Genomic DNA, 56666 nt, shown 5'->3' with positions numbered 1-56666 from the left:
TCGGCAGCGGGGGCAGACATCATCTTCGTCGTGGCGCAGACCGAGAAGGGTCCGGGGTGCTTTCTGGTGCCGCGCTGGCTTTCCGACGGGACACGCAACCCGATCTCGCTGGAGCGGCTCAAGGACAAGCTCGGCAACAGGTCGAACCCCTCGACCGAACTTGAGTTCGAGGAAACGCACGGATGGCTGGTCGGCGAGGAAGGGCGCGGAATCCCGACCGTGATGGAATTCATGCTGCATACCAGGTTCGGATGCGCGCTGATTCCGACCGGCATGATGAGACTGGCGCTGACGCAAGCCATCCACCACACTCGTCACCGCACCGCCTTTCAGCGCAGGCTGGCCGACCAGCCGCTGATGCGCAACGTGATCGCCGATCTGGCGCTCGAGTCGGAAGCCGCGACCACTCTGATGATGCGCATCGCGCGCGCTTTCGACTCCTCGACGCAGAGCGAGGAAGAGCGCGCCTTCGGGCGCATAACCGTTGCCGTGGCGAAATACTGGGTCAACAAGCGCGTCGTTCCCTTTGTCCACGAATGCCTCGAAACGCATGGCGGGCCGGGCTATATCGAGGAATCGGTGATGCCGCGGGTCTATCGCGAGGCGCCGATCCACGGCATATGGGAAGGACCAGGCAACGTCATCAGCCTCGACATCATCCGAGCGTTTCGCAAGGAGCCGCTCTCGGGCGACGTCTTCTTCGCCGAGCTGGACGCGGTTCGCGGCGAGGATTCGCGCCTTGACGCGACGGTCGAGGAGTGCCGCCGCATGGTTTATGACGAGCACATGCCGGAAATCCGCGCCCGCTACCTCGCGGAGAAAATGGCGCTGGCCATACAGGCCGCAATGCTGATCCGCCATGCTCCACACGCAGTTTCCGACGCGTTCTGCATGACGCGCCTCGGCGATGCAGGCGGCAGGACCTACGGCACGCTCCCGGCGTCGGTCGACATGGATGCGATCATCGCCCGCGCCTTTCAGGGCTGAACGGAAGGCATACGCGACATCTCAAACAGGCTTCGCATCATTCGGGTTCCACCAACTCCGAAAGGGGCCTGCTTCGCGGTCTGAGGCTCACCCACACGGTCCACAGCACGAGGAAAAGCGTCACCGCGAGAAGCGACGCCGCGATCGGATTTTTAAACAGCGACACGAAGTCGCCTCGCCCGATGCGCTTGATTCCTGTTCAAACGCCGCGTGGAAAACTCGCGCTCTGACATTCCCAGGCAGGCCTTCCAAGTCACGAGAGAGCTTCCACTCATGTGTGCATGTTCTCCGTATAGCGAGGGGGTTGATGACGGTCTGAACAGAACCATCGGGTGCAAGCCATTTGTCCGGCCTCAGTGAAGTAGCGCTCATCCATATGGCGGCGATGAACGTGGATCGCATCGACGGGCTTGACGTCGGCATCTTCGTCCACGGCTACAATTACAACTTCCAACAGTCGCTTTTCCGCCTCGCGCAGATGCAGGCCGATTCCGGCATCGACGCCGTTCCGATCCTGTTCGCCTGGCAGTCGGAAGCCACAATCACCGGCTATGTCAGCGATCGTGACTCCGTCACCTATTCCCGCGATTATCTGGTCGAGCTACTTGCGGGGCTTTTCGGCTCGCGTCGGCACGTTTCGGGGAGGGCCAGGATGCTCATTCAGAATCCAGCCGACCCGTTCGCCATGTCGGACTTGCAGGCGGGAATCGCTTGCCGCTGATAGTCGGGGATCGAAGCAAGTGATCGACGGACTTTACTCAAATCTGGAGGAAGTTCAGGGTCGCGGGTCAAACATCTCTCTTGCCGCCTCGATTTCGGGCTGCCGGTCGCGCGCCCATTTCGCGAGCGTTTCGAGCGGAGCTTTCAGGGAACGACCCAGTTCGGTCAGTTCATAGTCGACCCGTGGCGGTATCGTCGCGAAAGCCGTTCGCCTGACCAGCCCGTCGCGTTCGAGGCCGCGCAGCGTCAGCGTCAGCATTCGATGGGAGACGCCGGGGATGGTGCGCTGGATGGCGTTGAAGCGCATCGGTCCCTTCGACAGCACGCCGACCACCATCACCGTCCATTTGTCGCCGATGCGATCGAGGATCTCGCCAAGCGCCCTGCAGTTGGCGGCCTCGTGGTCGGCCTCGTCCGGTTCCGTGAGCTTGATGGCAATTCCGTTCATCGTATTCCTGCATTTGCATTCGGCACGATCATCGATGTGCGTGAGGCACATTGCAGTGCGTTCTTGCGCCGTTCTCAAGTTACCATCATATCGTGACGCACAAAATGTACGTATTCACGGATGTGAGGCGACTGCAATGAAAATCGGTGTCAGCGGAGCGAGCGGAAGCTGGGGGCGGAGACGGTGCGGCAGTTGAAGGCGCGCGGCGGCCATGACATCGTCGCGATCTCGCGCACCCCCGAAGCGGCGGCCGACGCCGACGAGGCGCGGCCGGGCGATTATGACCGGCCGGAGACATTGGCGGCAGCCTATGAAGGGCTCGACCGGCTGCTCGTCATCCCGACCTCCGATCTCCGACCGGGTCGGCGCGCCATCCAGAACGTCGCGGCGATCGATGCGGCGGTGGAAGCCGGGGTGGGTCATGTCGTCTTCCTCACCGAGATCATGGAACTGATGGTGTGGGCCAAGGCGTCCAATGCGAAGAGCAGCATCGAACCGACGTCACCAGAGAGGCGGATGCATCGACGCTGCGCATCGTGGATGAGGATTCTGTGCGCTGTCGATGGCAATACGATAATCTCTTGTTCAAAGTCTCCCTGAAATCAGACAAACATCATTGTATGGCATTTCGATTTGTTCACACGGCCGACCTTCACCTGGATTCCCCACTGCGCTCGCTGGCGATGCGCAATAGTGATCTCGCCGAGCTGATTGGCGACGCAACGCGCCAGGCCCTGATCGCCATCGTGGATCTCTGCATCGATGAACAGGTCGATGCACTGATTATCGCTGGCGATCTATACGACGGCGATCAGACGTCGATGAAAACCGCCCGCTTTCTGGCAAGCCAGATGCAGCGGCTTCATGAAGCCAGCATCGCGACGTTCATCATTCGCGGCAATCACGATGCCATGTCGAGGATCACTCAGGAGCTGATCCTGCCACCTTTGGTCACGAGATTTGGTGGGCGCGCCGAGGCAATTAATCTCACTAGAGGCAACATCGGCATTTCTGTTCACGGCTTGAGCTTTTCAAAACCGCAAGCACCGGAAAGCCTCCTCGAGAAATATCACCGCCCTACCCCGGACGCGATCAATATCGGCATTATGCATACGAGTCTCGCCGGAGCGCCGGGCCACGATCTCTATGCGCCGTGCAAGGCGTCAGACCTCCATAGCTGGGGCTTCGATTACTGGGCCTTGGGACATGTTCATGTTCGTGCCCAACATGCCGGCGATCGCATGGTGATCATGCCGGGCATGCCGCAGGGTCGCGACATCAACGAAGCAGGTGAGAAATCCGTCACGCTCGTCACGGTCAATGACGATCGCAGCCTCACCGTCGAAGAACGCGCAACAAGCGTTGCCCAGTTCGAACGGGTCTCGGTCGACCTTTCATCCGCCGCAACCTGGCGAGAGGCGGCCGAGCTCATTGAGCAAGGCATGGGTGTCGTCCGCGATCGGATACGCTCGGCCCATCTCGTCGGCCGCCTTCGGTTGACGGGCCCAACGCCTTTGTCGTGGCAGCTGCGACGTGATCGCGATCTGCTGCTGGCAGAAACCGAGCAGCGCGCCGAACGGCTCGGCAAGACCTGGATCGAGAAGATCGAGATTGCCACCACGGCGCCGATCAGCACGCCGGTTGGAGGAATTACCGCCGACCCGGTCCTGGAACTCGGTGAGCTGATGCGCAGCGACATCATTCACCAGCATGGTGTTCGCGAGGCAGTGCGTGATCTGGTCAGGGAACTGCGCGATGATATGCCACCGGAGGCGCGCGGTTTCAGCGGGGATGACGAAGCCGCGTTCGAAGCCCTGATCGACCAGTTGCTGACGGAAGGCAGCGAGGACATGCTGGCCCGGTTGAAGCCGGAAGTATCGGAGATCAGCTGATGCGTCTGCGCCAGCTCGATCTCACCCGCTACGGCAAGTTCACAGACTATTCGATCGACTTCGGAGAACACGTTGCTGGCACGCCGGACCTGCACATCATCTACGGCTTGAACGAAGCAGGCAAATCGACGGCCCTTTCTGGCTATCTCGATCTCCTCTTCGGCATAGAAGAACGCACGCGCTACGGCTTCCTACATCAAGGCAAGGCGATGGAGATCGGCGCCTGCCTCGAGTTCGACGGGCAGGCGCATGAATTCAAGCGCGTCAAGCAGCGCAGCAACTCGCTACTAGACGCGCACGGGCAGCCGGTCAACGAGGCGATCCTGAGCGTCCCGCTCGCCGGGCTGACGCGCGACGCCTATCGCATGATGTTCTCGCTCGACGATCAGACGCTGGAAGATGGCGGCAACGCCATTCTGGAAAGCAAGGGCGATCTGGGGGAGTTGCTGTTCTCGGCGAGCGCTGGCCTCGCCGGCATCAGTTCCATTCTCGAGACTGCGATCACTGAGGCCGATGGCATTTTCCGGAAGCGCGCCAGCTCGACGAAGATCGCCGGCCTGAAACGCCAGATCGCGGAACTCAAATCGCAGCGCGATGATATCGACGTCCAGGCCTCGGCTTACAGAACGCTGATGACAGCGCTCGAGCAGGCTGAAGCGGCCTATGACGCCGCCATGAAGGAGATCGGTACGGCAAAGGCCCGCCACGACGAGATCGCGCGCGTCCTGCGTGCCCACCCCCTGGTGGCCGAATACCGTCAGGGAGACGAGCAGCTTTCCGAATACGCGGACCTGCCACATCCGCCAGCTGAGTGGGCGTCCGCACTTCCAGACCTGATTGTCGAAGAGACGCGGCTTCAAACCCAGCTCGCCGGCATTGGACAGCGCGAGCAGAAGGCCCGGGAGGAACTCGAAGGGCTCGTGGTCGAGAACCGTCTGCTTGAGATGGCGGATCGCCTCGATCAGCTGACAGACGCCGCCGCACGATATGCGACCGCGCAAGAAGATCTGCCGAAAAGGACGCAGGCGCTGTCTGGATCGAGCCGGAAGGTCGATCTCATCCTCGCTACGCTGGGTCAGGCAGACATCGACGATCCGAAGTCACTGCTCATACCGGCTGCCACGATCGGGACGCTGCGTGATCTGATCAGCGAAAAGTCCGGCGTTGATGTCGCACGACAATCGGCCGAAAAGGAGCATGAGGCAGCCCGGTTGGCCCTTGAGAAAGAGCAGCGTGCCCGCCAAGCACTAGATGGCCAGGGCACCCAGATCGATGCTGGCAAGGTGGCACAGCTTCAATCGGTGCTGCGCCGCTTGCGCGATGGCAATCTTGTTGCCGAACTCCGCCTTGCCGAACGAGGTGTTCCCGCCAAACGCCAGGATTTTGAAGATGCCGTCGGCGGGCTGCATCCATGGTCCGGTGACGGTGACGAACTTCGGCGCATGTCGCCACCCGCTGCCGATCGCGTTGAATTCTGGAAGAGGGCTTCCAGCGACATAGAGAAGCGTCGCTCGCAGATCATCGAGCGTCAACGAGAGCTCTCGACGAAGCAGGAGGAAGATGCAGCACGGCTGGCTGCCCTCCGCGAAGCGATCGACATCATGGATGATGATGAGGCGAAGGCCGCCCTTCTCGAACGGGAAGAAGCCTGGGCGCAGCATCTGTCGGTCCTCGATCGGGAAACGGCCGATCGCTTCGAGACCCGAATGCGAGCGACCGATGCAGCAGCGGCCGCACGTTTGAACAGGGCCAGGGAACTCGAGGAGCTGCGTTCCCTGGCCGCAGGGCTGGCGGCAACCACGGCGAGCGTCGACCGCCAACGCCAATTGTTGCGGGAGACCGATGAAGAACTGCAGACACTGCGCCGCGAGATCAGGACGGAAACGCCAGCGGAAATCGATCTGGGTGACGATGCATCCGTCGGGTCATGGCTGACAAGGATCGGCCGATGGGCTGAGACCCGCACTTCGGCGCTGACTGCGTGGGATGATTTGCGCCGTGCCTCGAGTGACGCCGAAGAAGCCAGGACTGCGCTCGCGACGGAGCAGGATTCGCTCGCGATGACCCTGATCAATGTCGGGATCGTTATCGATGGTCTGGATGTGGCCGCTCTGATGCTGGCGGCCGACACCATCCTCTCGGACCATGCTGCGATGCACACCAAGCGGCAGGACGCCCACAATCGCATCGGTGACTTGGAAGCGGCCGCGGTTCGACGGAAAGCGGAGCTCGACGATGCTGTCACCGCAGCTGAAAATTGGCAGACAGATTGGTCGACCGCCCTCGTAAGCACCTGGTTCAACGGGGAAGGAAGTGTCGGCGCCGTCCGTGAGCTTCTCGATGCGATCGCCAGCCTTCCCGAAGTTCTACGCGAGCAGGATGATCTCCGACACCGCATTGACTCCATGGAGGCAGATCGAAAGTCCTTCGTCGAAGCGGTCGCCCAACTGCATGACGCTCTCGGCGACACATTCGACGACAGCAATCCCGTTGACGCCGCCAAGATCCTGCTCCGACGACACGAGGAAGCCAGACAGGTTGAGGCGAAGCGACAGGAACGGGACCAGAGCCTTATCGATCTCGCGATCGAACGCGAACGGCTGGACGGCGAAATAGCGGTCCATGCCGCGCGCACGAAGGAACCGACAGACTTCTTCCAGACCGAGACCCTTGCGGATGTTCGGCAAGCTCTCGAACGCTGCCGGAAAAGGGATGAACTGGTCGAGCAGCAGGGCAAGCTCGAACGGCAGATCGTTGGTGATATGCAGCTGCCATCGCTGGAAACTGCCATGGCCAACCTTGCCGATGCCGACGTGGCCGAACTGCAGCGGGAGCAGGCCGAGCTTGTGACACGTCTTGAAGATCTCGACGGCCGGGCGAAGAACCTGTTCGCCGACAAGGCGCGTGCAACCGATCGCCTGACCGCCATTGGCGGCGATGATGCCGCTGCCCGCCTTGAGGCGAACCGGCGCACATTGCTCCTGGAAATCGAGGATCTGGCGCTGCGCTATCTTCGCCTCAGAAGCGGAAGCCTGGTCGCCGAGCACGGCATTCGCGCCTATCGCGACAAACATCGCAGCGCGATGATGAACCGGGCATCCGAAGCGTTCCGGCTGATCACGCGCGACGAATATACCGGCCTTGCCACGCGGCCCGACAAGGATCGCGAAGCGCTCATCGGTCTGTCACGGCATGGCGGTTCCAAGCTTGCGGTGGAGATGTCCAAGGGCACGCAGTTCCAGCTGTATCTGGCGTTGCGTCTTGCCGGATACGAGGAGTTCGCGGCAGCCCGGCCTTCCGTCCCCTTTATCGCCGACGACATCATGGAAACCTTCGACGAACCGCGGTCGGAGGAGGTATTCCGGCTGTTTGCGCAGATGGCTCAGGTAGGTCAGGTGATCTATTTTACCCACCATCGGCATCTATGCGAAATCGCATCTCAGGTGCTACCGCAAACGGGCATGCATGAGATTGCGTAGTTGTGGGCGGCAAGACTCGGGTCAGGTAAACACGTCAAGATCGCCAGGGGCACCTGGCCTCTGCAACAGCAACCGCGCCCTTCAGTCCTCAAAGCATGGCTGAAATTTGTAAGCTGGAGTTCCAGCACGCACGGCTTTAAAACTTGCATTTTCAAGGCTCGAGAAAAATCTCGGCGAAGATCTCGCATAGTTCGGGCTCCCGATCAGGGGCCAGCGACGCCGACAGACCCCGAGCGATTTGTGCGCCTGCTACGAGACTACAAGCTGATAGGGCACGGTCCGGTTTCGAGGTTCCCGGTGTGTCTGCCGGATAGTAGTCCTCAATCGCCCCTTTCGAGAGGACCGAGATTCCACTGGCGCGCATCGCATCGAGGACCGGCACGAGGCAGTTTCGAGCATCAATGTCCTCACGGCAGGCTTTCACGCGCGCGATATCCTTCTCCCAGACGAACAGGTCGTCCAGCGCTTTCACAATATCCTCGTTGAGAGCCTCTCCGTGGCTGAGCTTTCCTACAGCGTCCTTCGCCGCGCTGTATCGCTGACGCCAGCTTTCCTTTCCAAGTTGATCCTTAATCTGGCGGGTGGCAGGCTCTGCCCTAATCCCCAAGGCCTCGATGCGAGCATCGATCCCAGCGATGGTCTCTGCTCGGATAGGACTGACTTCGGCTGGGACCCCGAGATGTTGATAGCCTTCGAACAGAGCGTCGAGGTCGGCGACGATTTTGACCTCGATACCAAAGCTTTCGAAGAAACGCCTGTATTTTGCGAAGTTGCCTTTTCCTGACACGCGAACCATGGCGATATTCTTCGCGTCGAAATCCCAGTTCGCGTTCAGCGTCTTTGCAATATGTCTGCAATATGCGTCGTCAGATTCACCTTCAAACAGCACAACCCGCCTGCTAAAAAAGGCAGCGTCCGCGTTCTCGAAACGGGCCAATCGAAAAGCTTCCGCGCTGGCTTGATCAAGGGTCAAGTCGACGGGATAGAGAACGCCCACTGGCTTAGGATCTGCCGCCCGCTTGGCAACGCGGACGAATGATGCCGTGACACCGGGGGCGAAGAATAGGGGCGAATGCGTTGTAACAATGACTTGATGGGTCTCCGCGATACGCGCGAGCGTACCGAACAAGACTCGTTGCGATTTGGGATGCAGATAGAGTTCCGGTTCCTCGAACAGAAACAGGAGGGGCCGGGGTGCCACTTCCTGCTCCTGCTCGGCCGCCACTTGATTTCGCGCCGCCAAGTGCAGCACGAAGGTTTGCAGCAGGGCAAACGTCAACGATCGTTTGATCCCATCTCCCTTGTTGTCGATAAGGTCCTTTGAGCCATCGTTCACATAAATCTGAGCAGCATTGAGAATCGTGCGTAGCTCGGGCCGCGGTATGCTGAGTTCCACTTTTACCAGCGGGAAATTCTCGCTCAGAAACTCTTCGACCGTGTTTTCGAGCTCCTTCACCTTTTCGTGGCGCCCATCTACGACATCGCCCTCGACCACTATCCGGTTGAGCATGCCATCGAGTTCCTGCAGCGATTGATTTATGGCTGCGAGATCAGGTGTCATATCATCGAGAAGCAACCCCAAGAGGCGACCGAACGAGGTCGACTGCGTGGTTTTCAAGTCATCGCTAAGGTTCTTGACGGCCGGAATATAGATCACTTCGGGGAGGAACGCGGTGATCGACGAGCTAATCCCTGTTGGCAGAGGCGCGTCCGCCAGCGCAAACGCTTCCGGTGGCAACTCGCCAAGCTTAGCTGACAGGAAGGCTTTGGCTTGCCCCTGGTTCATCGCACCATCCGGTACCTCCTGCGCAAATTCCGGATAGGACTCAATCAGCGCAGCGCGAACAGCAGCTCCTGTCTTGCCTGCAAAAACAGCATTGATTGTCTCTTGCTGATATCTGGGCTCGTTCGGGACCAAACGTGCGGTCTTAATCTCGACCTTCTCGCCAATGCGGTACGATACCTTGAGCGTAAACGATCCATCGATCACAAGGGGCTCGATCCTCGCGCGGTGCTCCTCCGCCAAACGCGCGATATCTGCAGCAGTAATGCCTGTAAATCCTAGCTCCACTAGGATCGGAAGCTGTGCATCATAGTACAGCTGATCCGGAAGCTGGCTTGGACGATTGAGAGCGTAAGTGACCGCTTGAAGGACCGTGGACTTGCCTGCGTTGTTCTCTCCGACAAGGCATGCAAAGGTCGTTGGATTGAATCCACCCTCGCGAATGCCTTTTAGGTTTCGAATAGAAATATTCGACAGCTTCATAATCGCCCCCTCATCGGCCGCGATTCTCTTACTGTAAAATCCACGACCGTCTTCCTCGCCCAGTAGACAGCGTAACGCGGTGCCAAACGCGTTGTCTATCGGCAAAGCCTGGCCGCGGCGCAGCACAAAGTTGGCAAGGCCGCGAAGCAGACAGAGCCCAGCGGCAGTTGTGTCCCCAACGTGCAGCTATTCGTCTATTTCGAGCCCGAGCTCCTCTTGGCCGCCAGCCAACTCTGGCATGATGTCGCCGGCCAGCAGCTTTTCCTTCGAGAGCAGGCCAGCGTCCTCGAGTGCCTCACGGTCGGGAAGATCGCGCAGGGTTTCGAGCCCGAACTCGAGCAGGAACGCCTGGGTCGTGACATAGGTGTAGGGCGCGCCGGGTTGCGGCGCGCGCGGACCTGAAGCGATGAAGCCGCGCGAGCGCAGATTGCCGATCAGGTCGCGGCTGATCTCCTTGCCGAAGAAGGTGGACAGATCGGCGCGGGTGATCGGCTGGAAATAGGCGATGCACATCAGCACCAGCACTTCCGACTGGGTCAGGTCGACGGCACGCGCGCTCGCGCCAACCGCCGTTCGGATGGCGTCGGCGTAGGCCGGCCGCGTCAGGTGCTTCCAGCCGCCGGCGACGGCGACCAGATCGTAGGGCCGGCCGCGCAGCTCCTCGCGGATGTCGTCGATGAGAAGATCGATGCTGCAGGTCTTGCCGACGATCCGCGCCAGCGTGTCCCGGCCGACCGGCTCGCTCGCCGCAAAGATGGTTGCCTCGACGCGGTTCATCCATTCCCGCCACCTTGCCTCCGGCGGCAGATGGTCGAGCTCGCGGTCGAAGAGACCGTCGCCTCCGTCTACTGATTTTCGTTTTTTCCGCGCCGCCTCCGCCATCGTCGTCAGATCCCGTAGATGCGGAAGGTCGAGCGGCCGGACAGCTCGCGCACGGCGCCGAGTTCGACCAGGCGCTCGAACAGTCGGCGCAGGCTGCGGTCGCTCATGCCGGCGATCTTCGCCGATGCCACGATCGCGTCGTCCGACATGAGCCGATCGACGACGACGTCCGCGCCTCGGGCGCGAAGGCCGGGCGCCACGGCGATCAGGCGGTCGGCCCGGCGCTCGATGTCGGCTGACTGGTCGACGGCACGCAACGCCGCACGCGCCTGCGCGGCGAGCAGAGTTTTCGCGCGTTCGGGGTCCGCCTCGATGCCCTTCGGCGCAAGGATGGTCGCGCCGCGCCGCTGCCGGCCCGAACCATCGGCGCCGGCAGCTTCGCCACCGAGCAGCGGCACGGCGTGCGTCCAGCCCAGCCGCTGCGCGAGCATGGCGTCGGCAAACCAGCATCCAACGGTGAGTGGAAGGCCGCGCCTCTCGACTGCCGCAAAGGCGCCGATCAGCATTCCGACAGCACCTTCGGTCGCCGCAAGCTGCCGAAGCTCGTCGGTCAGCTCGTTCGTCGTCTCGTCATCCCGAGCGAGACCCAGTCCCTCGAGCACGCCGGCGATGCTCGCCGCGGTCAGCAACTCCTCCGCGGGCCGCGCCGCAAGACGGCGCCAGGCCAGCAGCATGTGGCCGGCCGGGCCGACATCGTCGCCGGGTCGGGTGAGAAGAACGGCGTCGCGCAGAGCCGCTGCGTCCTCGACGCGCCCGGCCTGCCTGGTCGCCACTGCCGCCGCGGCGAGCGCCTGCCGTTGCCGCCACGCGCCGGCCCATCGTTCCTGTCGGCGGACCACCGCGTCGAGCGCCCCGATGGCGGCGCCCGCGGCGATTGCGATGTCCTCAACCCCTTCCGTAGCAAGGCTTTGCGCGTCCGGAACGGCGCGGCGCAGCCAGCCTGGCAGCGCAACCGCCGGAGTGGCCGCAGCGGCGGCGAGCATCGGCCCTTGGTGGCGCAAAGAGGATTTCGGGCGCAGAATCATCGTGAGGATGATGAATCATGGCGGCGGTTTTGGCAACAAAAATGGGTGCAAACCGCCGCGCTTGTCGACACGATAAAATGACTGATAATGTTGCATTATCGTTCGTTTTGCTCTTAATATGAGAAATGGCCCAAAACGTCGACCAAATGCTCGAAAATCGCCTCGCGCGATCCTCCGCACCGTCCCACAGCACGGGGCCGGCAGATGGTGTTTCGACTGCGCGGCTGTGGTCCGAGAAGCCGGCGGCCGATGCAGACGATCTGCCCGACATCATCGACGTCGTCATGGCGATGGGTCGCACCCCGGAAGAACCGCCGGCGGAAGTCCAGGCGCCCTCCCCTCCCCTTCCGGTCGTCTCGAACCCGCGGCTGCCGGCGCATCTCGACGCGCTGGCCGATCGCGCCCGCGATTACGTCGAGGCGGCGAGCTCGGCCAACACGCGGCGCGCCTACGCCTCGGACTGGAAGCATTTTGCCAGCTGGTGCCGCCGGCAGGGCGTCGAGATGTTCCCGCCCGACCCGCAGACCGTCGGGCTCTACATCACGGCCTGCGCGTCCGGCACGGCAACAGGCGACAAGAAGCCAAACTCCGTGTCGACGATCGAACGCCGGCTCTCCTCGCTGACCTGGAACTTTGCCCAGCGCGGCCAGGCGCTTGATCGCAAGGACCGCCATATCGCCACGGTGATGGCTGGCATCCGCAACAAGCACGCCGCCCCGCCTCGGCAGAAGGAGGCGGTGTTGCCCGAGGATCTGATCGCCATGCTGGAGACGCTCGACCGTGGCAGCCTGCGCGGGCTGCGCGATCGCGCCATGCTGTTGCTCGGCTTTGCTGGCGGCCTGCGCCGCTCCGAAATCGTCGGTCTCGACGTCGGCCGCGACCAAACCGAGGATTCTTCGGGCTGGGTCGAAATCCTGGGCAAAGGCATGCTGGTGACGCTGCGGGGCAAGACAGGCTGGCGTGAGGTCGAGATCGGTCGCGGCTCTTCCGACGCCACCTGCCCGGTCGTCACGCTGCAGACATGGCTCAAGCTCGGCCGGATCGCCCACGGCCCCATGTTCCGCCGGGTGACAGGGCAAGGCAAGACCGTCGGCGCCGAGCGGCTCAACGACCAGGAGGTCGCACGCTTGGTCAAGCGGACGGCACTCGCCGCCGGTGTGCGCGGCGACCTGCCCGAGGGCCAGCGCGGCAAGCTGTTTGCCGGACACTCATTACGGTCTGGCCTCGCCTCTTCGGCCGAGGTCGACGAGCGCTACGTCCAGAAGCAGCTTGGCCATGCCTCGGCCGAAATGACCCGCAAATATCAGCGCCGCCGCGATCGATTCCGCGTTAATCTCACCAAGGCATCAGGGCTCTGAAAAGCCCCCCTCCCCTCCCCTGTTGCAGCCGTACAGGCAATCCCATATAGTCAGGATAGTCAAAGTAGTCATAGGGGCCAACAATGCTGTCTGCACCCAGAGAAGATACCAACTGGACCGTCGCAGGAGCCAAAGCTCGGCTGTCGGAGGTCATCGAGCGCGCACAGTCTGCACCTCAAACGATCACCCGGAACGGCAAGCCAAGTGTCGTTGTCGTCTCGGCCGAGGAATGGCAGCGCAAGACGGTGCGCAAGGGCACGCTTGCGGAGTTCCTTATGGATTCGCCGCTGCGCGGCACCGATCTCGACGTCGAGCGTCAGCGCGACGAACCGCGTGATCTGCGGCTGTGAGACTATTGCTCGATACGAATGTTCTGTCTGAGGTGACGAAGCCAGCCCCCGACCCGCGGGTTCTGGAATGGCTGGACCAGCTTGATGAGGACCGTTCGTTCATCAGCGTAGTTTCGATTGCCGAGATCCGGCGCGGCGTCGCGCTCATGGACGAAGGCCGGAAACGCGAGACTCTGGCTGAATGGCTGGCGCAGGATCTGCCGCAGCGTTTCGAGCAAAGGGTTCTCCATGTAGACGAGTCGATCGCTCTAGCCTGGGGCGATCTGATGGCCCTGGCGAAGCGTCGCGGCCGCGGTCTGTCATCCATGGATGGCTTGATCGCCGCGACAGCGACCGCGAAACACCTCACCTTGGCGACCCGCAACACAAAGGATTTCGAAGGTTTTGGGTTTGGGCTGCTCGATCCGTGGACCGCATGAATCTTGGTTGAACTTCGACCAGTTGGAATGACTGAATCAACAAACATGCGGCTGTTCTCGATCGCGCCCTCATCGGTCAAGGACCTTCTCGATCAGGTAAAGCGGAACGGCGTGTTCCGCTAGGCCTGAGACGCCAAGAATGTAATTGCGCGAACGCAATACCTATCGCGCGCCCTGATCATAGCCGGGATCGGCCAAAGGAATCGTAAACGCGGGAGCGCGCCGTCGTGGAACAAAAAATCGTCGACAGCCGGGACGATTTCGCACAATGGGCGATCGATCGGGCCAATGCGATCCTGACAGATCAGGGTTCGAATCTGGCCACCGCTTCCCGCCGCGGAGACGAAGCTGAAATCGGCGAGACAGCTCGGGCGCTGGGTCAAGCGATCGTGAATGCGCTGCTCGAGGCGTTCGACGGTCTCGTATGCGAAGAATGAGCCCCTGGCTCGACCCACGCGCGCGGCCGTACCACCGATCAGCCGTCTGTGGACGCACCGATTCATCCGCCTCAGGATTTCGGCCTGCGCAGGCTTCTAAGAAGCGCTTCCGACACCTCGAGCCGCCCTTCCCTGTTGTCGCCATCGTCCGGCGGCCCGCCTCGGGTCTGCGCGGCCGCCTTTTGGGTATCCAGTTTCGCGCGCAAGAGCGCCATCACCATTGGCCAGGCCGAGAATTTCCCGCCGCGCGCTCGATCGGTCAGGCTGCGTAAATAGCCGCCGGCGCTATTGATCTGATCGGCGCGCTGATAGATCGCGGCCAGCGTGATCGCCGCCTGCCGTTCGCCCAGTGCCTCGCAGGCCTCTCGCCAGGCGCTGGGGCTGACCCCTAGCATCGGCCGGGCGACCTCCGCCGCCGCCAGAAAGTCGCCCCAGTTGCGGATTTCCCCATCCTTGGCTAGCTCGCGCCAGTTTCCACACGCGTCCAGCACGATCCCCAAGGGCAATTCCCGTTTGGGCAAGCTGTGCAGGTTGTCGTTTTCCGCAGCGTTGCCGCCCGCTTCTTCTTTGTCTCCTAAGCCGCTTTCAGATTCAGATATGGAGTCTGGATTTGAATTCTGTATGTGGCGACCGGAATGGGACTCATTGGCGTCCGAATTTTGTGTTTTCGTGAAAGATTCCAGCACGTCACGAATTTCGATCCAGAGCAGGTCCAGGTCCTCGCAGATATCCTCGAGAAGTTGCCGGGGAGCGGTTCGAGGGAGCCGGCCGATAATCGCTTGATAGGTTCGGGTCATCTTGCCCCAATTGCCTGGGACCCCCTCCTCGATGCCAGCGTCGATCATCTTCACGATGTCCCGGCGCAACAAGGTCAGGCGCTCCCTGGCAGTCTTGTAGGCGCGTTTTTCGGTCTGAACCGTCTCCGCCAGTTCGGCGAACTCCCCGGCTCGCGCGATGATCGGCGACAGATCGAAGCCGTAGGCCTGTTCGATCTGCCCGCCCCTGCCCTTGCGCGCAAAGCGTTTGCCGTTCGGGCTGTCCCGGCGGATGATCAACCCGCAATCGACAAGGACGGCCAGATGACGCCGCAACGTTGTCGCCGGCATGCCGTTTGATCGGGCCATGAGCTGCTCGTTCGACGGCCACACGACGAGTTCGCCCTCGGCCGAAAGCTCCGTGTCCCGATGAAAGGAGAGAAGCGCGTTCAGGATCGCCAGCGAGCGATCCGTGGCACCGATCATATCCTTGGCTTCACGGATGGATTTGAAGACATGCCATTTTTGAACGATTGCACCTTCCGGCATGGCGTTCGCTGCGACCTGACTGGCCATCATGGCAAGCGTCATCGGCCGCCGCCCAAAGGGCGTCGTTGTGATATGCGTCTGCATCTTTCTTCACCTTTTGCTAGGCAATAGAAATCCGCTCGCCGAATCGACGCTCTCGGCCCGAGGGCCTTGACTGTGATTCCAGGAAGTGCGATTCTCGTGTTTACCAGACCTGAGAAGGGCTTCCGGAATGTCGTTTTCGGGGGCCTTTTTCTTTGCCCGGGTTTCTTTGTGCGGCTCGCTAGTCAGAAATTGTCAGCTGACAATTTCCCGAAAGCGTCTGTTTTTCAGTGCGTTGCTCCTTTCGGCGTCTTTTTCGATTTGGCTTCAGGGCTGCTCTTGAACTCCTCAAGGAGCGCAGGGAAGCGGCGCTGAAGAAAGCTTGCGAAGCCGGCGTTGTCCGAGACTAGGCGGATGTTGCCGCCCTTCTTCTCGACCCAGGCAACGCGGTCAGACGATGCCGGTCGGCGCTTGCTCGCCCGCCTGCCGGGGCTAACTGCCTGGAGAGCGAGCGCAAAGCGCTGATCGCTGTCCGCGCTTACGAACTCCGAAGAGGCGCGCAGTTTGTGCAGCGCGTCGTGTGCGCCGGACTGTTCGAGTCCCTTGACGAGCTGAAGCCATCTGGGACGGCCCACCTTCGGGGCTGGCCCGATCGCTACGATCAGATCCTCACCGATTGCTTGCGCCACCGTTAGAAGCCGCGAAATCTCAGGCTTGTCGACGCTCAGGGCGGCCGACAAGGTATCGCGGTCAAAGCCGTGACTTTCCATCTGCATGGCGAACCGCGCCCGCTCGACGAAGGTGAGATCTTCCCGCGGCCCGTTCTCCTGGCCTTGCAGGATAACCACTTCCTGGTCGGTGAGTTTACGAATGATCGCTTTGACGTTTAGTCCAAGCTCCTGCGCCACACGCCAGCGGCGGTGTCCAGCTGCAATCTGGAAGTGCCCCTCTTCGGACGGGTGCGGGCGGGCGATGATCGGTATCTGCTGACCGTTCTCAGCAATCGCCGCCTTCAGCTCCTGAAAGCGGCTGTCGCTGGTAGACGGAATCCGATCCGAGACGATCGAGGGACTGAACAGAGCCGGATCGAGTTCCTGGGTCGTCTCGCGGTTTGCTAGCTCTTCGCGCAAGGCCTTTGCTTGGGCCGCTTCGGCGGAAAGGCGATCAAGGCCCAGGCTCATCGCTTTGACCGCGCCCGACGGCCGCGCTTGCTGCAGCGATCCGTCGGTCGGGCGCCCTGGCTTGCCTGCAGCCACGAGGCCCTGAAGGATGTCCCTGCCCCTTCCATCGGGTTTCTTCATTTGGCCGCCCTTCCCCAAGCCTGCAGGATCAACTTCTCAATGTCGCCATTCACGGCGTCCATCGACTCCAACGCGCGATCGTAGGTCTGCCGGTGCATCGACTCACGCGGGGCTTCATAAACCGTCTGCTTTGACAGACCGGCGTCGGAAATAGCCGTCGATTTCACCATCATCGGCGTGAGCACGCGTTCGCCGAATAAATTGCGCAGGAAGGCCACGATCTGGTTCTGAGGACCGTCGTTAGGCTCATGCCGCGTTACCAGATAGCGCATCCAGTCATAGTCGAGGTTGCCGCCATTATCGCGCACCACCGCCAGCAATTGCGACGTCATGGCCAGAAACTGGTTCATTGAGGCGACGTCGAGCATTTGCGGGTGCACGGTGATCAGCACGGCGCTTGCAGCGCACAGCGCCGACATAGTCAGAAAGCCGAGCTGTGGCGGACAATCAATGACCACCACGTCGTAATCGTCCGCCACGCTGTGCAACGCTTTGGCGACCCGCATAAAGAACAGCCCATCGTCGTCGTGCTCGCCGCTCGACAGAATGCGAGGCGTATCGTGCTCGAATTCGTGCAGCTCGAGATTGCCGGGCACGAGATCAAGGCCCGCAAAATATGTTTTGCGCACGATCTCTGCGAGCGGCCGGCGCTCCTCATCGTAACGGATCGCGCCATAAAGCGTTTGATTGTCGGCGACGTCGAATTCGGGCTGATAGCCGAACAGGGCGGACATTGATGCCTGGGGGTCGAGGTCGACGGCTAGGACGCGGTGGCCATGAAGGGCGAGATATTGTGCGAGATGTGTCGCGGTGGTGGTCTTGCCAGATCCACCTTTGAAATTGGTGACCGCGATAACCTGAAGGTGCTCCCCATCCTTGCGCCATGGCACATAGGACGTCTTGCCCTTCGTTAGGTGCTGCCGCAATGCGTGGACCTGTTCGAGCGTGTAGCGGCGCCGTCCAGTATGCGCCTTCTCCGGGATCGGGCCCGCTTCGTCGGTTGCCAGATTTCTGATATAGCTTTCGGTGACGCCGATCAGTTTTGCGGTTTCGGCCGTCGAGAACGAACGGAGTTCCTTCTTGGCTTCCGGCGGGAATAGGCGCTCGCGCAAGACCTGGAGTTGAGAACCCAAGGCCTGAGAATCTTCCCAGATCGTTTCATCAAACGCCTGAGCACCTTTAGGTCGCGAATTGACAGCTCGGGTTGGGTTCATCGTGAAAGTCGCAAAACTGAGCCAATCGTGTAAATTTGCGCAAATTGATCTGACTCCCATCGACCGGTCAAGGAATATTGAGTTAACGCTTTCTTAACACCGGTCCGAAAACCACTTATCATACTGATTTTCAGTCGTTTTCCGGAAATTGTCAGGTGACAATCTTGATGCAGAAGCGGGGCATCATGTTCGTGCGGACGCAACCAACGCTTGGAGGGACACCCGACTCACCCGGCGCTCTTGCCGGAAACGCCTTTCGCTGCGGCTATTAGGCAGAAGCGCAACTCAGCGAACTATCGAGCTGATGCAGCGCCTCCAACAGGTATTCGGACCTGTACCGAAGTCCCACGTCCAAATTTCGATGCGACAGTAATCTCGCCCTCGAAAGCGGCCGCCATCTGCGCACAACCTGTCAGTCCCAGCCCCGTGTGTGAGCCCGCACGCGTAGAGAAGAATGGCGTTTTCGCTTTCGCCAATACCTCGGCCGACATACCCGGGCCGTCATCGAGTATCTCAACCAACAGGTCGCGCCGCCTTAAGAAGCGATGATCCTCAACCTTCGCGGCGACCATGATCTGGCCTTTCGGCCTGTCTCCAAGTGTGGCCCCGGCATTCTGGATGAGCTCATCGAGGATCAGGCGCATCGGCGCAGCCGGTACCTTTGCCTGAGCGGCGTCCGGAGTGACGCGCATAACAAGTTTGCAGGGACCGACCGTGCCTAGCTGATCGAGAACCGTCGCCAGACTTTCCCGGCGGGTATCCTTATTTGCATACGCTACTGTGCCGAGGCCGTTTGTGATGGCTTCCAGCTGCTGGACCGCTTCTCTCGCCGGCATCAACATCTCGGGGTGCTTTACGTCGCCTTCGTCCTGGTAGCCCAGAAACAGCTTCAAGGCGGTGACACGCGACCGCGTCATGTGCGCGTAGAGCGAAGAGAACGACCGCAGGTGCTGTTCCTGCCGTCTGGCGAAGGCATTTCGCAGATGGATGATAGTGTAGCCGATAGCAGCAAGTACCACTGCTACCGCAAACAGGAACCTGTTTCGCGACGCCGCTTCTTCAATGTGCGCCGTCGCGTTCAAGGTCTCGGCATGTGCGACAGCGGTCCCGGAAACCTCGAACATCCGCTGTTCCAAATCAGGCATTACCTGAAGCGCGCCTTTGAAGGTCGTGCTGCCTTCGAGTATTGGATCAAGATGGTTGCTCGTTATGGCCTGCAAGCCGCGCAGTAGCTCGACATCGCGGTCGCCCAAGAATTTTGGCGCATATTCGAGCTTCAGCAACTGGTCGACATTCGTATTGAGCAAAAAGACCTGGCGTTTGAGATCAGCTTCCATACGACCGGTCGCCGCCGCCAGGCGCAGCTCGCCATGGATCCGAGCAAGATGCTCACGGATTTGCGTCGTCCTCCACTGAACTTCGTACGTCTGACTGTAGTTCAGGTCCGACTCGGCACGATACTGTTCGGATCGGACGAAAGCCCCGCCGCAGAGTAGCAGCGCGATACCCAAGCTTGTGAAGGGCAGGGCGGATTTGAGCCTTGGCGCAAACCTCCTCATTCCACCGGCCTGACGGCGACGACGAACCAGACCCAGATTGAATTGCGGGCGGGTACATATTCCGCAGGGAGCTGATCATAGGGCCAGACCAAAAAGACCGGCCCCTGTTCCTCGGGAGATAGCGGCGTGAATTCCTGATCTGTCTTGCATCTGCCGGACTGCACGTCCGCGCTAACGCATGCGCGGTCGATCGCAAAGATCGGCTGGTAGCTCTGGATCTCCTCTAGCAGGATCTCCGAGGTGAAATTGTCGTACGCGATGAACTGCACCGACTTGTCACCCTGCAGCCCATGCCTCCGCAGAACGTCAGCGATCCTCGGACCCCGGAACTTGATGGTTTCGTCTTCCTTGGTCCACGGCGTTCGCGTTTCGATTTCGACGTTGTCGAAGTCCGAGCGCAACCGCTCGACGGGATATCGGTCGGAAACAGTTCGCTGATCACCTTCGATGGTGAGGACGCTCGGATCGGTGTAGGCGGCGACGGCCATCGAAGCGAGGGCCAATAGCCCCGAGAGGGCGCCGGGGAATGTGTCAAATCGCATGGGCCACCTCCGCATCGAATTTTCTTTCGCCGTCGTCGATCGAGTACAGAACACAGGGGCCACTCGATCCCCGCGGATCGTAGATCAGTTCCTTTTGCGCCATGGCCGCGGTGATCGCCTGAACTCCTGCCAGGCCATACAGGTGGTCGTGCAGTTCGAGGAAGACGCGCTCTATCCCCGGCAACATTGCGTCCTGCAGCAGGTCGAGCTCTGCTCCCTCGACATCCATGACCACGGCGTTGATGCTATGCTGCTCGATGAAGGCGTCGATGTCGCCTGATGTGATCTCGATGACCTCTGCATAGGGGCCTTGCTCCGCAAGTCCCGACGACATCCAAAAGTCTGCCCGACGGTAGAAGGACACCGTCTTGGAAGGGCCCGCCGCCAGGATGCCGTTTGAGAGCACGACATTGCCGTCGCAGTTCAAGTCGATGACACGCTTGGCAAGCCGGGTGGTCTGCGGATCGGCCTCGAAACTCCAGACACGAACGTCCTCAACCGAGGCGATGATCGATGTGATGACGCCCAGGCCGGCGCCAAGCTCCAGAACGCGATCTCCTGGACGTATGGCACGAGCAACTCGCCGTGCTTCGTTCGCCTCATAGGCGCCGGTTTCCAGAGCGTTCCAGACTTCCGGCGAGACTTCGTTCGGTGCGATCGGCACGAGCACGCCGTGGATGTTGAGTTCGCTCATCCGTCAGAGACCCTCGGGGAGGCGACCCAACTTCAACAACTTGGCGCGCGCCTGCTTGTAGTATCTTTCGGCGCTAGCGGCATTGATTCCAGCCTTGGTCGCCATCTCCTGAAACACCGCGCGACGTTTCGTACCGGTATTGCGATGCATCATCATGGCGAGGATTTCGTCCTCGCGGGGAGTGAGGGTAGGGAAGCGCAAATCCAGTTTCGCGGTGTCCAGATCGGACAACTGGATGGAGAATTCGCCCCGGTCGATCTGTTTGAGCACGAGGGGCAACTCGCCTTGCGACAATCCCGTCTTGCAGATATAGGCTCTCGCGCCGAGCAATCGGCAAGCCAATGCCTCGTCCTCGTCATCCGAACCGGTGACGACGAGATGTGCGGCACCGGGCGCGGCCTCGATGATCGTCTCTACAACGTGAAGTCGATCATGACGAGAAGTTGGATCGAACCCTGGCAAGCCCGGGTCAGTGATCACGAGATCGAACTGATCTTGATCGAGAAGCTGCTTTGCCATCGGAAGGGTTTGAGCGCCGGCTACATAGCAGTCTCGCAGGCCCGCACGCAGTTCGGCCATGAGGGCCAGGCGCATCAGGTTCTGGTCTTCGACGACAAGGGCTCTATGCACGACTCGGTCTCCCGATCAATCGAGTCACCCGCGCCGCCCAGCGCGATGCATAAGATCGCATATTCGCACTGCACAAAAGGGGATGATGCCATCCCCATTGCGAAAAAGGGGAGGCAGATACCCCCTTTCAATCAAACTTGATTGCTGAGAGTAAGATTCGGAACGTCTGGAGCGATTGACAGCTCTCTGCATGCGGGGAAGGCAGTTCTGGAGAGAATTGAATGGGTCTCACGCCAACCAGTCGAACTGGTACGATTCGAGAGGTAGTATCGCTGCACTACAGAACGCGGTCGACAGCCGCCCGGCTGCGCAGATATTCGCGTCAACCTTGGTCTCTTCTTCTCCATCCTGTCGTCCGATTTTACGGAATGCGTGAGATTAGGGCGCTGGAGGCGTTGGTCGCTTTGAAGCCCACGAACTCCGGGGAAGCGCGGGACAAGCTCCTTTATCTGATGGCGCTCATGACCTCCAACGCGACGGTCTTGTCGGTGAGCGAGGTAGAACGCGCAATCCACACCCTGCATCCGTTCAGACCTGACCTTGCAAAAGCTCTCGACCGCAGGGCTCCCGGCGGCGGTAATGAAATGGAGGGAGGTTCGCGTCCGCCGCCCAAGGTTGCGCGTCGGACGGAACAGCCGCAGAGGTGACCGGACGGGGCTGTTAGCGCCTCTATGGCTACCGGCGCAGGTTGAACCAGTGCCGATTCACGTTGCCGTCGTCGGCCCTGATGTCGAAATAATACGGATCTTCTCGCAAGGGACGAGGCATCGTTACAGTTTGCTCGCAACCATCGCGACCGCCGAAGCCTGACGGACAGCTGTTGCGAACCTGAAAACATAAATCGGCCTGTCGGCCGGCATGATCCTGATTGCTGGATCCAACGCTCCAACCCGCGGGACACTCGTCGTAGGCCTCATAACCGGGTTTGCCGGTTCCGGCCTCGGGGCAGGTCGGCCAGGAAAACCCCCAGCCTTTCATCGCCGAGATCAACCGATACATCGGAGGGTGACAGGCCGGCACACCTCGCCAGGCCGGGTTCGAGGATGACGCGCACAAGAGCACCTCGCATCCCCACTCGCTCGCTTCTGCGCGGCCCGGGACTGACGTCCACGTCGCCGCGGCGAGGATTGTCGCTGTCGCGGTCAGCATAATTCGGTTCATGGGGGCATCTCCTCGATCAACCTATCGGTCTGTTCGCTTCGGGCGCTTACGCGCATCTTCGAACGGCGGTGAGATCTCGCTTTCGCGTTCGGCAAGCAGGTTGAAATCAGCGATAGGCCTTCTGGTCGGCGTTCGGTCTACCGCCTTGCGTCGCCATTCAGGCATGTCGAGCACATAGGTGGCCCACATCCCGTGCCGGGCAGAGACGGCATAATTCTGCCAGGTCAGATATTCGGCCGGCGCCGGTGAGTTCACTCGCGCCCAACCGACGCGCAGCATTTCCAGCGCCAAATCGCGACCGCGCACCGAGCAATGGCCTAAGAGCGCACCATCGGCATCACGTGACCGAACGATACAGGTCACTTGAGCGCTGCCAACCTTGCGCTTCAGCCAAGCCTTCGCCAGGGGCCCGCACGGCACCGGCTTCGGGATCGCGCTTTCGCCGTGGCGGCGAGGATCGTAGGCCCACTGTGGCAGTTCACAGGAGTCGATCGAGGCCAGCCGCACCTTGTGCCGGCCCGTTGGGAACCAAAGCGTTCTGCCATCGATGACGGACGTCCGGCCAGAGATTTTCGTGATCGGGCTCGAGTCTGAGACCGATTCTGCCGCGACCGAGGACGATCTCTGATCGCGCAGAAGGTCGGCCCCATGGACGGGATAGGGCAGGGCGGTCAGCAGCAACGCCGCGACGTTCGACCTGGTGGCAACCGACCTCATGGTGAGGTTCTTCCATCGGCTGCACGCTGACCGAGCAGGAGCGCCGGATGCTGCACATCATCGAATTGCCACAGCCCGACCTTCTTTTCCCGCGCGGCCTGCTCCACCACAGCGTAGGACGCGTGGTGGGGCAGGCCGCGTCCGTCGAGGGAGGCGAAGGCAAAGCCCGAGGAGATCATCAGATTGGCGAGATCGAGCCGGTCGGCGCCGATCGTTGCGTAGCAGGACACAAAGACCGTTCCAGCCGATCGCCCGACCTGCGCACAAACCGGATGCGTATCTGCGATGTAGGCGGCCAACACGGCCAATGACGCCTCACCACAGTCGCGACGAGCGCCCGACCTATCGGTGTATACTGTACCGCGCAGGCAGGCCTGCACGCCGAAGAGCCGGAAGTGTCGGCCGCTGTACTGCCAGCTGTCTCCGCTTTCGAGCGTCACGCCTGGTTTCAGTTCGAAGTAACCCTTCGGCGGCGCGGCCGTTACCGGCGTCAAGCCGATAGTCAGCGACACGAAGAGGGCAGGGGACTTCATTCGGCCGCAACCCGTGGATCAGCCCACATGCCATAGCCGCGGCGGCCGATGTCCTCGGCTTCCTTGAGGTCGCTCCTTGCCGGCGTCCCGTCAGGCCGCTTTGTGATGCGGTGAGTGCCGAGCGAGACCAGCTGCTCCTCGAACATGTCGATCGAGTCGAGGCTGCCCGGATAGTTGTAGTAGCCGTAGCAGGTTGCGTCCTGCGCCTGCGCGCCGGTCTCGCTGACAAAGGCGCGGCAGTAGATAACACGAGGGGACTGAAGGAGCGTCGCCAGACCCTGGCGAGCGTAATCGTCGCAGGATCCAGCAAAACCTTCCTTGCGATTGACCATGTCACCCTTGCACGGCTCGATCCCGTAGAGGTGCACCGTCAGATTCGCATCGACTCGCAAGTCAGTAGGCGACACTGCCTCGAACCCGGAAGCCGACGCATAGCCTTTGCGCTCCGACACTTTCCCCTGGCCGTCGTAATATTCCATGACCAGGACGGTCTTCCCGGGCGCCGCGAGCGAACGGACATACGCTTCGTCCACCGGCCCGGCCGCATAGGCGGGCAGGCATATGCCGATCGCTGCCAGGCACCAGGCCGTTCGTCTCATTTTCCGTCGCCTCCAGGTTGTCATTGCGCTCGACACTGACCTGCCTCCTCATTCATTGCAAGAAAAATCACAATCAAATTGACATTGTTTTTTCTGTCGCCTAACCATTCTCACATCTGCCGGTACAAGGCTTTGGACGCGGACCCATGGGAAGCCGAACAAAATCACCATCGATAGCGCCGCTCCTGGCCGTGACAATCCTCACGAGCATGTGCGTTATCGCGGGCCGGGCGGCAATGGCGTCCGAACTGGACGCATCGAAACTTCTACGGCGCCAAGAGGCTGGAGAAGTTTGGCATGGGGATGGCGTCCCGTCCGCCGCCGACACAGTTGCCGAAGCCCGTTGGGCCCGGATGCCGGACGACTATGTGCTGGGGGAGGATGGTGAAATCGTTCCCCAGCACCAGGCGCCCCAGCCGATCAGCGTGCCAGCATCCGATGCCGGCGGGCTCGAACCTGATGGCAATCATTTTGATAGTGGCGTTCGGCCCGGGATGCCGGAGTGCGGGCCGTCGCCGGCAACGCCTGCTGAGATCACACGCCTCGTCATCGAAGCGGCGCAGCGACACGATGTCGACGCGGAGTTCGCCGTCGCGGTTGTGACCGCCGAAAGCAGGCTCGACCGGCTGCGCAATTCGCCCAAGGGCGCGCGCGGACCGATGCAGCTTCTGCCGGCGACAGCCGAGCGATTCGGTGTGACCGATATCTGCGATCCGGGCGAGAATATCGATGGCGGGGTCCGCTACCTCCGCGAGCTGACCGATGAGTTCGGCAATCCGCTTCTCGTTGCTGCCGCCTACAACGCTGGCGAGGGACGCGTGCGCGAGCATGGCGGCATTCCGCCGTTCAAGGAAACTATCGGGTACGTCGCCGAAATCCTCAACATCCAGATGGGCCTTGAGGGAAGCGGTGCGGCTGCGAGCAAACAGGGTGACGTTGCCGATGGGCAGCGATCAAGCCCCGCCCGCGGAGTCATCACATCGCGCGAACGCCGCCAATGGGTCGGCGGTGTTATGCATTTTTAGCCGGAGGCAATCATGAACGACGTTTCCAATTCGCCCGCTGCTCGGCCAGTGCCGATGCCGACAGCCTTCGCCACGATGGTGGCCATCTGTCTGGTGTTTGCGGAGCCGGCACTCGCGCAATCCTCTGGCGCCTTCGCGCCGCTGGAAACCGCGGTCCAGATGATCGTCGATTTCATCACCGGCCCGTTCGGACGGCTGCTCGCCATCATTGCCGTGATCGCGCTCGGCTTCCTCGCCTTCGCTGGACGCCTCTCCTGGTTCACTGCCGGCGCAGTGGTGCTTGGCATCGGTCTCGTCTTTGGCGCGCCGGCGATCGTCGACGAGATGATCGCGGCCGTGGGGAACTGAGCCATGGTCGAGTTCACCGACGAAAAGCCGCATCTGACGCCACTGGTGATCGGCCTCACACGGCCGCCCATGATGTGGGGCATACCTCTGAATGCCTTCTACATCATCGTCGGCTTCACGCTGATCGCCTTCCTGGTCAGCACAAGCTTCTGGTCGGCGTTGATGGCGCCACTGATCTATCTCGCGCTCTTCGCCTTCTGCAGCCGCGATATCCGGATCCTCGATCTCGCCCAGGTCGTCGGCCGCCGCACGCCTCGTACGCCGAACCGGCTGTTCTGGCGCACCAACTCGTACGGGCCGTGATCATGTTGAACGTCGTCGCCGAAGAGCTGGGATTTGGTCGTGAGCGCCGGCGCGAGCGGCCGATGTCGAACCACATTCCGTACCTGCGCCATGTCGCAGACACCGTTATCGGCCTCGAAAGCGGGGCGATCCTTTCGGTGATCAAGCTGGATGGCCTGTTCTTTCAGACTGAGCATCAGGCCGAGCTCAACATGCGCGCGGCCGTCCAGAACACGCTGATCCGAGCACTCGGCTCGAGCCGCTATTCGCTCTGGTCGACTGTAATTCGCAAGGAGGTCAAGCCATCGATCGGCGGAGCCTTCTCTGACCCGTTCTGCGAACTTCTGAACACGCGCTATATGGCATCGTTGCGCGACAAGCGCATGTTCACAAACGAGCTCTACCTCACGATCGTCCGTTCCGGGATGCGTGGCGCGCTCGGTGCCGCCGAAGGATTTTCGCGACTGCTCGATCGCTCCTCCGGAAAAGAGGTGCTTGAGCAGCGGTTGCACGAACGCATCAACGAACTCGAAGAGATCGTAGGGAACGTCACGCGTGAATTGCAAAAGTACGGCGCCCGTCCGCTTGGCGTCGCTTACCGCGATGGCGAGCCGTACTCGGAACCCTGCGCCTTCATCAACGCGCTGCTCACCTGCGGCGTCGCGCGCGAGATGCGCCTGCCCCGCATGGGCATCCGCAGCTATGTCGGGACGTCGCGTCTGTATTTCTCGAAGCGGACGTTGCAGGCACAGGGTGCGACCGAGGCGGAAAGCCGCTTCGGCGCCATGCTGTCGATCAAGGAATATCCCCCGTTCTCCGGGCCGGGGATGCTCGATGGGCTCCTACAGATGAACCACGAGTTCATCTGCACCCAGTCGTTCACGCTTGCTGACAAGCCGATCGCGCAGGAGCGCATTTCGCGGCTGCAGCGCCAGATCCACGCGTCGGACGAATCGGGCAGCACTGTCGAGACCGATACCGATTTCGCGCTGAACAGCCTACTCAATCAGGAAGCTGTCTTCGGCTATCACCATTTCAGCCTGTTGTGCTTGTCGCGGGATCTCGCCGGCCTCGACAAGGCGGTCGCCGAACTCGGCTCATGTCTCACGGACATGAACATCAATTGGCTGCGCGAGGACCTCAACATGGAGGCCTCGTACTGGGCGCAGCTGCCGGGCAATCACGCCTACATCGCACGCTCCTGCATGCTGTCCAGCGCGAATTTTTCCGGCTTCTCGTCGCTGCACAACTTCGCGACCGGTTCGGTTCGTGACAACCACTGGGGACTACCGATTGCGATCCTCGAGACGACGTCGCAGACGCCCTACTGGTTCAATTTCCACCAGCGCGACATCGGCCATTTTCTCGTGACCGGCCCGACCGGGTCGGGCAAGACCGTGGCGCTGACCTTCTTGCTTGCGCAAGCCTTCCGGATCTCGCCTGAGCCGCGAGCCGTCTTCTTCGATAAGGATCGCGGCGCCGAGATCTTTATCCGTGCCGTCGATGGCGCCTATGAGGTGCTCCAGCCTGGCATCGCGACCGGCTTCAATCCAATGCAGCTGGAGAACAACGCGACCAATCGCGAGTTTCTGCATCGCCTTCTCAAGGCCATGCTCGACCCGGCCGATGGCGGCGGCTTCTCCCAGGAAGAAGAAGATACGCTCGAGCGGGCGATCGGTCGCATTTGCCAGGAGCCAATCGAGCAGCGCACGCTTGCCAATCTGTCCGGGCTCTTGATGGGCAGATCACGTTCCGACGCCAACGATCTCCAGTCGCGCCTGCGTCCATGGTTCGAGGGTGAGAAGGCTTGGTTGTTCAATGCGCCGCGCGACGTGTTGTCCTTTTCCGGCCGGCGGATCTTCGGCTTCGACATGACGCATATCCTCGACAATCAGGAGGTGCGCACGCCGGCGCTGATGTACCTCTATCATCGGCTGGACGAGTTGCTTACCGGCGAGCCGGTTCTCATCTTCATGGATGAGGGCTGGAAGCTTCTGCAGGATACGGTCTTTTCCAACTACATCGTCGACAAGATGAAGACGATCCGAAAGCTCAACGGGATCGTCGGGTTCGGCACACAGTCGGCGGCCGACATTGCGCGTTCGCCGCAATCGCACACGCTGATCGAGCAGTCGGCAACCAATCTGCACTTCCCCAACCCGCGAGCGGATGAGGAAAGCTACATTCGACGCTTCGGACTGACCACCAAGGAATACGCCTTCATCCGCAATACCCCGCCTGAGCGGCGGACGTTCCTGATCAAGCACGGGAACGACTCCGTCATCGCCAGGCTCGACCTCACCTCCATGCCGGACCTTGTTCGCGTGATGTCCGGCCGCAAGGAGACGATCGAGCAATGTGCAGCGCTTCGCGCGCAGCTCGGTGACGATCCGGCGAAGTGGCTGCCCGCGTTCTGCGGCTGGGAGGTTCCAGCATGATCCGGCGTCTTTCCCTCCTGCTGCTCTTTGCGGCATCGCCTGCTTTGGCCGACATCCCCACCATTGACGGCACTGTGCTGGACGATCGCGAGGATCGCGGCCGGAAAACCGCCGAGATCGAGACGGTCGACGAGGAGCGCTACGTCAACAATCAGAGCGTCACCTGCTCGATGTACCGGCCGGGCCGCAAGGATGATCCTGTCGCAGCGGCGAATGCCAATCCGGCGATCGCCGGCCTTGTGCGCCGAATCGCGCGAGAGGAGGGCGTTGACGAAAACCAGTTCCTGGCGCTCGTCTACCAGGAAAGTCGCTTCAACCCATGCGCAAAGTCCCCCGTGGGCGCGGTCGGCCTTGCGCAACTAATGCCGGGCACTGCGGGCGATCTCGGCGTCGATCCCTACAATATCGAGCAGAACCTGCGCGGCGGCGCGCGCTACTACAAGCAGCAGCTTCGAAAGTACAACGGCAACGTCTCCCTGGCGCTTGCCGCATACAATGCCGGCGCGGGGAACGTGAACAAATATGGCGGCATCCCGCCGTTCAAGGAGACGCAGGGCTATGTCGCCAACATAACCCGGAAGTGGCTTCCGGCCTTCGGCGGCTCCGACAAATCGGGCATTCCGCTCAACTATGGCGGTGGCAGCGCCTATGCGGGCGCCCGGACCAGCACCATGAACGCCATGGGCCTTACGGCTGCGATCGGGGAGGGGTCCGGCGATGTCTCATCCTGGCTGACACAACTCGGCAATATGGGTTCCGGCACGATCCAGGACAGCTGGGATCACAATTCGGGCGCGCGCAACGCCAACATCGAGCTCATCAATCGGCTGATCCTGCTCGGGACGGCGTTCGCCGATCTTACCAATTCCAGCAACGCCATGACGCTCGGCGACCTGTCCGGCACGAACCGATCAACCCGTTACGAGACGGGGAACGATGGCGACGATAGGCCGGTTACCGGCTTCTGCGACGGGCGCGAAGGCTTTGTTTGGGACGCCGACGCGAGGGCATGTGTCCAGCGTATAGACACGCAGGCGCAGCTGCTCCTCGATATTCAATGATGGAGATCGACATGAAACGCTCGTTGGCAATTCTGGCGTTCGTCGGCGCAGGCATAGCGCCGGCAGCAGCCGATATCCCGGTCATCGACAAGACCAACTACGCGGTCGCACGTGATACCGCTGAAAAGACCGGCAAGATTCTCGATACGAACAAGGAAATCCTCACAACGGTCGAGGAGACCCTGAAGGCGGTCACCGGCGACCGCGGGGGCGACGCTGGTCCCCTGAAGGATATCGCGATCGGCAACGGTTTTAGCGTCTCCTCCATGCCGTCCTTCGACAGCATCCTGAAGGGTGGGATCGCCGATTTCGGCTCACTCGATCCCAAAGTGGTCGAAGCTGCCACGCTTTTCATCAACGGCTTGCAGCTCGTGCGCTCTCTTTCGGGCAAGGACAACAGCTCGCTGGCCAGCGACAAATCCTATGAGGAGCTCATGAAAACGGTGATGGGCGTCTCCGCTATGATCACTGGTTCTCAAGCTGCAGTTGAAACGCGCCGGTCCGCTCTCGAAACAGCCGGCGGCGATATCGGCAAGGCCGAGGACATCAAAGGATCGATCGACCAGAACACGCAGCTCCAGGTCCAGACGGGCCTGACGCTGAACGAGATGATCGGCGTGCTGAATGCCGGCGTGCAGTCGTTGCACGCCGAGAACCAGCGCAAGCTGACCGATATGTCGAACACTAAAAAAGCGTTGCGATACGAATGAGAGGGCGGCAGTGCATCTCGAAAGCTCTGGTGTTCGCGCTGGCGGTTCTCGCCAGCGGATGCGGCACGCCGCGCGAGAAGACGGCGCCGTGCAAACGGCCGGCCAATCTGTCGAGCTTTGCCAGCACCGGCGACGAATGCGGGCCGATGTTTTCGGTCAACGCGGACAGGGCCGCGGTATTGGCGGCGATTCAGGGCTTCGCGACTGGCGACGAAGAATAGGGCAGGGCGGTGGACGACTTCATTGGAGAACTGCTGGATCGGATTGACGCTTCGGGAGAGAATTTTTCCCAGAGCGCGTACGAGGCGCTGAGCCAGGATCTCGAGCCGCTTCTGCGTCTGCTCTTTGTCCTTGCCGTGCTGTTCTACGGCGTGCAGCTTTTCCTCGGGACGTCACGCCTCAGCGTCGCCGAGATCATCGGCAGGCTGGTGCGCGTCTTCGTCATCCTGGTGCTTGTCGGCACATGGTCGAATTTCAACGATCTTGTCTATGACTGGCTGACGACCGTGCCGGAAGCGGCCGGCCGCGCCATCCTGGCGGCTTCCGGCACAGGTGTGAGCGAACCCACCAATGGGCTATCGCAAATCTGGAAGACGGCAAACACCGCCGCGGCGGCCTTCTCAGAGCAGGCCGGCTATCTGTCCGTCCTCCCGGCCTTGATCGGCATGATCATCATGGTGTTTGCCGGCCTGTTCGTTGCCATCGCGCTAGGCATTCTCGTCCTAGCCAAGGTCGTGCTGTGGGTGCTGCTGGGCACCGCGCCGATCTTCATTGCCTGCTTCTTTTTCGATGTGACCCGTAGCTATGCCATGGGATGGCTGAACCAGTCGTTGCTCTATGCGATCATTCCGCTGTTCGTTTACGTGATCGCCGCATTCCTGATCGCGGCGATGGAACCGGAACTGACGACGATCGACAGCATTTCCGGCAATCGCGAGCTGAAGCTCAGCGACTTTGCTGCTTTCATCATGCTCTGCCTTGCTGGCAGCTTCGTTCTCCTTCAGGTGCAGTCCCTCGCGCAAGGCATCGCGGGCGGGTTGGCGACGCCGATCGGGCCTCGTTCGCGGCAACTGACCGCAAGGGGAATCTTCTGGAGCCGTGCCGCCATCGGAACATCCGCCCGCCAGACGCAGGCCGCCGTCCATCGCGTCCAGGCTCGACTCCACTCACCACGGCAGGATGGCGCGGGCGCCTCCATGCAGCGCGCGATCACGTCGAATGGAACGCCGCGGCAGATGTGACGGCAGGTTGATGTTGGGTCCCGAACAACACGAAAAGGGCAGGGATGGCAGACAAGTCCGAATCCGCGCTGCGGTCCTATTTCCAGCAAGGCGATATCTGGGAGCAGGAGATCATCAAGCGGGCGAAGCGCTCGGCGCGCGTCGCCTGGTTCTTCTCGATCGTCTTTGCCGGGATCGCCCTGCTCAGCCTGCTCGCCGTGGTGCTTATGCTACCTCTGAAGAGCTTCGAGCCCTATGTCGTCACCGTCGACCAGACCACTGGCTACATCGAGGTGAAGTCCGGCCTGACACGGCCTGCCAACCTGACCGAGCAGCAGGCGATCACACAAGCCAACGTCGTGCGCTATATCCGTGCCCGCGAAGGCTACGATCCCTACGCCATTACCGAGAATTTTGGTATCGCGGCGCTCCTTTCCGCCGACGAGGCGGCGCGCGAACTTCAGTTTCTCTACAGCGCCGCCAACCCGCAGAACCCCACAAAGGTCTATGGCCGGCTGAAGCGGGTTCTCGTCGAGATCAAATCCGTGACGTTCCCGAACGCCAGCACGGCGATCGTCCGGTTCTCCACCAACGAGCGCAGCGACACGGAATCGATCGTCCGTCATTGGATCTCCGTCGTGCGCTTCCGCTATACCGACACGCCGGTCCGCAACGAATGGCGCTTCGAGAACCCTCTCGGCTTCCAGGTCTATTCCTACCGCCGAGATCAGGAGACGGTCACACCGGGAGATACGCAATGAGGGGTCGCTCCTGGGCTGTGATGCTCATGCTGTGCGGCTCCTTCTGGCCGGCTTTCGCCGCGCAGACCCCGAAGGGTGGTTCTCTCGATGCACGGGTGACGAGTGTCACCTATCAGGAAAACAACGTCGTCCAGGTTTTCGCGACCTACGGCATCTCGACCATGATCATCTTCGACGAGGACGAGAAGTTTGAAACGATTTCGCTCGGTGACACGGAAAGTTGGCAGGTCGTCCCGGCCGAGAAGGGCAACATCCTCTTCGTCAAGCCGATCGCCAAGGACGTCGTTACGAACATGAACGTCGTCACCGACAAGCGCATCTACTATCTCGAACTGCATGATTTCGCGCCCGAGGCTGGCCGCAAGGTTTTTGGAATCCGCTTCCACTACCCGGAGAAGAATCTCAACGCTGCTTTGCGACAGGAGGCCGAACAACGAGCTGCCTGGCCGAACATCTCCGGCATCGACAAAGCGAACGTCAACATCGACTATTCGTTCTCCGGTGATGTTCGGCTGAAGCCGCTCATGGTCTTCGACGATGGCAACAAGACCTTCTTCAAATTCGACCGACGCGTGCCGGCGATCTTCGCGGTCAACTCGGATTTCTCCGAAACGCTCAGAAACTTCCGCAGGGAAGGGGAGTACATCGTCGTCGACGGAACGGCGACCCAGTTCACGCTGCGGGACGGCGATCAGTGGATCTGCATCTTCAATCTCAGAAAGTCGGATTTCGCTGCACCCGATCCGGCAATCCTCGGGCCAGTCGAAGATGACAAGGCCAAGCGCCGGCGTCGGAGCGGAAACTGATGAAGCGCTCCCCCGAACTCGTGGCCCTCGGTCAGAGCGACGACCCCGTTATTGCCGACAACGCCGTTCGTCGTAAGCAGCTCGTCGGTGGCGCCGTTCTGGTCCTGCTGGGCATTGCTGCCGGTTATCTGGTTCTCGCCGGCAGGCAGCCGCCGGTCCGCGACACGCTCGACGGCGACGAGGAGTTCACCACCACGACGTTCCGTCCTCCATCCTTCGTGCGCGAGGGTGAGCCGGAGCCGGAACCTCCGGCGCCGGAGATCGTCCAGATTCCGCCGCCACCCCCACCGCCTCCTCCGGCAGAAGAGGCCGATACGACCGAGTTCGAGGTGCCACCGCCGCCCGTTCCCGGTACGCCGCCGCCGCCGGAAGCGGTCGAAGCGCCGGCCGAAGAATTCCCCGAGCGCTTCCGCTCGAAACTGGTCGTGGTCGACAATGCGACCGCCGGCGGGCAAGGCAGTTTGACCGGCAACGAGGGGGAGGGGCTGACCGTCGCCGGTGAGGATCGCAGCAGCAAGTTTCTGGCCGCGGCGTCCAGTATTGGCGACCGCGGCGCCAAGGCAAAAAGGATCGAACGTATCGACGCGCTCGTTCCTGAGGGAACGCTGATCCCCGGCATCCTCGAGACGGCCATCGTCAGCGACCTTCCCGGGCAGGTGAGGGCGATCGTCTCTCAGGACGTCTATTCTTTCGACGGTCGGCGCATCCTGATCCCGACCGGTACCCGGCTCATTGGTGAGTACCAGTCCGAAATCACACGCGGCCAGACGAGAATTTTCGTGGTCTGGACCCGCATGCTGCGCGATGACGGCGTCTCGGTCCGGCTGAACTCGATCGGCGCCGACAACCTGGGCCGTGCCGGCCTGACCGGGCGCGTCGACAAGAAGTTCCAAGAGCGATTCGGCGCGGCCATTCTGCTGTCGATCGTCGGCGCCGGCGCCAGCTACCTGACCGGTTACGGCAGCGAGGCCGCGGCCAGAGACAGCGACGATGCGCAGAACGCTGAAGAGCTGGCCCGTGAGACCCTCGCGCAGACCTTCTCCGACATGGCCAACCAGGCGCTCGGGGATTCGTTGCGAATTCCGCCGACGATCAGCGTCAGCCAAGGCGAGCGCATCTTCGTCTTCGTCCGCCAGGACCTCGATTTTTCCGCCATGTACGAGGATCCCGTCACCGAGGCTCTGAGGGAGATCCGTCGTGAACGTAATCTCGACTAGCTTCGCCGCCGAACAGAAACACCATTTTCTGAACCGGGCGCTTGAGTCGCTGCGGCCATTTCTTGATGACAGCCAGGTCGTCGAGATCTCCATCAACTCCCCGAGCCAGGTTTATGTGGAGCGGATGGGCTCGGCCCACATGGAACACTATGAAATACCTGAGCTCACCGCCGACGAGATCGTCAACATCGGCGAGCGCGTCGCGGCCACAACCAACCAGTTCATCAACCGGTCAAGTCCGATCCTCAGCGCCGCCCTGCCGACAGGAGAGCGAATACAGGTCGTCCTACCGCCCGCCGCGCCCGAAGGCGGTGCCGTTTCCATTCGCAAGCAAGTCATCAGCAACTTCACGCTCGACGACTATCGCGATCAAGGATCGCTTGATCAGGTGACGGTCGCCGTCGGCGGTCTCAGCGGGACCGATCATACGTTGATCGAGCAGCTCTCGGCCAGGGACATCTACGGCTTCATTCGAACGGCCATCATCAATCGCGTGTCCATCCTGATCAGTGGCGGCACCTCCAGCGGCAAGACGACATTCCTCAACGCGTGCCTCAAATCAGTTGACCTGCAGGAACGTATCATCACGTTGGAAGATACGCGGGAGCTCTTCCCGCCGCAGAAAAACGCGGTGCATCTGCTCGCCTCTCGTGGCGACCAGGGAACGGCCAATGTGACGATCCAGTCCTTGCTCGAGGCCTCGCTGCGCATGCGACCGGATCGGCTTTTCGTTGGAGAAGTCAGGGGATCGGAAGCGTTCGCCTTTCTGCGCGCAATTAATACGGGCCATCCCGGCTCGATGTCGACGGTCCATGCCGACACGCCGCTTGGTGCCTACGAGCAGCTCGCCATGATGGTGATGCAGTCGGGCTTATCGGCCGCCTATCCGAAAGCCGATCTCATCTCCTACATCCAGAGCGTCATTCCGATCGTGATCCAGTTGCGCAGGGAAGGGGGCCGCCGCGGCGTCTCCGAAATCTTCTTCGCTCGCGGACGGACAGATGCGGCATGACCGGGTCGCTCCGCGTCTTCTATTTCGGCTTTTGCCTGACCGTCGCTTTTGCCGTCTGGCTGTTGGCCTATGGCCTTGGTTTGCAGTTACTGTATGGCGATGGGCGAATCTTGCAGGCGACGATTACGACGAACCCGTTCGCCCCTTTTCAGCAGCTTCTGACCTATGGTGACAGCGGCGTCCTGCGCGTTGTGGCGCTTGGTGCCCTCCTCCCAGCCGCGCTGGTTGCCGGCATCGTCGCCCATGTAGGCCTTCGACCGAACGCGAGCCCCCTCGGGGACGCCCGATTCCAGACCGCGACGACGCTCCGTCGTGATGGATGGTTCAGGAGGAAGGGCAAAATCCTCGGCCGTTTCGGTCGCCAGATTCTTCGCGTGAACGATGATCGGCATCACCTGATTATCGGGCCGACACGCTCGGGGAAGGGCGCGTGCTACGTCATTCCAAACGCACTTTCGCATGAAGGCTCGATGATCGTCACCGATTTGAAGGGCGAGATTTTTCGCAGCACGGCCGGTTATCGCAAATCGAAGGGTAGTCAGGTGTTCCTGTTCGCGCCGGGATCGGAAAGGTCGCATCGCTACAATCCGCTAGATTTCATCAGAGCGGACCGCGGTGAACGCACCACCGACATCCAGAACATGGCTGCCATTCTTGTGCCGGAAGTCACCGAATCCGAGAATTCGATCTGGCAGGCTACCGCCCAGCAGCTCATCGCCGGCGCAATCAGCTACATCAATGAAAGCATCTACTATGAAGGACACCGGACCCTCGGCGAGGTCACGTCATTCTTCAACAGTGGCGCAAACCTCCAGGCGATGATGACCCTGATCAAGGAGCGAGAACCCTACCTGTCTCGCTTCACGATAGAGAGCTTCAACGCTTACGTCGCTCTGTCCGAGCGCGCCGCCGCTTCTGCGCTCCTCGATATCCAGAAGGCCCTGCGGCCGTTCCGCAATGAGCGCGTCGTGGCAGCGACATCGGTGACTGACATGGACCTGCGCGCTTTGAAGCGCCGCCCAATCTCGATCTATCTGGCTCCCAACGTCACCGACATCACGCTGCTACGGCCGCTGCTCGCATTGTTCGTGCAGCAGACTCTCGACGTGCTGATGCTCGAGCATGGGGAGCGCTCGATCCCGGTCTACTTCCTGCTCGACGAGTTCCGCCAGTTGAAGAAGATGAGCGAGATCACGACCAAGCTTCCTTACGTCGCCGGATACAACGTGAAGGTGGCATTCGTGATCCAGGACCTGAAGAACCTGGACGAGATTTATGGCGAGACATCCCGGCACTCGCTGATGGGGAATTGCGGTTACCAGCTCGTCCTGGGCGCCAACGACCAGGTAACGGCGGAGGCCGTGTCGAAGGCCCTGGGCAAGCGCACGGTTCGCTACAAGACCGAATCCCGCACGATGGAGCTGATGGGCTTGCACCGTCGCACCAAAATGGAGCAATTGCGGGAGCGCGACCTCATGATGCCGCAGGAGGTGCGGCAGATGCCGGGAGACAAGATGGTCATCCTGGCCGAGGGGCAGGGGCCGATCTTCGCTGACAAGCTGCGGTTCTTCCGGACGGTGCCGTTCCGCGAGATGGAGAGCTTCTCACAGGCCCATGTGCCGGATGTACCGGCAACCGAGTTCCTTCCGCCCCGGCCGGTGCCAGCGACAACCGCGGCCTATGTTGGCGAACAGACGGACGCTTCTAAACCGGAGGAACTGAAAGCCGGTCCCGAGAACGTGGCGAAGCCTTCCGGCAGGAGGCGATCGTTAGGTTCAAACGTTCCTGTCGCGAAGGTCGAAGGACCGGCCTCGGTGCCTACCGCCAGGAGGGCTCCAGCGCGAGGCCGTTCGGGCGGCGCTACGCCGAGATCGCTCGATGCGGATTTCGTGAAGGCCGCGAGGCGATTGAAGACGCTTGCAACTGGAGCGATCAGATCCGGAAAGCCGCGCGGCGATTCAGAAAATTGGGGGCGGATTTTCGACGCGACCGTCCCTGACGAACTCGAGGTCACTGAGGCTGGTGGGGTGTAGCCAGCAATTGGCCAAACTCAAAGTGTAGTGCCTCGTCCCTGTCGAGGAGAACGGAAGTCTTACCGAACATGTCGGGGGTAACTGCTTCCGACCCCATTGCGGTCGTTGCTTTGCTCTGCGTGAGCTTATCAAAACCGGCCGTCTATCAGCTATCCGAAGGCGGCGCGAGAAGGCACCGCTTCTGATCGACTATTCCTCGGCTCGTTCATCAAACCTTTTTCGGGCGTCCTCAATGTAGCTCTGCTGCGACCGAGCCCATGAAGCCAGGGTAAGCAGCGGTTCGTGCAGCGAACGACCCTGCTCGGTCAATTCATAGTCCACCCGGGGCGGGATGGTGGCAAACGCCGTACGCGTTACCAGGCCGTCGCGCTCCAGCCCGCGGAGGGTTGTTGTTAGCATCTTGTGAGACAACCCGGGAATGGCACGCTGCAAGGCATTAAACCGCATAGGCCCGCTCGACAGTGCACCCACGACCATAATCGTCCATTTGTCGCCGATGCGCTCGAAAATCTGGCCAAGCGCCTTGCAGTTGGCCTCGCCTTCTGAGGCATAGTCGACTTCAACGAGCTTGAGATTGGTTTTGGCCATCTTGTCTCCATTGCGCACCTCGCGGTGCGTGACGTTCGAAATCGTGCGTTCTTGCGCAACGATTAACGAACCTTCATATCGCTACGCTCTAACGGAACGTATCGAAAGGTTCAATCATGAATATCGGTGTCAGCGGCGCAAGCGGAAACCTCGGCAAGGCCATCGTCCGAGAATTACAGGCCCGCAACCAGGGTCACAAGATCGTCGCCATCTCCCGCACTCCCAAAAACTCGGACGGCGTCGAAGGCCGCGAAGGCGACTACGACAAGCCAGAAACTTTGGCGACGGCCTATGCCGGGCTCGACAAAGTCATCCTCATTCCTACAGGGGATCTTCGCCCAGGTATGCGCGGTTCACAGAACGAAGCCGCGATCGCCGCTGCCGTTGCGGCAGGGGTAAAGCACATCGTCCTCCTGTCGGCTGCCGGTACCCGCGAACAGGCTGAACCCGCCATTGGCGCAAGCTACTGGCGCGGCGAGCAGGCGCTTATCAAGGCTGCACCGCAGTGGACGATCCTGCGCATGAACTATTATGCGGAAGCCCTCGCCGATGAAGTGAAGCAATCGGCATCGTCCGGTGCCTTGACCGGCTTTGCCGAGAACAAGGTGGCTTTCGTGAGCCGTGACGACGTCGCCGCTGCCGCTGCCGGGATCGTTCTGACTGAAGGTCATTCGGGAGCGATCTACAATGCCACGGGTGCCAAGAACTACACCGGCGCCGAACGCGCGGCACTGGCCTCTGAAGTTCTCGGCACCCAGATCGGCTTTGCCGTGGTTGCCGTTGAAACCCTGCAAGCTGGCATGGCGCAGATGGGTCTGCCCGCCTTCGTCATCAATGCGGTTGTCGGCATCCAGCAGGATTTCGCCGCTGGCGCCTTCGACGTGGTGACCGGTGATGTCGAAAAGCTGTCCGGTCGTCCCCCAAGGGACCTGCGTGATATCCTGGCCGGCCGGTTGAAGTAGTCCAGCCATGAACATCAAATGGGTTTATTGGGTCGCCACAATCCTCCTGTCGCTCATCTATGTCGGCGGCGGGTTGATGTATTTGTTCAACATGCCGATGGTTCAGGGCCTGTTCGTCAACTTTGGATATCCCGCCTACATCGTCCCGATCCTCGGCGTGGTAAAGCTTTTGGCGGCCGCGACGATCCTCTCGCGCTTCAACGTGGCGCTGTCGGACCTGGCTTATGCCGGCATGTTCTTCCACCTGATCCTCGCAGCCGGCGCCCATATCGGCATCTCCGACTTCGCCGGCTTGCCGCCGTCGCTGGTGGGTCTGGTGCTGCTAGTGGTGTCGTTCCTCACCCAGAACGGTGCGCGTCGTAAGCCCTCGCCTTATGGCTCGCCAGCCGTCCTGCGCGGCAGCATCGACGCTTAATCAACGCAAGATTGGATCGGGGTGCGCCCCGGTCCTTCTCCTCGAAAGGACAGGTCGTGGAACTCGGCATCTATACCTTCGGCGACATCGTGGCCGATCCTCACACCGGCAACAAGCCGACATATATAGAGCGCACTCGTCAGCTCATGGATATGGCCAAGCTCGCCGACGATGCTGGTCTCGACGTAATCGGCGTTGGTGAGCACCACGGGCTGGGCTTCGTCAACTCGGCAACAGCGACCCTCATTTCCGGCATGGCCGCAGCGACCAAGCGCATCCGCTTCAGCAGCGCATCGACCCTTCTCAGCACCGCCGATCCGGTCCGGACGTTCCAGGAGTTCTCCATGGCCGACCTCGTTTCGGGCGGCCGCGTCGAGATCATCTTCGGGCGCGGCGCCTTCAACGACAACTTTCCGCTCTTTGGCTTCGACATGAAGGACTACGACGCCCTCTTCGCCGAGAAGCTTGAGCTGTTCGAGTTGTTGAACTCCAATGAGCGCGTAACCTGGTCCGGCAAGTTCCGTGCGCCTCTGCACAATGCGGAGATCGCCCCGCGCCCGCATCAAGCCAGGCTGCCTGTATCGATCGGTGCTCTCAGCCAAGGCAGCGTCGCTCGTGCAGCCCGGTCAGGTTACCCGTTGGTCATCCCGGTGCTGGGCGGCAGCATCGAAGGCTATGCAGACATCGCAGCGTACTATCGGGCCGTCTGGGCTCAGTGCGGTCGTAGGCAGGAAGACGCCAAGGTCTCCCTGTTCTCGCATTTTCACGTCACGGAGACCGCTGAGGAAACGCAGCAGGACTTCTACCCATATTATTCGGGGTATATGCGCCGGATGTTTCGCGGTCCGATCCCGGCGGCGACCTATGCGCACATGCTTTCGCCTGCCGGGACCTTCGTTGGCGGATCGGTTCAGCAGGTTGTCGATAAGATTTCCATGCTTAAGGAGGCCACCGGCGCCCAGCGCTACGTCGGACAGATCGATGTCGGTGCGCCACGCTTCTCCACGACAGCCAAAGGGATCGAGCTCTTAGCCACAAAGGTGGCTGAACAACTTCGATAAGGCATCTATCGAGTTTTGCTATTTTCCGAGATGAATCGACACCCCTCAGACTTCGGCCTGATGCTCCGTCTGCTTTGCATGGGCAAGCGCCGGAAAGCTGGCCGGCGGGTTCCCACCCCTTTTTTGTCGTACGAAGGCTCCCCGGCAGGCGCTGGCAAAAATCGAGGATCGCAAGGTCCGCGCAGCGTTTCGAACCCTCTTTCGGGCATTGACACAGAAGGGGCTATCAAGCGCAAGGCGTTCGCGACGTCTTCCGGCTTTGCCTGCGAGACTGACCAGCCCGAAGCGTCGATCGTGATGACGTCGCTTGCCGCGTAGCGATCATTGGTGAGAGCCATGCGGGTCACGCCTTTCCCGTGCTCGACTTTCTGCCAGTAGCCAGCGCAAGGACGCGCTACGTCCGCGCCGTCACAGGCCTTAGCGATGTGTTGGCCGCGCACGCCGGTTTGCCGGGCAATCTCCGTCATGGGCACCAGACCAGATCGTGGAGTTGCTCGCGACTTAGTTTCATGGATGTCCTTCATACGCGCCTAGCGCTCTTAGCCCAACACAAACTCCCTGATGGGCGCCATCCAACGATCGGCCGCATGATAAAGATCGACAATCCACGCTTCGACCGTGCCGAGCCGAGGACCGAAATAGATGAGCGGAGCCACGATCGCAAAAGCCAGAATCGCGATCGAGATGAACCCATCCGGTCGATCTTCTGAGCCTTCAGGTGGCGGAAGCTGATTGTTGCGCCAGTCGTTCTTCATGACCAGCTCCTACCTTTCGCGATCGTCGCGACCGCGGTCCTGTTGCTCCTCGAGTTCCAGCTCGATCTGACGAAGACGCGGTACATGCTGCTGCGGTGGATCCGATCTGGCAAATTCCGCGTCGAGGGCCGGCTTCCTTTCGGCGGAGCGGTCATCGTGATGCCGGGTTCGTTGCTCGGACGGCATAGCCGCCTGCTGTTCGATGATCTGGTCATCGTGCTCGGGCGTCGAACGACCCTCCCGATCCGGATCGCGATGCTGCTCGGCTTCGGCAGCACCCTGGAAACCAACTGGTGCGCCATCGGGCCGGCGGTTTGCGCCCGGATCGAATGAAGAAGCTTCCTGTTCTCCGTCCTGGCCCCTGTCGCTTGGCGCTTGCTGTGCGCGTCGCAGCTCGACTTGATCGATCGTAAGCTGCAACTCCTGATCCGATTTCGCGGCTTCGCGCATATATTGGTTGTCGCCATCGATCGCCATTTCGGCAGCCCTGTTGATTTCCCGCTCGAGCCCTGCCTGGTAGCTCGCCGTGAAGGACTGCGGCAGCTCGCCCGCCTCGATGCGCTCAAGCCCGTCGCGATAGTGATTAACCTGAACGAGAACTTCGTTCGCTGTATCGACCGCCTCCTGTCCGAACCGCGCCACGGCTGCATTCCACTGCGCATTGGCGTCTTCAAACCGATCGTCACGGGAGCCGCGCAGTTCCTGCCCGCCCTCGCGGTCGACCTGGCGTTCGGTGAGCTCGAGATACTCCCGTCGGATATCGACCACCTCGCGCGCCGCTGCCGCGATTTCGTCGAAGTCGGGACGATCCGTATCATCGAGCGTTTGCTCCACCGACGCTAGGACCGCTTCCACGCGGGTTTCATAGGCCTCGAACTCGGGACGCGTCATCTCTCTCATCTGTCCATCCTCATCCTTTACGAGCTCGCTCAACCCTATCATATTGGTTATATTTTTGACAGATTTGTCTGCACTTTCTGCGAAAACACGCTCATTTTGAGTGGTCCCCGTCAATCCTTCCAAGCGACCGCTCTGAAGCATTGCAAACGCGCCCTCGCGCGAGCCGCCCGCCTCATTGGCAAGATCGCTCCAGGCTGCAGCCGCCGTCGCTGCATATTGCCGGCTGCGATCGGTGGTTGCGAGGTCGACCTCGTTCGACCGTTTGGCCCGATAGCGGGTGCGCGCGGCGGCGCTGGTGCCCTCATGCTCGGTCCGGCCGCGATAGCTGACAGGCCGGACTTGATTGCGGGTATAGGCCGGCGCGCTGGCAAACTCCCGGCGGTCGGTCAGCTCCATGTCGATACCCTGCTCGCGCGCCTTCTCGGCCATCACGGAACGCCATTCCCGGAACATCTGAGGGCTGGTGACGATCCGGTCCCCGGTCTCAGAACGCATGGTGACGATCGCGTGGGCATGGATGTGCGGCCGCTTGCCACCCTCGGTCATTTCCTTTGGATCGAGCGCCGGATCGTGAACGGCAAACACGTAGCGATGCCCCGCGAACTGTTCGCCCAGGAACTCGCGAACGGCTGCTTCAAACGCGGCCCCACCCGTGCCGGCCCGCGCCGACACAATCAGATGCATGACGTCCCTGCCCTTGCGGCTGTGCAATTCTCTGCGCCATTCTTTCTGAACGAGATCGCCGGCCAGCGCCGCATCCCCGATCAACCGTCCGGTGTCGTCGCGAACTTCCCTTTCGGTCCCAGCGACTAGTTCGCGCACACGCGCGGTGCCCCATTCCACCCCATTGCCGTAGCCATGGAATCGGAAGCGGGCCTCGACATCCTGCCCTACATCGGAATCATCAAAACGCTGTTGGACGATCCCGGCAGCCTTCCCGTCGCCGGTCAGTCGGTCGCCCTCCCCATCGCGCAACACAACGACACCGGAAACGTAGAGCTCGTCAGGGGGGTGCTCCCGCGCGGTATACACGAACCGTCGATCACCAAATCCCGAGCGCAGGATCTCGCGCAGCTGGCCATCCTGGTCGACATCATTGCGCAGTGATGCCGTATCGATCGAGACATGGAATACGCCGAGATCGCGGCTGGCGGTGCGATTGTCGAAAAGATGCTCCCATTCTGCCCGCTGTTCGGCGAGTGCGTCCCTACCGAGCACCCGCTCGCCGCGCTCATTCTCGACGGCGAGTTCCCCGCCTCGCGACGTATAGCTCATCATCGCGCCGGCACGGGCGCCACTGCCATAGGAGGCAAGCTTGACCACGGCAGGCTGGCTGCCGCGCGCCAGCGCACCAAAGCGCGTCCTCATCGAGCGGCTGGCGGCACCCGCGCCACCACGCGACCTCCGTGCCCCGCCTTCGCCCTGCCGCCGCCTCGCCCTGCCGAAGCCGCCCAGCCCCTCATCGCCGATCCGCGCCACCCCTCCCCTTCGCGGCTCTTCCCAGTCGCTCTTTTCCGTTTGGCCGAGCTGCATCTCATCCATCAGCATGGCGCGCCGGCGCTCCCATTCCCGCTCGAAGGCGCCAGGAAAGAATTCCATCAGGCGCACTCCCCGCGTCGGGCTGCAGCCGAGCGCCGTGTCATCTCGGCGAGCTCGGAAGCGAGCGCAGTCGCAACGCCATGCGCGTCCTTGATGCTGCCAACGACGTCGCCTTCAGTCGGCGCCCTGCCGGTGTTGATGGCTCTGGCAATCTGATTGAGGTTGCCGCCGATCGCGCGCATGCCTTCGGCAAGCAGGCCGAGCACCAGGCGATCCCGCTCCCCGAGAAACGGCCGTACGCCAGCGCCCTCCATCGACAGCGACCGGACAAAGGCTGAAACGGTCATCCCGGCTGCGCGCGCGGCCGCCTCCAGCGCATCGAATTCGGCTGGCGAGAAGCGGATATGAGCCACCTTCTCCTTTCGTTTCGACACTTCGGAAATGCTGCGAACCATCGCGCGCCACACCTCTGATCCTGGTGGTTGCGGCCGCAGGCCGCGGATCGAGGGCCTGTCCCTCGATCGTCAGGAAAATGTATCACATTTTTCCGTATCCTGCCAACATAAACGATAGCAATTTATACGATATCAACACCACAAGTCCGATTTTCCATATCTATCTGATTGTGTTTTTCCATATTCGTGTGTTTCTATATCGATGTGAATCCACGTCCACACGATCATGGATTCATGTGTGAGTAGAAACACATTTTTGTGGAGATAAGCCGATGACCGTCGTGATCGCCGCCATCAACGGCAAGGGAGGCGCTGGCAAGACCACAGCACTGATGAACATCGCCGGCGAGTACGCCCTGCGTGGCGGCCACGTCGCCATGATCGACATGGACGCCCGCAACAATCTGATGAAGTGGTGGACGGACTGCCGGGAGAAGGATGCCCAGCCTGAAGGGATCGAGGTTTTCAGCCACAAGACGGCGAAGGGACTGGAGCGCTGGATGGAACAAAATGCAGGTGCGTTTGATCACGTGCTGATCGACACGCCAGGCGAAGACACCTCCATCGTCGATCCCGTGATTGCCGCGGCCGATCTGGTGATCTCGCCAATCCAGCCGTCGAAGCGCGAAGTGCTCGGGGCCATCGACAGTTTCGAGAACGTGCGGCGCGTCAACGACATGCTCGGCCGGAATTGCCGGCATGGCGTGCTGCGGACCCGGATCACCGTGACTGTCCGGCACACGGAACTGTATCGGAAGATCAGGCCGATCATCGAGGACAAGGTCGGCACCTACCTGTTCCGCACCGAGGTGTTCGAGCGCAATGCCTATAAAGAAATCCACAACGGGATCGGCACGCTTCAGATGCAGGAGGTGACGGAGTCGATCGCCAAAGCGCGGAGGGAGACGCAAACACTGGTCGAGGAAGTCGACGGACTGCTCAAGGGCGATGTGGCAGCGGGGCGTGCGGCATGAGCGGCAAGGAAATCCTGTCGCTCGATGAATTCACGACTGCGCCGCGCAAGCAGCGCCCGGGTCTCGTCGCGCCTTCAGTGAAGGGCGACGGGGAGCGCCCGAGACATACGCCGGATCGGTCAGAACCGCCAGAAGATCGCGAAAAGAGTGAGACGTCCAGCGAGGCGAGCAAGGCGCTGCGACAGGTGAAGAGGGCGCGCATGAAAGGGGCGAGCCATTTCGTGAACGTCAATCTGGATCGCGACACCAAGCGACGGCTGAAGCTTGCGTCCTTCAACATGGACACGTCAATGCAGGCCATCATGGAGAAGGCCATCCGGCAGTATCTCGACGCGAACGGCTATTGAGGGACCAAAGCGAGGCGAGATCAAAAGGCGAGTTGAACTTGAGTCGGAATCCCTGCTAGGAATACTATCGTTTTGGCTTGTTTTTGGGACGCTTTGAGCCAATTCCGGGGTGTTTCCTCGTCTCTTTTGGCGGGGCTGGGGCAGCAGATCGAGTCGAGCCAAACTGATGGCCATCAAGGACGTGAAGACTTATATCGACAAGCATGGCCTTGTCGAAACCAACGACTCCGAGGTCGAAAAACCGATATATCGCAAGCCGGGATTTGGCGGCGTTCGCAGCCTTCTGGAGATGGAGGAAGAAATCAGCCGTTATCTGCGCGAGCGACGCGATGCGCAGAATCTGAACCGCGAGCAGGTCGGCATGATGGTCGGGTTGCATCATGAAATTTACGCGCGGCATGAGCGGGCGGGAGCCAAACTCCGGGTAACCCGCCTTCTTCATCTTGCGGAACTGTTGGATTTCTCACCGATCGAAGCGCTGTATGCAGCCGCTCCGCATCTGTTTGGCGTCAGTGAGCAGGAGGCAGAGATCAAGCTGAAGCTGATGATGCGAATGCTCGACCTGCCAGCGTCGACGGCGCAGCATCTTCTGATGATGATCGAGGAACTGTCGCCGGACAGCGGCGCGGATATTTCGCCGAAACGTGGACGGACAGGGCGCGCGGAGTGATCCCTGGCGCGGCGAGAGGGATCGTCACCGAAGGCCGAGACGGCGCAGCCGGCTCGGGGAGCGGCGGCAGCCGCGAGTAGAGCCCGGCCTGCCGCAGGCAGGCTCGGCCAACTCCGTCGAAGCATCAGCGCCTTGAATCGATAGCGCCTTATCGTTTCATCGAACTCGTTGGACGAAACGGCGACGACCGACGAATGTCACCGCATGCCGACGCTAGCAGTGACACATCTCCACCGAATTGACGCCGCGCGGAACATGGCACGGTTTTATCGCCTGTCGGCGACGCCGAGCCTGTTCGGCGATATCTGCCTGGTACAGGAGTGGGGAAGAATCGGCTGGCCAGGCCGTATCCGCATCGACCTCTTCGCGGAGGCTGATGATGCGACCGCAGCGCGCATTGTACTGGAGAAGGCCAAGAGGCGACGCGGCTATCGTGATGCGCCTGGAGATGGGTGAGTGGTCATCGTGACCGCCGGCAAAAAAAATGGCCCGCGCCGGATCGTCTTCCAGCGCGGGCCTTTCGGTTGAGGCAACTATTTCGTCTGTGGATCTCGCAGGAGGGCGGAAAGAGGACCGTTGTGCGGCGGCCTGTCGGCATCTTTGGCCTTGTCGTCGGCGAGCTGCACCGCGACACTCTCGGGCAGTGTGAAGCGGTAGCCTTCGGCTAGCGCCGCATGATGGAGCCCATCCAGCGTCTCGAACTCGTAATCGAAAGTGCCGAGCCAGAGCGCAGGGTCATCGGTGACTTCGTGCAGAAACGCCTGCAGGAAGAAGGTGCGAAGCGGCGGATCGTAGCCGATGACGGCGTCGGGATCTGAGCGGCCTTCGCTTGTGACGGTGACGGTATAGCGGCTCATGGAAGCCTCCTGTTCTGTGGAGCGGAAAGGGCCGGCCCCTTTTGGGGCCGGCCCGTCGGGGTTCACTGCGGGTTGTTCCAGAGGATCACCTTCTTCGTCTCGTCGCCGCCGGGGGCGGGAGCGAGGTTGCCGAAGATCACGCCGATCTCGGGAGCCTCGAGCTTGACCGAGAGGTATTCCTCGCCAGAGCGCTGGGAGATGCGGTGCCAGCCGGCTCCGATCTCGAAGCCCGTGCGCTTGTTGACGATGCGGTAGTCAGGGGCATCCTCGCGGGACTTGTTGTTGTTCGGGATCAGGGTGATCGGGGCGTTGACCCGCAGCGTGGCGAACACGCCTTCCATCGAGCCGTCGGCCTTGGCGGTAAGGTTTGCGATCGTGGTGGCCATGGTAGTTCTCCTTCGGTTGCATCGGGACCATTCCCGATGGCGTCGAAGGAGAGGACCGTCCTGCTGCGGTCATCTCGGCACAAATTCTGGAAAATTCTATTTGCCGAAAGCTGCGGGCCGCACTTTCTAGGGCCCCGCTTGCGGGAAGGAAAGTGCCTGGCCCGCAACCAAGAACCGAAATCGAATTTTCCTGAATTTTTGTCGAGAGTACCCCCAACGGGGTTGACCGCATAAGGCAGGCGGTCCTCTACAAAGGCGACATGAAAAGGGAATGGTTCGGATGTGACCGACGGCGACGAACATCCGGCCACCATCGCAAATCCCCACGGCCCGGCGCGGCAATCACAGGAGTGCGGTTTGCACGGCTGCGAGCCTGCCCCCTTCATCACCGTCCGGCGCCCGACCATCCCGCGCGGAGGTCCCTGGCCCCGTCTTCGTCACGCGTCCGGTTTCGCGGTCGCTGGGGCTGGTGGACGCTCTCTCGCGGCGCGGCGCGGTACTCTCCAAATCAAGCGCGGCAGTCGGGAATGCGCTGCTCGATCGGTAACCGCCCAGCCCGCGGGCGCGGTAGACAGACTTTCTGAGGATTGCCGGCGGGGCGCGACGGCCAGCTTCGCAAAGGAGCCAGTGGAAGGATCGCTCTAACCGGCACAAGCGTCAAGGTCGGCCTGCGGCCGGGTCAGCGCGGGCGGTTTTGGCCGCCCGATCCCGATCTGGTGTCTGTCGGTTCGCCGCTATCAGTCCGCCAGTGCGAGGCGCTCGTCCGCCGTCATGCGTGCTTCGACTGCACGTTGCACGTCAGATCCAGCATGGTGCATCATGGCCTGCCAGTACTCGATGTTGTGGATCGACGCCACCGTGCCGCGCATCGTGTCGTAGACGACGCAGGGGCTGCCGGTCACGGCAAGGCGCAGGACGTTGAGGCAGGTGCCCGGCGATGCGCCGTCCCAGACCATCAGGCCGAAATCGGCGCGGCGAGCCATTTCGCGGTCCTTCCCGGCGTGGACGGCAAAGCCTTGTGCGCCGACCGGCGGCGCGATGTGATAGGCGGCCCAGTCGCCGAGATTGTTGCGGGGTTCTGCTCCGGCATGAAAGACGCCGACATGCTCGTAGTTGTATCCTGCAAGCAGGCCCTGCATCTCGGCATCGGTTCCTTCCGCGTCGCCGATCAGCACGCCGTGCTCGGCCGAGACGATCGCGCCGATCCGTTCGATCGCGGGGACCGGCAGTTCGAAGATGTCGCGTGAACCGCCCAAAAATATCATCGCCATGGTCGCTTTCCTTTCTCTCAAACCAACCACCCCGGCCCGGTCCTCCTCTCCCTCTCCCCGCGCGAGGGGATCGTTACCGAAGGCCGAGACGGCGAAGCCGGCGCGGGGAGCGACGGCAAGCCGCGAGTAGAGCCCGGCCGCCGCAGGCCGGCGCGCCTTGACGGATCGAGAACCAGGAAACGCAGGCAACCCGCATATCCTCAATGGAGCGCAAGAGAAGCGAAGGACTGTCCGCGCAACAAGGACCACCTATTGTGCGAGTAGCGGTCGGCATCGGCTCCGAGCTGACCATGACTGAACGGGGACGACATCAGTGCGCCGGTGGTTCAGTCCGGACCGCGACGGCGTGGTCACGCTCAGTTCAAAACCTGAATGTCAATCCAGGCGGCTGACGCGACGTCCCGATTGTCGTGCCTGGGCAAATGCGGCCGCAATCTTCATCACGAAGGCTTTGCTGCACCGGCCAAGGACTTGGCTGCCTGGCTCGATGTACCAGGAGCGCTCGGGGATATCGTAATTGTATTCGTCGACGACGATCCAGCATCGCTTGAGGTCGCCGAGTCCGGCGCGCTTGCGCTCTATCTCCGGGATGTCCAGCGCCATGCGACCGCCCTGCGGCGGCTGGGTGGTGATGGCGAGCAGCGCCAGATGTGTGAACCCGTCGTTCACGCCGCGCACGGCGACGACAACGCAGGTCGGTCGGTTCTTGCGGCCTTCAGTCTCGCCGCGATCCTGTTGCCATGCCCACAGATAGGGATAGGCGATGATCTGGCCGGGCAGGTATTCACGGCTCATCGTCATAGCCCTCGCCGCGTGCGAGCCGGTCGATCTCCGCGGCGAAGAGGTCCTTGTGCTCCTGCGGCATCTCGGAGACCTGATAGGCGCGACGCGGATCCCGGCCTGTGCGCATGCGCTCAAAATGCTCGTAGCTCATCAGCACGAAGCGAGGTTTGCGGTGTTTGGTGAGCACGATCGGTTCGCGGCTGGCGGCATCGGTGACGTCGCCTACCTGCTTGTTGAGATCACCTGTCGTGAACTGTCGCATGCCCTAGCTCCTTGTCGATCTCCATATTATCTAGATTTTCCCGATTTGCAAGAAACGCTCTGCTGCCACGACACCCAGAGCAGGAAGATGTGCGCGACAAACCCGACCGCGTAAACAGTCGGGTTCTTTGACGCGGTAAAGGAAGGTGGCGCTCACGCGCCACCCTCCCTGAACCGCCACACCGAGATGCCGAGACGGCGGGCCTTGTCGGCCAGGTTTTCGGTGATGCCCGAGCCCGGGAAGACGATCAGCCCGTAGGGCATCACCGACAGAAGCTGGTCGTTGCGGCGGAACGGGGCGGCCTTGGCGTGCCGGTTCCAGTCCGGCTTGAAGGCGATCTGCGTGACCTTGCGGTTCTCGGCCCAGCAGGCGGCGATGCGCTCGGCTCCGCGTGGGCTGCCGCCATGCAGCAGGACCATGTCCGTATGCTTTTCGCGGGCCTTGTCGAGCGCGTCCCAGATCCTGTCGTGATCGTTGCATTCGAGGCCGCCAGCGAAGGCGATCTTGGTGCCAGCGGGAACCAGCACCTCGGTGTCGGCGCGGCGGCGCGCGGCGAGGAAGTCGCGGCTATCGATCACCGCCGCAGTCATCGACTGGTGCGAGACCTTGGAGCCGGTGCGCGGCCGCCATGCCGATCCGGTCTGCGCCTCGTAGAGGTCGGCGGCCTCGTCGCGCATGATTTCGAGCACGTTGCGGCGCTCGATATAGGTGATGCCTTCGGCCGTGAGCCGTTCCAGTTCGACAGACTTCACCTCCGAACCGTCCTGCTCGGTCTGGCTCGAGCGCTGTGCCTCCTCGTTGCGGTCGAGGCTGCGGGCGACGCGCTCAGCCGCGCGGTGGAAGACGTTGGTGAAGGACCAGAGCAGGTCGTCGAGGTCGGGTTCGAGCCTGGTGTCGCCGAGCATGCCGGCGAAGGTCTCGACGATCCCGGCGAGGCCGGCCCGGATCACCTCGTCGTCGGGCAGCGGGCGGGGATCGGGCTCGTCCTGATGCGGACGGTGGCCGTACATCTGCAGTTCGAGGATGACGCGATCGGTCGGCGAGGAGGCGTGGTAGGGCTCGTAGGCGTCGTCGAAAGGAAGCTCGTGGGTCATGGCTGTCTCCGTCGGTTGTGGCCGCGCCCATCGCGGCCTGACAGCGCATCCCGGCCGCGCCCCGGGCGCGGCCGCACCGAAGGCCGAAGCGAAGCGGAGGACGGCGGGCTTGCCCGCCGTTGCGGCCGTGACCGGGGGGTGGCAGGGATCGCCTCTCAGGCAGGCCGCGGGCGCGGCCTTTCCGGCGGACTGCCGCCATGGCTGCGAGGCTTCCGGTGACGCCGCTCTGCCCGCCTGCCGGCGAGCGCCATTCATCCGGACGGCAGGAAGCGGCGGGCATCCTCCGGGACGAGCTGATCGCCGAGCGATGCGGCGAGATGGGTCGGGCCGAGATGGAGCAGATCGTCGTTGAAGTCGCCGAGCTGCGGCCGCAGCGCCAGAGCGAGGATCCCAGCCTCACCTGCTCGCCGGCTGAGGCGTTCGATGCCGTGCCGGCCGGCGGCGTCGGCATCGGCCGCGATGTAGAGGCGACGGCAGCCAGGCGGGAAGGTGAGGCCGGCGAGGTGATTGGCCGAGGTGGCGGCGGCCACCGGCAGCGCCGGCATCACCGTGCGGAGCGACGCCATCGTCTCAAAACCCTCGCCGGCTGCCATTACCGGAACGGGCGTGCCGAGATCGAGGCCGAGCCAGATGCCGTTGCCCAGGAGATGACCGAGCGAGCGACGGGGGTCGGGGATCGGCGCCTTGCCAACCTTGCCGCTCGGATCGAGCCCAGAGGACAGATAAGTGCGCTGCAGGCCGGTGATGCGTCCGTCCAGACTGGTGACGGCGGCGATCAATGCGGGCAGGGTCTGCATCTCGCCGGTCACGAGATCGCGGTAATAGCAGCCGGGGTGGAAGCGCAGGGCGCGCTCATGCGCGGTCAAGAGAATGCCGCGACCGGCCAGATAGCGTTCGGCCAGCGTGCCGGCGATCGGCCGCGACATGCCGAACAGGCGACGCGCCGCTTCGGGGGAGCCGCGTGCCGCGGCAGGCTGGCGCTGCGCGCCGGGATCCTGGGCCTGCGGTCGCGGCATGGCGAGGAAGCGACGTGCTTCATCGGCGACATCGCGGAACTCGAGGAGGCCGCAGCTCTCCCGGATGGCATCGAGCAGATCGCCATGTTCCCCGCTTTGCTCATCGACCCACTTGCCCGGCAGGCCCTTGGCATTGGCTTTCAGCCGCACATGCATGGAGCGACCGCGCGTGTTGCGGACATCACCGACGATCCAGTGGTTGCCGGAGCGCTGACCGTTGGAGAGATATTCGCGGCACACCGCCTCGGCATGTTCGCCCAGACGGCGCGCCAGTTCGGAGGCCGAGCCGGTCATGGTCGCCTCCGTTCACGCTGCGGCCGTGCGGTCGGTCACCCCGACCAGCGTGTGGCGCTCGAGAAGCGAGGCGAGCATGGCGCAGCCTTGCCCGCCTGTCGGGATGAATAGCCTCAACTTCCAGGAGATGATTTCGGAGATCAGGCCCAGCGCCTTCAGGCGCGGCACCATCGCGTCGGTGAAGCCGACCAGCTCGACGCGGTAGTCGTTCATGACGCAACTGCGGCGCAGGACCAGGCCTTCGGCCAGCTGCAACCCAATCCGCCCCTCGACCAGGCCGGTCCAAGCCTCGTCCGGCGCGAGGGTCGGAACATGGTCGACCCCGAGATTGCGCAACATGGTCGCGACCAGCGTCGGCGCGATGTGGCGGCCGATGATGCGTTCGCCGGTATCGGTCTGGATGCGGTAGACTTGACAATCATGGTCGGGCAGACGCCGCCAGATCGGCAGCAGGAGTCCGGTGACGATGTGGAAGGTGCTAGTGGTGAACTCCGGGACGGCGGCGACCTCCGCCTGCCACAACTCGCAGAACAGTTTTCGGTCCGTCGGCTGCCAATAGGTCTCGGTAAGTGCGTCGAGGCCGAAGCGCATCTCGTCGGTCGGCCGCAGCAACCGCACGCGGTTTTCGACTGTGCCGTCGTCGAGCATGAGGCTCGCGGTTGGCAGCTGGATTGCCGCGCGGCCCGACCGTGTGTTGACCAATAGGACCGATTGCGACTCCGCGCGGGCGATGGCCAGCGCGTCGGCCAGGCCGAGCGGGCGTATGCGGTCCTTGCGCGCCACGGTCAGTACATGCGACTGCGCGCCCGAGACCGGGTGGGTGTAGACGGTCCGGCGATCGATGACGACGATGCTCTCCGCCGTGATCGTCTCCAGACCCTTGTCGTAGGTGCCGGCGGCAATGGCGCCCTCGACCTTCGCCGCCATCAGCTGCTCGAATACTTCGAACAGCAGATTCTGGGTTTCGATGCGTAGCGCAAGCAGCCGATTGAGCCATGTCGTGATCGGCGGCAGTTCGTCGCGCAAACCGCCTTCGTCCGTCGTCAGCGACAGACCGGTGACCGCCTCGAAGGTCGTCAGCGGGCAACCATCAATCTTGCCCTGGTGCAGCAGCATGTAGAACTGCCGCAGTGCTGCACGGGCATAGGGGCTTTCCAGATTGTCCTCGGACCGGAACAGTCCTGCGCCGCCGGTCTGGCGCTGGCCGCGCGTGATCGCGCCCAGCGTGTCGAGCCGTCGGGCAATGGTCGACAGAAAACGCTTGCCGACCTTCACATTGGCGGCCATCGGCCGGAATAGCGGTGGCTGCGCCTGGTTCGTGCGATGAGTGCGTCCGAGACCCTGGATGGCGTTATCGGCGCGCCAGCCGGCTTCGAGCAGATAGTGTTTGCGTAGCCTCTGGTTCCTGGCCCCGAGATCGGCATGGTACGAGCGGCCTGTCCCGCCGGCATCCGAAAAGATCAGCACGCTCTTGTCGTCGTCCATGAACGCTTGCGTCTCGGCGAGGTTGGCCGAGCCGGGGCGGTTCTCGACGGCGAGCCGGTCGATGCCGTCTCGGCCGGTCTTCCTGACGATACGGCGCGAGCGGCCGGTGACCTCGGCGACAGTTTCGGCGCCAAAATGGTGGAGGATCTGATCGAGCGCGCTGCCGACAGGCGGCAATGAGGCGAGTTTTTCGATCATCTCATCGCGCCGGCGCACGGCTTCCCGGCACTGGACCGGGTTGCCATCGGCGTCGTGCACGGGTCGCGAAGAAACGTTGCCCTCGGCATCCGAATACTCCTCGAACAGCTGCGTCGGGAACGAGTGCATCAGATACCCGCCGACATACTCGCGCGGCGTTACGTCGACATGCAGGTCCGACCATTCCTCCGCCGGGATCTCGGCCAGCCGCCGCTCCATCAGCGCCTCGCCGGTCGAGACGATCTGCACGACGGATGAATAACCGTCGGCGCGGTCTTGCTCGATCGCGGCGATCAATGTCGGCGTCATCATCGAGGTGATGAGGTGGGAAAAGAACCGCTGCTTGGTGCTCTCGAAGGCCGAGCGGGCCGCTGCCTTCGCGTTGCGGTTCAGCGTGGCGGAATCGCTGGTAATGTTGGCGGCCTCGAGCGCGGCAGTCAGGTTGTTATGGATGACCTGGAAGGCGTCCGCATAGGCATTGTAGATACGGATCTGCTCGTCGGTCAGTTCGTGTTCGAGCAGGTCGTATTCGACGCCGTCATAGGAGAGCGAGCGCGACGTATAGAGCCCGAGCGACTTGAGGTCGCGGGCGAGCACTTCCATCGCCGCAACACCGCCGTCCTCGATCGCCGCGACGAATTCGGCGCGATTGGCGAACGGGAAATCCTCACTGCCCCAGATGCCGAGGCGCTGCGCATAGGCAAGGTTCTCGACGGCGGTAGCGCCGGTGGCGGAGACATAGACGATCCGGGCGTCGGGCAGCGCATGCTGCAGGCGCAGGCCCGCCCTGCCCTGCTGCGATGGCGAGACGTCGCCGCGCTCGCTTTTGCCGCCGGCGGCTTTGGCCATGGCGTGCGCCTCGTCGAAGACGATGACGCCACTAAAGTTCGTGCCGACCCAATCAACGATCTGGGCGATCCGGGACTTCTTGCCGTCGCGCTCCTGTGAGCGCAGGGTTGCGTAGGTTGTGAACAGGATGCCTTCGGCAAGGCGGATCGGCGTACCCTGTCGATAGCGCGAGAGCGGCTGGACGAGCAGCCGCTCCTGGCCGAGCGCGGACCAGTCGCGCTGGGCATCCTCGAGCAACTTGTCCGACTTGGAAATCCAGATCGCGCGCCGCCTGCCCTGAAGCCAGTTGTCCAAAATGATGCCGGCGACCTGTCGCCCCTTGCCGCAGCCGGTCCCATCGCCCAAAAACCATCCGCGGCGGAAGCGAACAGCGTTTTCGGCACCCTCGGGCGCGGCCGAGACGACATCGCAGGTCTCGTCGACCGTCCAGGCGCCGGCGAGATGGCCGGAATGCGCCTCCCCGGCATAGATCACACTTTCGATCTGGGCGTCGGACAGCAGACCCTCGTCGATGATCGCATCCGGCAGCAGGGGCCGGTAGGACGGCTTCGGCGGCGCGACCGCGGCCATGGCGGCTGACTGCACGAGCGGTGTCGGATGCGGTTTGGCCCGCGGAATGTCGATCGACTGCAACGCATAGGGCTCGTAGATCGTGTCGGTAAGCCGGCCGCCCCCCTCCGGCATCCAGTCACGCAGCTCGTAGACGAGCGGAACGGCAGGTGTGCTGGCGGTGATGTACGCACGGGCGGGCTTCGCCCGGACAAGGGGAGGGACCGGCCGGATCGTCTTCGCAACCGACGCCTGAGCTACGATGGGCGCAGTTTCCGTCGCTGAGCGTGCAGCCATCTGCGTGGTGGCGTTGCGCAGGATCCCGTTCGACAGCGCGCCGATCGAGTCGGGGAAGCTGCCCGGGATCCGCGGCGGTAGGTCGGATATCCAGGAGAGCAGTGTCTCGACATCCGGGGCCTTACCCGGCGAAACTACGAATCCGGACGGATCGGACGCTGGCGTCTTGTCGATGATGGTGAGGCGGGTTTCGGCCGTCGTGCCATGGCGAGCATAGACACGGCCATCAATCGCGGCGGTGAAGACGACCCTGCCCTGCCGCTGAAGCCGCTCGAAGGCGGGCCGCCATTTTGGATTTTCGGGGGAAAGCCCGGCACCGGTGATGGCGACAAGTCGCCCGCCGGGACGCAGACGGGCAAAGGCCGAAGACATGTGCCGCCATGCCGCATCGGCGACATGGCCGTCGACATAGGCGCCGACGGTGAAGGGTGGATTCATCAGAACGACGGAGGGCCCGATGGCGGCATCGAGATGATCGTCGATATGAGCGGCGTCGTACCGGAAGACCGGAGCGCGCGGGAACAGCAGACCGAGCAGATCGGCCCGCGTCGCGGCAAGCTCGTTGACGACGAGCGAGGCTCGGGCGATCTCGGCGTGGACCGCGAGAAGACCGGTGCCGGCCGAGGGTTCGAGAACGAGATCCGAAGATGAGATCGCGGCGGCGCGGGCGGTGACGAAGGCGAGCGGCAGCGGCGTCGACAGTTGCTGCATGGCCTGGCTCTCGTCGGAGCGCCGCGTGTGGGTGGGAACAAGTTCGGCGATACGTTTCATCATCGCCAGTGTCCCCTCGGGCGAGGCCGACCGGGACAGGATCGCCGAGCCGAAGCGGTGCAGAAACAGAACCTGGGCGGCTTCGAGCGCCTCATAGGCGGCCTTCCAGACCCAGAGTCCCTGGGCATCGGTGCCGCCGAAGCTGTCGGTCATGGCCGTGCGCAACGCCGCGGTGGTGATGGGATTGCCCTGTTCGAGAAAGGTCAAGAGCGACGCTGCCGCCTGGTGGATCGCCCGGGCGGTGTCGATGGCGTGGGATGCCGGCGCGGTAAGTGGAGCGACCGTCCGAGCGACGGTGGACGTGGTCGTGACAATGTTCATGGAGCTGTCCTTCGAGAAAGAGGGCCGCCCCGCCGGCGCGCTCTCTGCGCCCCGGCAAGGCCGCACTCCTCCCGGCCTCGCTCTCCCTCCAGCGACGTGGACGAAGAGGAGCCAAA

The 56666-nt window shown here is 62.0% G+C and carries 56 protein-coding genes (1 of these 56 running past the window's edge); 29 read left to right on the top strand and 27 right to left on the bottom strand.

All coding sequences use genetic code 11. The annotated features are described in order from the left end of the window. Together FY036_RS08120 and FY036_RS08115 are read left to right on the top strand one after the other, a co-directional pair. Positions 1-987 carry the 3' portion of an acyl-CoA dehydrogenase family protein gene (locus FY036_RS08120; RefSeq protein ID WP_201744714.1) on the top strand. Its footprint begins 510 nt before the window's first position, so only the last 987 of its 1497 coding nucleotides appear in the window; the start codon falls outside the window, past its left edge; it ends in the stop codon at positions 985-987. Between the two features lie 343 nt (positions 988-1330). Then, complete coding sequence (locus FY036_RS08115) at positions 1331-1708, top strand: alpha/beta hydrolase (protein WP_235897585.1); 378 nt, start codon at positions 1331-1333, stop codon at positions 1706-1708. A 54-nt stretch (positions 1709-1762) separates the two neighbouring features. Here the strand turns inward: FY036_RS08115 and FY036_RS08110 are convergent, their stop codons facing one another. Continuing rightward, positions 1763-2155, bottom strand: a complete 393-nt coding sequence (locus tag FY036_RS08110; RefSeq protein ID WP_201744713.1) for a winged helix-turn-helix transcriptional regulator — start codon at positions 2153-2155, stop codon at positions 1763-1765. Between the two features lie 183 nt (positions 2156-2338). Between FY036_RS08110 and FY036_RS08105 the strand changes: the two genes are divergently transcribed. Genes FY036_RS08105 through FY036_RS08095 form a run of 3 tightly spaced genes read left to right on the top strand, consistent with a single transcriptional unit; the run spans position 2339 to position 7526 of the window. Further along, positions 2339-2755, top strand: a complete 417-nt coding sequence (locus tag FY036_RS08105; RefSeq protein ID WP_235897584.1) for an NAD(P)H-binding protein — start codon at positions 2339-2341, stop codon at positions 2753-2755. Positions 2756-2775: 20 nt separating this feature from the next. After that, positions 2776-4047, top strand: coding sequence for a metallophosphoesterase family protein (locus FY036_RS08100; RefSeq protein WP_148914250.1), 1272 nt, complete (start codon positions 2776-2778; stop codon positions 4045-4047). Continuing rightward, positions 4047-7526, top strand: coding sequence for an ATP-binding protein (locus FY036_RS08095; RefSeq protein ID WP_148914199.1), 3480 nt, complete (start codon positions 4047-4049; stop codon positions 7524-7526). The genes FY036_RS08100 and FY036_RS08095 overlap by 1 nt, the downstream gene beginning before the upstream one ends. A gap of 151 nt (positions 7527-7677) precedes the next feature. Here the strand turns inward: FY036_RS08095 and FY036_RS08090 are convergent, their stop codons facing one another. The 3 genes from FY036_RS08090 to FY036_RS08080 all read right to left on the bottom strand — a co-directional run bounded on the left by FY036_RS08090 (position 7678) and on the right by FY036_RS08080 (position 11657). Continuing rightward, positions 7678-9792 (bottom strand): AAA family ATPase, encoded by a 2115-nt coding sequence (locus tag FY036_RS08090; RefSeq protein WP_148914198.1) that lies wholly within the window; start codon positions 9790-9792, stop codon positions 7678-7680. A gap of 186 nt (positions 9793-9978) precedes the next feature. Then, entirely contained in the window at positions 9979-10674 is a 696-nt protein-coding gene (gene scpB, locus FY036_RS08085) for an SMC-Scp complex subunit ScpB (RefSeq protein WP_148914197.1), read from the bottom strand. A gap of 5 nt (positions 10675-10679) precedes the next feature. Continuing rightward, positions 10680-11657, bottom strand: a complete 978-nt coding sequence (locus tag FY036_RS08080) for a DUF1403 family protein (RefSeq protein WP_235897583.1) — start codon at positions 11655-11657, stop codon at positions 10680-10682. A 326-nt stretch (positions 11658-11983) separates the two neighbouring features. On the opposite strand from FY036_RS08080, the gene FY036_RS08075 reads away from it, so the two are divergent. From FY036_RS08075 to FY036_RS08060, 4 genes are all read left to right on the top strand, one after another. Next, complete coding sequence (locus tag FY036_RS08075) at positions 11984-13057, top strand: site-specific integrase (protein WP_407941146.1); 1074 nt, start codon at positions 11984-11986, stop codon at positions 13055-13057. Between the two features lie 83 nt (positions 13058-13140). Further along, positions 13141-13407, top strand: a complete 267-nt coding sequence (locus FY036_RS08070; protein ID WP_148914194.1) for a type II toxin-antitoxin system prevent-host-death family antitoxin — start codon at positions 13141-13143, stop codon at positions 13405-13407. Continuing rightward, positions 13404-13826: a type II toxin-antitoxin system VapC family toxin gene (locus tag FY036_RS08065; RefSeq protein ID WP_148914193.1), complete on the top strand. Its 423-nt coding sequence runs from the start codon at positions 13404-13406 to the stop codon at positions 13824-13826. Before FY036_RS08070 ends, FY036_RS08065 begins: the two co-directional genes overlap by 4 nt. 227 nt (positions 13827-14053) lie before the next feature. After that, the gene (locus FY036_RS08060; protein ID WP_148914192.1) at positions 14054-14263 is read left to right on the top strand and encodes a hypothetical protein; all 210 of its coding nucleotides are present in this window, start codon (positions 14054-14056) and stop codon (positions 14261-14263) included. A gap of 71 nt (positions 14264-14334) precedes the next feature. Here FY036_RS08060 and repC read toward each other — a convergent pair whose 3' ends face one another. The 11 genes from repC to FY036_RS08005 all read right to left on the bottom strand — a co-directional run bounded on the left by repC (position 14335) and on the right by FY036_RS08005 (position 24538). Continuing rightward, entirely contained in the window at positions 14335-15651 is a 1317-nt protein-coding gene (gene repC, locus FY036_RS08055) for a plasmid replication protein RepC (protein ID WP_148914191.1), read from the bottom strand. Between the two features lie 224 nt (positions 15652-15875). Beyond that, a complete protein-coding gene (gene repB / locus FY036_RS08050) occupies positions 15876-16889 on the bottom strand; it encodes a plasmid partitioning protein RepB (RefSeq protein ID WP_148914190.1) in 1014 nt (337 codons plus the stop codon). Continuing rightward, complete coding sequence (gene repA, locus FY036_RS08045) at positions 16886-18103, bottom strand: plasmid partitioning protein RepA (protein WP_148914189.1); 1218 nt, start codon at positions 18101-18103, stop codon at positions 16886-16888. Before repA ends, repB begins: the two co-directional genes overlap by 4 nt. Positions 18104-18396: 293 nt before the next feature. Then, complete coding sequence (locus FY036_RS08040; protein WP_148914188.1) at positions 18397-19662, bottom strand: sensor histidine kinase; 1266 nt, start codon at positions 19660-19662, stop codon at positions 18397-18399. Then, positions 19659-20204, bottom strand: a complete 546-nt coding sequence (locus FY036_RS08035) for a hypothetical protein (RefSeq protein WP_148914187.1) — start codon at positions 20202-20204, stop codon at positions 19659-19661. Before FY036_RS08035 ends, FY036_RS08040 begins: the two co-directional genes overlap by 4 nt. Next, the gene (locus FY036_RS08030; protein WP_148914186.1) at positions 20194-20898 is read right to left on the bottom strand and encodes an FkbM family methyltransferase; all 705 of its coding nucleotides are present in this window, start codon (positions 20896-20898) and stop codon (positions 20194-20196) included. Before FY036_RS08030 ends, FY036_RS08035 begins: the two co-directional genes overlap by 11 nt. Before the next feature lie 3 nt (positions 20899-20901). Then, positions 20902-21528, bottom strand: a complete 627-nt coding sequence (locus FY036_RS08025) for a response regulator (RefSeq protein WP_148914185.1) — start codon at positions 21526-21528, stop codon at positions 20902-20904. Positions 21529-22203: 675 nt separating this feature from the next. Next, positions 22204-22689 carry a hypothetical protein gene (locus FY036_RS08020; protein WP_148914184.1) on the bottom strand — a complete coding sequence of 162 codons (486 nt, stop codon included), beginning with the start codon at positions 22687-22689 and terminating at the stop codon, positions 22204-22206. 21 nt (positions 22690-22710) lie between these two features. Beyond that, positions 22711-23406: a thermonuclease family protein gene (locus tag FY036_RS08015; RefSeq protein WP_148914183.1), complete on the bottom strand. Its 696-nt coding sequence runs from the start codon at positions 23404-23406 to the stop codon at positions 22711-22713. Continuing rightward, the gene (locus FY036_RS08010; RefSeq protein ID WP_148914182.1) at positions 23403-23939 is read right to left on the bottom strand and encodes a thermonuclease family protein; all 537 of its coding nucleotides are present in this window, start codon (positions 23937-23939) and stop codon (positions 23403-23405) included. The genes FY036_RS08015 and FY036_RS08010 overlap by 4 nt, the downstream gene beginning before the upstream one ends. Continuing rightward, on the bottom strand, positions 23936-24538 hold the full coding sequence (locus tag FY036_RS08005; RefSeq protein WP_148914181.1) for a hypothetical protein: 603 nt from the start codon (positions 24536-24538) through the stop codon (positions 23936-23938). Before FY036_RS08005 ends, FY036_RS08010 begins: the two co-directional genes overlap by 4 nt. A gap of 236 nt (positions 24539-24774) precedes the next feature. Between FY036_RS08005 and FY036_RS08000 the strand changes: the two genes are divergently transcribed. The 13 genes from FY036_RS08000 to FY036_RS07940 are packed head-to-tail and all read left to right on the top strand — an operon-like array spanning position 24775 to position 37451. Further along, positions 24775-25563: a lytic transglycosylase domain-containing protein gene (locus tag FY036_RS08000; RefSeq protein WP_235897582.1), complete on the top strand. Its 789-nt coding sequence runs from the start codon at positions 24775-24777 to the stop codon at positions 25561-25563. Positions 25564-25617: 54 nt separating this feature from the next. After that, positions 25618-25911 carry a TrbC/VirB2 family protein gene (locus tag FY036_RS07995; protein WP_148914248.1) on the top strand — a complete coding sequence of 98 codons (294 nt, stop codon included), beginning with the start codon at positions 25618-25620 and terminating at the stop codon, positions 25909-25911. 3 nt (positions 25912-25914) lie between these two features. Beyond that, positions 25915-26214 carry a type IV secretion system protein VirB3 gene (locus FY036_RS07990; RefSeq protein ID WP_148914180.1) on the top strand — a complete coding sequence of 100 codons (300 nt, stop codon included), beginning with the start codon at positions 25915-25917 and terminating at the stop codon, positions 26212-26214. Positions 26215-26216: 2 nt separating this feature from the next. Beyond that, positions 26217-28631: a VirB4 family type IV secretion/conjugal transfer ATPase gene (locus FY036_RS07985; protein ID WP_148914179.1), complete on the top strand. Its 2415-nt coding sequence runs from the start codon at positions 26217-26219 to the stop codon at positions 28629-28631. Beyond that, complete coding sequence (locus tag FY036_RS07980) at positions 28628-29692, top strand: lytic transglycosylase domain-containing protein (RefSeq protein WP_148914178.1); 1065 nt, start codon at positions 28628-28630, stop codon at positions 29690-29692. The genes FY036_RS07985 and FY036_RS07980 overlap by 4 nt, the downstream gene beginning before the upstream one ends. A gap of 11 nt (positions 29693-29703) precedes the next feature. Further along, positions 29704-30402: a type IV secretion system protein gene (locus FY036_RS07975; protein ID WP_148914247.1), complete on the top strand. Its 699-nt coding sequence runs from the start codon at positions 29704-29706 to the stop codon at positions 30400-30402. Between the two features lie 29 nt (positions 30403-30431). Continuing rightward, positions 30432-30623: a hypothetical protein gene (locus FY036_RS07970; RefSeq protein WP_407941142.1), complete on the top strand. Its 192-nt coding sequence runs from the start codon at positions 30432-30434 to the stop codon at positions 30621-30623. Between the two features lie 9 nt (positions 30624-30632). Next, complete coding sequence (locus FY036_RS07965; RefSeq protein WP_148914176.1) at positions 30633-31643, top strand: type IV secretion system protein; 1011 nt, start codon at positions 30633-30635, stop codon at positions 31641-31643. Positions 31644-31687: 44 nt separating this feature from the next. Next, positions 31688-32383 (top strand): virB8 family protein, encoded by a 696-nt coding sequence (locus FY036_RS07960; protein WP_148914175.1) that lies wholly within the window; start codon positions 31688-31690, stop codon positions 32381-32383. Beyond that, positions 32380-33189, top strand: a complete 810-nt coding sequence (locus FY036_RS07955; protein ID WP_148914174.1) for a TrbG/VirB9 family P-type conjugative transfer protein — start codon at positions 32380-32382, stop codon at positions 33187-33189. Before FY036_RS07960 ends, FY036_RS07955 begins: the two co-directional genes overlap by 4 nt. Next, positions 33189-34406, top strand: coding sequence for a type IV secretion system protein VirB10 (gene virB10 / locus FY036_RS07950; RefSeq protein WP_148914173.1), 1218 nt, complete (start codon positions 33189-33191; stop codon positions 34404-34406). The genes FY036_RS07955 and virB10 overlap by 1 nt, the downstream gene beginning before the upstream one ends. Continuing rightward, on the top strand, positions 34387-35418 hold the full coding sequence (virB11, locus tag FY036_RS07945; RefSeq protein WP_148914172.1) for a P-type DNA transfer ATPase VirB11: 1032 nt from the start codon (positions 34387-34389) through the stop codon (positions 35416-35418). Before virB10 ends, virB11 begins: the two co-directional genes overlap by 20 nt. Next, positions 35415-37451 carry a type IV secretory system conjugative DNA transfer family protein gene (locus FY036_RS07940; RefSeq protein WP_148914171.1) on the top strand — a complete coding sequence of 679 codons (2037 nt, stop codon included), beginning with the start codon at positions 35415-35417 and terminating at the stop codon, positions 37449-37451. The genes virB11 and FY036_RS07940 overlap by 4 nt, the downstream gene beginning before the upstream one ends. Positions 37452-37640: 189 nt before the next feature. Here FY036_RS07940 and FY036_RS07935 read toward each other — a convergent pair whose 3' ends face one another. Then, positions 37641-38039: a winged helix-turn-helix transcriptional regulator gene (locus FY036_RS07935; RefSeq protein WP_148914170.1), complete on the bottom strand. Its 399-nt coding sequence runs from the start codon at positions 38037-38039 to the stop codon at positions 37641-37643. A gap of 116 nt (positions 38040-38155) precedes the next feature. On the opposite strand from FY036_RS07935, the gene FY036_RS07930 reads away from it, so the two are divergent. From FY036_RS07930 to FY036_RS07920, 3 genes are read left to right on the top strand one after another with little or no spacing between them, the layout of a single operon-like run. Next, complete coding sequence (locus FY036_RS07930; protein WP_148914169.1) at positions 38156-39001, top strand: SDR family oxidoreductase; 846 nt, start codon at positions 38156-38158, stop codon at positions 38999-39001. 7 nt (positions 39002-39008) lie between these two features. After that, positions 39009-39416 (top strand): DoxX family protein, encoded by a 408-nt coding sequence (locus tag FY036_RS07925; protein WP_148914168.1) that lies wholly within the window; start codon positions 39009-39011, stop codon positions 39414-39416. Positions 39417-39472: 56 nt separating this feature from the next. Beyond that, on the top strand, positions 39473-40477 hold the full coding sequence (locus FY036_RS07920; protein ID WP_161601114.1) for an LLM class flavin-dependent oxidoreductase: 1005 nt from the start codon (positions 39473-39475) through the stop codon (positions 40475-40477). Between the two features lie 539 nt (positions 40478-41016). Here the strand turns inward: FY036_RS07920 and FY036_RS07915 are convergent. The 3 genes from FY036_RS07915 to FY036_RS07905 are packed head-to-tail and all read right to left on the bottom strand — an operon-like array spanning position 41017 to position 44138. After that, complete coding sequence (locus FY036_RS07915) at positions 41017-41232, bottom strand: hypothetical protein (RefSeq protein WP_148914166.1); 216 nt, start codon at positions 41230-41232, stop codon at positions 41017-41019. 9 nt (positions 41233-41241) lie between these two features. Further along, positions 41242-43731, bottom strand: a complete 2490-nt coding sequence (locus tag FY036_RS07910) for a relaxase/mobilization nuclease domain-containing protein (RefSeq protein WP_148914165.1) — start codon at positions 43729-43731, stop codon at positions 41242-41244. Further along, positions 43731-44138, bottom strand: a complete 408-nt coding sequence (locus FY036_RS07905; RefSeq protein ID WP_407941140.1) for a plasmid mobilization protein — start codon at positions 44136-44138, stop codon at positions 43731-43733. The genes FY036_RS07910 and FY036_RS07905 overlap by 1 nt, the downstream gene beginning before the upstream one ends. 260 nt (positions 44139-44398) lie before the next feature. Between FY036_RS07905 and FY036_RS07900 the strand changes: the two genes are divergently transcribed. The 4 genes from FY036_RS07900 to FY036_RS07885 all read left to right on the top strand — a co-directional run bounded on the left by FY036_RS07900 (position 44399) and on the right by FY036_RS07885 (position 46573). Then, complete coding sequence (locus FY036_RS07900) at positions 44399-45100, top strand: ParA family protein (RefSeq protein ID WP_148914164.1); 702 nt, start codon at positions 44399-44401, stop codon at positions 45098-45100. Next, complete coding sequence (locus tag FY036_RS07895; protein WP_148914163.1) at positions 45097-45447, top strand: hypothetical protein; 351 nt, start codon at positions 45097-45099, stop codon at positions 45445-45447. The genes FY036_RS07900 and FY036_RS07895 overlap by 4 nt, the downstream gene beginning before the upstream one ends. 166 nt (positions 45448-45613) lie before the next feature. Further along, positions 45614-46117 carry a helix-turn-helix domain-containing protein gene (locus FY036_RS07890; RefSeq protein ID WP_148914162.1) on the top strand — a complete coding sequence of 168 codons (504 nt, stop codon included), beginning with the start codon at positions 45614-45616 and terminating at the stop codon, positions 46115-46117. Between the two features lie 204 nt (positions 46118-46321). Further along, positions 46322-46573, top strand: coding sequence for a WGR domain-containing protein (locus tag FY036_RS07885; protein WP_148914161.1), 252 nt, complete (start codon positions 46322-46324; stop codon positions 46571-46573). A 77-nt stretch (positions 46574-46650) separates the two neighbouring features. On the opposite strand, the gene FY036_RS07880 is transcribed toward FY036_RS07885, so the two are convergent. The 8 genes from FY036_RS07880 to FY036_RS07845 all read right to left on the bottom strand — a co-directional run bounded on the left by FY036_RS07880 (position 46651) and on the right by FY036_RS07845 (position 56550). Then, positions 46651-46974: a hypothetical protein gene (locus FY036_RS07880; protein WP_148914160.1), complete on the bottom strand. Its 324-nt coding sequence runs from the start codon at positions 46972-46974 to the stop codon at positions 46651-46653. 62 nt (positions 46975-47036) lie between these two features. Beyond that, a complete protein-coding gene (locus tag FY036_RS07875; protein WP_148914159.1) occupies positions 47037-47360 on the bottom strand; it encodes a DUF736 domain-containing protein in 324 nt (107 codons plus the stop codon). Between the two features lie 737 nt (positions 47361-48097). Beyond that, complete coding sequence (locus FY036_RS07870) at positions 48098-48631, bottom strand: hypothetical protein (RefSeq protein WP_148914158.1); 534 nt, start codon at positions 48629-48631, stop codon at positions 48098-48100. Between the two features lie 375 nt (positions 48632-49006). Next, positions 49007-49426, bottom strand: a complete 420-nt coding sequence (locus FY036_RS07865; RefSeq protein ID WP_148914157.1) for a hypothetical protein — start codon at positions 49424-49426, stop codon at positions 49007-49009. Next, positions 49416-49676 (bottom strand): type II toxin-antitoxin system prevent-host-death family antitoxin, encoded by a 261-nt coding sequence (locus FY036_RS07860; RefSeq protein ID WP_148914156.1) that lies wholly within the window; start codon positions 49674-49676, stop codon positions 49416-49418. Before FY036_RS07860 ends, FY036_RS07865 begins: the two co-directional genes overlap by 11 nt. 152 nt (positions 49677-49828) lie before the next feature. Then, the gene (locus tag FY036_RS07855; protein ID WP_148914155.1) at positions 49829-50770 is read right to left on the bottom strand and encodes a DUF2493 domain-containing protein; all 942 of its coding nucleotides are present in this window, start codon (positions 50768-50770) and stop codon (positions 49829-49831) included. Between the two features lie 251 nt (positions 50771-51021). Next, positions 51022-52080 carry a DUF7146 domain-containing protein gene (locus FY036_RS07850; protein WP_148914154.1) on the bottom strand — a complete coding sequence of 353 codons (1059 nt, stop codon included), beginning with the start codon at positions 52078-52080 and terminating at the stop codon, positions 51022-51024. A gap of 12 nt (positions 52081-52092) precedes the next feature. Continuing rightward, entirely contained in the window at positions 52093-56550 is a 4458-nt protein-coding gene (locus tag FY036_RS07845; RefSeq protein WP_148914153.1) for a strawberry notch family protein, read from the bottom strand. Between the last annotated feature and the right edge of the window lie 116 nt (positions 56551-56666).

The organism is Neoaquamicrobium microcysteis (assembly GCF_008180155.1).
GTDB classification, from domain to species: domain Bacteria; phylum Pseudomonadota; class Alphaproteobacteria; order Rhizobiales; family Rhizobiaceae; genus Aerobium; species Aerobium microcysteis.
The sequence above is the reverse complement of the archived record's forward strand: the minus strand, read 5'-3'. Positions and strand labels throughout refer to the sequence as shown.

What these genes read in the sequence shown, in the direction of transcription:
- FY036_RS08110 (WP_201744713.1), bottom strand. Translation starts at nt 2,155, where the DNA reads ATGAACGGAATTGCCATCAAGCTCACGGAACCGGACGAGGCCGACCAC.
- FY036_RS08100 (WP_148914250.1), top strand. Translation starts at nt 2,776, where the DNA reads ATGGCATTTCGATTTGTTCACACGGCCGACCTTCACCTGGATTCCCCA.
- FY036_RS08095 (WP_148914199.1), top strand. Translation starts at nt 4,047, where the DNA reads ATGCGTCTGCGCCAGCTCGATCTCACCCGCTACGGCAAGTTCACAGAC.
- FY036_RS08090 (WP_148914198.1), bottom strand. Translation starts at nt 9,792, where the DNA reads ATGAAGCTGTCGAATATTTCTATTCGAAACCTAAAAGGCATTCGCGAG.
- scpB (WP_148914197.1), bottom strand. Translation starts at nt 10,674, where the DNA reads ATGGCGGAGGCGGCGCGGAAAAAACGAAAATCAGTAGACGGAGGCGAC.
- FY036_RS08080 (WP_235897583.1), bottom strand. Translation starts at nt 11,657, where the DNA reads ATGCTCGCCGCCGCTGCGGCCACTCCGGCGGTTGCGCTGCCAGGCTGG.
- FY036_RS08075 (WP_407941146.1), top strand. Translation starts at nt 11,984, where the DNA reads ATGGCGATGGGTCGCACCCCGGAAGAACCGCCGGCGGAAGTCCAGGCG.
- FY036_RS08070 (WP_148914194.1), top strand. Translation starts at nt 13,141, where the DNA reads ATGCTGTCTGCACCCAGAGAAGATACCAACTGGACCGTCGCAGGAGCC.
- repC (WP_148914191.1), bottom strand. Translation starts at nt 15,651, where the DNA reads ATGCAGACGCATATCACAACGACGCCCTTTGGGCGGCGGCCGATGACG.
- repB (WP_148914190.1), bottom strand. Translation starts at nt 16,889, where the DNA reads ATGAAGAAACCCGATGGAAGGGGCAGGGACATCCTTCAGGGCCTCGTG.
- repA (WP_148914189.1), bottom strand. Translation starts at nt 18,103, where the DNA reads ATGAACCCAACCCGAGCTGTCAATTCGCGACCTAAAGGTGCTCAGGCG.
- FY036_RS08040 (WP_148914188.1), bottom strand. Translation starts at nt 19,662, where the DNA reads ATGAGGAGGTTTGCGCCAAGGCTCAAATCCGCCCTGCCCTTCACAAGC.
- FY036_RS08035 (WP_148914187.1), bottom strand. Translation starts at nt 20,204, where the DNA reads ATGCGATTTGACACATTCCCCGGCGCCCTCTCGGGGCTATTGGCCCTC.
- FY036_RS08030 (WP_148914186.1), bottom strand. Translation starts at nt 20,898, where the DNA reads ATGAGCGAACTCAACATCCACGGCGTGCTCGTGCCGATCGCACCGAAC.
- FY036_RS08020 (WP_148914184.1), bottom strand. Translation starts at nt 22,689, where the DNA reads ATGAACCGAATTATGCTGACCGCGACAGCGACAATCCTCGCCGCGGCG.
- FY036_RS08015 (WP_148914183.1), bottom strand. Translation starts at nt 23,406, where the DNA reads ATGAGGTCGGTTGCCACCAGGTCGAACGTCGCGGCGTTGCTGCTGACC.
- FY036_RS08010 (WP_148914182.1), bottom strand. Translation starts at nt 23,939, where the DNA reads ATGAAGTCCCCTGCCCTCTTCGTGTCGCTGACTATCGGCTTGACGCCG.
- FY036_RS08005 (WP_148914181.1), bottom strand. Translation starts at nt 24,538, where the DNA reads ATGAGACGAACGGCCTGGTGCCTGGCAGCGATCGGCATATGCCTGCCC.
- FY036_RS08000 (WP_235897582.1), top strand. Translation starts at nt 24,775, where the DNA reads ATGGCGTCCGAACTGGACGCATCGAAACTTCTACGGCGCCAAGAGGCT.
- FY036_RS07995 (WP_148914248.1), top strand. Translation starts at nt 25,618, where the DNA reads ATGCCGACAGCCTTCGCCACGATGGTGGCCATCTGTCTGGTGTTTGCG.
- FY036_RS07990 (WP_148914180.1), top strand. Translation starts at nt 25,915, where the DNA reads ATGGTCGAGTTCACCGACGAAAAGCCGCATCTGACGCCACTGGTGATC.
- FY036_RS07985 (WP_148914179.1), top strand. Translation starts at nt 26,217, where the DNA reads ATGTTGAACGTCGTCGCCGAAGAGCTGGGATTTGGTCGTGAGCGCCGG.
- FY036_RS07980 (WP_148914178.1), top strand. Translation starts at nt 28,628, where the DNA reads ATGATCCGGCGTCTTTCCCTCCTGCTGCTCTTTGCGGCATCGCCTGCT.
- FY036_RS07975 (WP_148914247.1), top strand. Translation starts at nt 29,704, where the DNA reads ATGAAACGCTCGTTGGCAATTCTGGCGTTCGTCGGCGCAGGCATAGCG.
- FY036_RS07960 (WP_148914175.1), top strand. Translation starts at nt 31,688, where the DNA reads ATGGCAGACAAGTCCGAATCCGCGCTGCGGTCCTATTTCCAGCAAGGC.
- FY036_RS07955 (WP_148914174.1), top strand. Translation starts at nt 32,380, where the DNA reads ATGAGGGGTCGCTCCTGGGCTGTGATGCTCATGCTGTGCGGCTCCTTC.
- virB10 (WP_148914173.1), top strand. Translation starts at nt 33,189, where the DNA reads ATGAAGCGCTCCCCCGAACTCGTGGCCCTCGGTCAGAGCGACGACCCC.
- FY036_RS07940 (WP_148914171.1), top strand. Translation starts at nt 35,415, where the DNA reads ATGACCGGGTCGCTCCGCGTCTTCTATTTCGGCTTTTGCCTGACCGTC.
- FY036_RS07935 (WP_148914170.1), bottom strand. Translation starts at nt 38,039, where the DNA reads ATGGCCAAAACCAATCTCAAGCTCGTTGAAGTCGACTATGCCTCAGAA.
- FY036_RS07930 (WP_148914169.1), top strand. Translation starts at nt 38,156, where the DNA reads ATGAATATCGGTGTCAGCGGCGCAAGCGGAAACCTCGGCAAGGCCATC.
- FY036_RS07925 (WP_148914168.1), top strand. Translation starts at nt 39,009, where the DNA reads ATGAACATCAAATGGGTTTATTGGGTCGCCACAATCCTCCTGTCGCTC.
- FY036_RS07915 (WP_148914166.1), bottom strand. Translation starts at nt 41,232, where the DNA reads ATGAAGAACGACTGGCGCAACAATCAGCTTCCGCCACCTGAAGGCTCA.
- FY036_RS07910 (WP_148914165.1), bottom strand. Translation starts at nt 43,731, where the DNA reads ATGGAATTCTTTCCTGGCGCCTTCGAGCGGGAATGGGAGCGCCGGCGC.
- FY036_RS07900 (WP_148914164.1), top strand. Translation starts at nt 44,399, where the DNA reads ATGACCGTCGTGATCGCCGCCATCAACGGCAAGGGAGGCGCTGGCAAG.
- FY036_RS07895 (WP_148914163.1), top strand. Translation starts at nt 45,097, where the DNA reads ATGAGCGGCAAGGAAATCCTGTCGCTCGATGAATTCACGACTGCGCCG.
- FY036_RS07890 (WP_148914162.1), top strand. Translation starts at nt 45,614, where the DNA reads ATGGCCATCAAGGACGTGAAGACTTATATCGACAAGCATGGCCTTGTC.
- FY036_RS07885 (WP_148914161.1), top strand. Translation starts at nt 46,322, where the DNA reads ATGCCGACGCTAGCAGTGACACATCTCCACCGAATTGACGCCGCGCGG.
- FY036_RS07880 (WP_148914160.1), bottom strand. Translation starts at nt 46,974, where the DNA reads ATGAGCCGCTATACCGTCACCGTCACAAGCGAAGGCCGCTCAGATCCC.
- FY036_RS07875 (WP_148914159.1), bottom strand. Translation starts at nt 47,360, where the DNA reads ATGGCCACCACGATCGCAAACCTTACCGCCAAGGCCGACGGCTCGATG.
- FY036_RS07870 (WP_148914158.1), bottom strand. Translation starts at nt 48,631, where the DNA reads ATGGCGATGATATTTTTGGGCGGTTCACGCGACATCTTCGAACTGCCG.
- FY036_RS07865 (WP_148914157.1), bottom strand. Translation starts at nt 49,426, where the DNA reads ATGAGCCGTGAATACCTGCCCGGCCAGATCATCGCCTATCCCTATCTG.
- FY036_RS07860 (WP_148914156.1), bottom strand. Translation starts at nt 49,676, where the DNA reads ATGCGACAGTTCACGACAGGTGATCTCAACAAGCAGGTAGGCGACGTC.
- FY036_RS07855 (WP_148914155.1), bottom strand. Translation starts at nt 50,770, where the DNA reads ATGACCCACGAGCTTCCTTTCGACGACGCCTACGAGCCCTACCACGCC.
- FY036_RS07850 (WP_148914154.1), bottom strand. Translation starts at nt 52,080, where the DNA reads ATGACCGGCTCGGCCTCCGAACTGGCGCGCCGTCTGGGCGAACATGCC.
- FY036_RS07845 (WP_148914153.1), bottom strand. Translation starts at nt 56,550, where the DNA reads ATGAACATTGTCACGACCACGTCCACCGTCGCTCGGACGGTCGCTCCA.